The organism is Kitasatospora sp. NPDC089913, assembly GCF_044748625.1.
In the GTDB taxonomy this organism is placed as follows: domain Bacteria; phylum Actinomycetota; class Actinomycetes; order Streptomycetales; family Streptomycetaceae; genus Kitasatospora.
On sequence record NZ_JBIVGI010000009.1, the window covers coordinates 114,208 to 164,263 of the forward strand.

The 50,056-nt window shown below is 75.8% G+C and carries 41 protein-coding genes (1 of these 41 cut by a window edge); 19 read left to right on the top strand and 22 right to left on the bottom strand.

Going from position 1 to position 50,056, the window contains the following annotated elements; translation table 11 throughout:
• The 7 genes from ACIPYS_RS16595 to ACIPYS_RS16625 form a co-directional block, all read left to right on the top strand.
• Positions 1-896, top strand: the 3' portion of a protein-coding gene (locus ACIPYS_RS16595; RefSeq protein WP_400746804.1) for a SchA/CurD-like domain-containing protein. Its footprint begins 271 nt before the window's first position; only the last 896 of its 1,167 coding nucleotides appear in the window; its start codon lies off the left edge, out of view; it ends in the stop codon at positions 894-896.
• Between the two features lie 99 nt (positions 897-995).
• On the top strand, positions 996-1,430 hold the full coding sequence (locus tag ACIPYS_RS16600; protein ID WP_093859254.1) for a cupin domain-containing protein: 435 nt from the start codon (positions 996-998) through the stop codon (positions 1,428-1,430).
• The gene (locus tag ACIPYS_RS16605; protein ID WP_400746806.1) at positions 1,427-2,686 is read left to right on the top strand and encodes a beta-ketoacyl-[acyl-carrier-protein] synthase family protein; all 1,260 of its coding nucleotides are present in this window, start codon (positions 1,427-1,429) and stop codon (positions 2,684-2,686) included. Before ACIPYS_RS16600 ends, ACIPYS_RS16605 begins: the two co-directional genes overlap by 4 nt.
• A 5-nt stretch (positions 2,687-2,691) precedes the next feature.
• Positions 2,692-3,933, top strand: coding sequence for a beta-ketoacyl synthase N-terminal-like domain-containing protein (locus ACIPYS_RS16610; RefSeq protein ID WP_093859256.1), 1,242 nt, complete (start codon positions 2,692-2,694; stop codon positions 3,931-3,933).
• Between the two features lie 76 nt (positions 3,934-4,009).
• Positions 4,010-4,270: an acyl carrier protein gene (locus tag ACIPYS_RS16615; RefSeq protein ID WP_093859257.1), complete on the top strand. Its 261-nt coding sequence runs from the start codon at positions 4,010-4,012 to the stop codon at positions 4,268-4,270.
• Position 4,271: 1 nt separating this feature from the next.
• Positions 4,272-4,727, top strand: coding sequence for an SRPBCC family protein (locus ACIPYS_RS16620; protein ID WP_093859258.1), 456 nt, complete (start codon positions 4,272-4,274; stop codon positions 4,725-4,727).
• Positions 4,728-4,766: 39 nt separating this feature from the next.
• Positions 4,767-5,096 carry a TcmI family type II polyketide cyclase gene (locus ACIPYS_RS16625; RefSeq protein WP_093864696.1) on the top strand — a complete coding sequence of 110 codons (330 nt, stop codon included), beginning with the start codon at positions 4,767-4,769 and terminating at the stop codon, positions 5,094-5,096.
• A gap of 94 nt (positions 5,097-5,190) precedes the next feature.
• On the opposite strand, the gene ACIPYS_RS16630 is transcribed toward ACIPYS_RS16625, so the two are convergent.
• From ACIPYS_RS16630 to ACIPYS_RS16670, 9 genes are all read right to left on the bottom strand, one after another.
• Positions 5,191-8,136, bottom strand: coding sequence for a condensation domain-containing protein (locus ACIPYS_RS16630; protein ID WP_400746809.1), 2,946 nt, complete (start codon positions 8,134-8,136; stop codon positions 5,191-5,193).
• Positions 8,133-10,028, bottom strand: coding sequence for an amino acid adenylation domain-containing protein (locus ACIPYS_RS16635; RefSeq protein WP_400746811.1), 1,896 nt, complete (start codon positions 10,026-10,028; stop codon positions 8,133-8,135). The genes ACIPYS_RS16630 and ACIPYS_RS16635 overlap by 4 nt, the downstream gene beginning before the upstream one ends.
• Before the next feature lie 78 nt (positions 10,029-10,106).
• Entirely contained in the window at positions 10,107-11,978 is a 1,872-nt protein-coding gene (locus ACIPYS_RS16640) for a non-ribosomal peptide synthetase (protein WP_400746813.1), read from the bottom strand.
• 39 nt (positions 11,979-12,017) lie between these two features.
• Entirely contained in the window at positions 12,018-13,259 is a 1,242-nt protein-coding gene (locus tag ACIPYS_RS16645; protein ID WP_400746815.1) for an acyl-CoA dehydrogenase family protein, read from the bottom strand.
• Entirely contained in the window at positions 13,256-16,462 is a 3,207-nt protein-coding gene (locus ACIPYS_RS16650; RefSeq protein ID WP_400746817.1) for a condensation domain-containing protein, read from the bottom strand. The genes ACIPYS_RS16645 and ACIPYS_RS16650 overlap by 4 nt, the downstream gene beginning before the upstream one ends.
• Before the next feature lie 342 nt (positions 16,463-16,804).
• Positions 16,805-18,202: a non-ribosomal peptide synthetase gene (locus ACIPYS_RS16655; protein WP_400746819.1), complete on the bottom strand. Its 1,398-nt coding sequence runs from the start codon at positions 18,200-18,202 to the stop codon at positions 16,805-16,807.
• Between the two features lie 67 nt (positions 18,203-18,269).
• Complete coding sequence (locus tag ACIPYS_RS16660; RefSeq protein WP_093859263.1) at positions 18,270-19,754, bottom strand: MFS transporter; 1,485 nt, start codon at positions 19,752-19,754, stop codon at positions 18,270-18,272.
• A 383-nt stretch (positions 19,755-20,137) separates the two neighbouring features.
• On the bottom strand, positions 20,138-21,085 hold the full coding sequence (locus tag ACIPYS_RS16665; RefSeq protein ID WP_400746821.1) for a hypothetical protein: 948 nt from the start codon (positions 21,083-21,085) through the stop codon (positions 20,138-20,140).
• A 164-nt stretch (positions 21,086-21,249) separates the two neighbouring features.
• Positions 21,250-21,702 (bottom strand): PPOX class F420-dependent oxidoreductase, encoded by a 453-nt coding sequence (locus ACIPYS_RS16670; RefSeq protein ID WP_093859265.1) that lies wholly within the window; start codon positions 21,700-21,702, stop codon positions 21,250-21,252.
• A gap of 252 nt (positions 21,703-21,954) precedes the next feature.
• Between ACIPYS_RS16670 and ACIPYS_RS16675 the strand changes: the two genes are divergently transcribed.
• Both ACIPYS_RS16675 and ACIPYS_RS16680 read left to right on the top strand, forming a co-directional pair.
• Complete coding sequence (locus ACIPYS_RS16675) at positions 21,955-22,380, top strand: hypothetical protein (protein WP_093859266.1); 426 nt, start codon at positions 21,955-21,957, stop codon at positions 22,378-22,380.
• A gap of 139 nt (positions 22,381-22,519) precedes the next feature.
• A complete protein-coding gene (locus tag ACIPYS_RS16680) occupies positions 22,520-23,260 on the top strand; it encodes a class F sortase (protein WP_093859267.1) in 741 nt (246 codons plus the stop codon).
• A gap of 96 nt (positions 23,261-23,356) precedes the next feature.
• Here the strand turns inward: ACIPYS_RS16680 and ACIPYS_RS16685 are convergent, their stop codons facing one another.
• Positions 23,357-24,391: a methyltransferase gene (locus tag ACIPYS_RS16685; protein WP_400746824.1), complete on the bottom strand. Its 1,035-nt coding sequence runs from the start codon at positions 24,389-24,391 to the stop codon at positions 23,357-23,359.
• Positions 24,392-24,489: 98 nt separating this feature from the next.
• On the bottom strand, positions 24,490-25,578 hold the full coding sequence (locus tag ACIPYS_RS16690; protein WP_093859269.1) for a nitrous oxide reductase family maturation protein NosD: 1,089 nt from the start codon (positions 25,576-25,578) through the stop codon (positions 24,490-24,492).
• Between the two features lie 234 nt (positions 25,579-25,812).
• Here ACIPYS_RS16690 and ACIPYS_RS16695 point away from each other — a divergent pair, with 234 nt between their 5' ends.
• Positions 25,813-26,853, top strand: a complete 1,041-nt coding sequence (locus tag ACIPYS_RS16695; protein ID WP_093859270.1) for a deoxyribonuclease IV — start codon at positions 25,813-25,815, stop codon at positions 26,851-26,853.
• A gap of 103 nt (positions 26,854-26,956) precedes the next feature.
• Here ACIPYS_RS16695 and ACIPYS_RS16700 read toward each other — a convergent pair whose 3' ends face one another.
• Positions 26,957-28,375 (bottom strand): lamin tail domain-containing protein, encoded by a 1,419-nt coding sequence (locus ACIPYS_RS16700; protein WP_400746827.1) that lies wholly within the window; start codon positions 28,373-28,375, stop codon positions 26,957-26,959.
• A gap of 326 nt (positions 28,376-28,701) precedes the next feature.
• Here ACIPYS_RS16700 and ACIPYS_RS16705 point away from each other — a divergent pair, with 326 nt between their 5' ends.
• Both ACIPYS_RS16705 and sph read left to right on the top strand, forming a co-directional pair.
• Positions 28,702-30,798 carry an MMPL family transporter gene (locus tag ACIPYS_RS16705; protein WP_400746829.1) on the top strand — a complete coding sequence of 699 codons (2,097 nt, stop codon included), beginning with the start codon at positions 28,702-28,704 and terminating at the stop codon, positions 30,796-30,798.
• Between the two features lie 72 nt (positions 30,799-30,870).
• The gene (sph, locus tag ACIPYS_RS16710) at positions 30,871-31,887 is read left to right on the top strand and encodes a sphingomyelin phosphodiesterase (protein WP_093859273.1); all 1,017 of its coding nucleotides are present in this window, start codon (positions 30,871-30,873) and stop codon (positions 31,885-31,887) included.
• A 30-nt stretch (positions 31,888-31,917) separates the two neighbouring features.
• On the opposite strand, the gene ACIPYS_RS16715 is transcribed toward sph, so the two are convergent.
• The 3 genes from ACIPYS_RS16715 to ACIPYS_RS16725 are packed head-to-tail and all read right to left on the bottom strand — an operon-like array spanning position 31,918 to position 37,218.
• Positions 31,918-32,223, bottom strand: coding sequence for a hypothetical protein (locus ACIPYS_RS16715; protein ID WP_400746832.1), 306 nt, complete (start codon positions 32,221-32,223; stop codon positions 31,918-31,920).
• 4 nt (positions 32,224-32,227) lie between these two features.
• Positions 32,228-35,443, bottom strand: coding sequence for an SNF2-related protein (locus tag ACIPYS_RS16720; RefSeq protein ID WP_400746834.1), 3,216 nt, complete (start codon positions 35,441-35,443; stop codon positions 32,228-32,230).
• A gap of 38 nt (positions 35,444-35,481) precedes the next feature.
• A complete protein-coding gene (locus tag ACIPYS_RS16725) occupies positions 35,482-37,218 on the bottom strand; it encodes an FAD-dependent monooxygenase (RefSeq protein ID WP_400746836.1) in 1,737 nt (578 codons plus the stop codon).
• A gap of 265 nt (positions 37,219-37,483) precedes the next feature.
• Between ACIPYS_RS16725 and ACIPYS_RS16730 the strand changes: the two genes are divergently transcribed.
• The 6 genes from ACIPYS_RS16730 to ACIPYS_RS16755 all read left to right on the top strand — a co-directional run bounded on the left by ACIPYS_RS16730 (position 37,484) and on the right by ACIPYS_RS16755 (position 43,355).
• Positions 37,484-37,672, top strand: a complete 189-nt coding sequence (locus ACIPYS_RS16730) for a hypothetical protein (RefSeq protein ID WP_093859277.1) — start codon at positions 37,484-37,486, stop codon at positions 37,670-37,672.
• Positions 37,673-37,810: 138 nt separating this feature from the next.
• Positions 37,811-38,002: a DUF1508 domain-containing protein gene (locus tag ACIPYS_RS16735; protein ID WP_093859278.1), complete on the top strand. Its 192-nt coding sequence runs from the start codon at positions 37,811-37,813 to the stop codon at positions 38,000-38,002.
• A gap of 145 nt (positions 38,003-38,147) precedes the next feature.
• Entirely contained in the window at positions 38,148-39,482 is a 1,335-nt protein-coding gene (locus tag ACIPYS_RS16740; protein ID WP_400746839.1) for a glycosyltransferase family 4 protein, read from the top strand.
• Positions 39,479-40,633: a glycosyltransferase gene (locus ACIPYS_RS16745; RefSeq protein WP_400746841.1), complete on the top strand. Its 1,155-nt coding sequence runs from the start codon at positions 39,479-39,481 to the stop codon at positions 40,631-40,633. Before ACIPYS_RS16740 ends, ACIPYS_RS16745 begins: the two co-directional genes overlap by 4 nt.
• 158 nt (positions 40,634-40,791) lie before the next feature.
• Positions 40,792-41,739 carry an SGNH/GDSL hydrolase family protein gene (locus ACIPYS_RS16750; RefSeq protein ID WP_400746843.1) on the top strand — a complete coding sequence of 316 codons (948 nt, stop codon included), beginning with the start codon at positions 40,792-40,794 and terminating at the stop codon, positions 41,737-41,739.
• Positions 41,740-42,236: 497 nt separating this feature from the next.
• Positions 42,237-43,355 (top strand): NUDIX hydrolase, encoded by a 1,119-nt coding sequence (locus ACIPYS_RS16755; protein ID WP_400746845.1) that lies wholly within the window; start codon positions 42,237-42,239, stop codon positions 43,353-43,355.
• Between the two features lie 205 nt (positions 43,356-43,560).
• On the opposite strand, the gene ACIPYS_RS16760 is transcribed toward ACIPYS_RS16755, so the two are convergent.
• From ACIPYS_RS16760 to ACIPYS_RS16775, 4 genes are all read right to left on the bottom strand, one after another.
• Positions 43,561-43,935: a hypothetical protein gene (locus ACIPYS_RS16760; RefSeq protein WP_093859283.1), complete on the bottom strand. Its 375-nt coding sequence runs from the start codon at positions 43,933-43,935 to the stop codon at positions 43,561-43,563.
• Positions 43,936-44,125: 190 nt separating this feature from the next.
• On the bottom strand, positions 44,126-44,518 hold the full coding sequence (locus ACIPYS_RS16765; RefSeq protein WP_369826319.1) for a roadblock/LC7 domain-containing protein: 393 nt from the start codon (positions 44,516-44,518) through the stop codon (positions 44,126-44,128).
• Between the two features lie 82 nt (positions 44,519-44,600).
• Complete coding sequence (locus tag ACIPYS_RS16770) at positions 44,601-45,818, bottom strand: hypothetical protein (RefSeq protein ID WP_400746848.1); 1,218 nt, start codon at positions 45,816-45,818, stop codon at positions 44,601-44,603.
• Positions 45,815-46,198 (bottom strand): hypothetical protein, encoded by a 384-nt coding sequence (locus ACIPYS_RS16775; protein WP_093859285.1) that lies wholly within the window; start codon positions 46,196-46,198, stop codon positions 45,815-45,817. The genes ACIPYS_RS16770 and ACIPYS_RS16775 overlap by 4 nt, the downstream gene beginning before the upstream one ends.
• Positions 46,199-46,926: 728 nt before the next feature.
• Between ACIPYS_RS16775 and ACIPYS_RS16780 the strand changes: the two genes are divergently transcribed.
• Positions 46,927-47,574 (top strand): alpha-ketoglutarate-dependent dioxygenase AlkB, encoded by a 648-nt coding sequence (locus ACIPYS_RS16780; RefSeq protein ID WP_093859286.1) that lies wholly within the window; start codon positions 46,927-46,929, stop codon positions 47,572-47,574.
• Positions 47,575-47,637: 63 nt separating this feature from the next.
• Here the strand turns inward: ACIPYS_RS16780 and ACIPYS_RS16785 are convergent, their stop codons facing one another.
• From ACIPYS_RS16785 to ACIPYS_RS16795, 3 genes are all read right to left on the bottom strand, one after another.
• On the bottom strand, positions 47,638-48,165 hold the full coding sequence (locus ACIPYS_RS16785; RefSeq protein ID WP_093859287.1) for a nucleotidyltransferase domain-containing protein: 528 nt from the start codon (positions 48,163-48,165) through the stop codon (positions 47,638-47,640).
• Between the two features lie 88 nt (positions 48,166-48,253).
• Positions 48,254-49,102: a carbohydrate ABC transporter permease gene (locus ACIPYS_RS16790; RefSeq protein ID WP_030396330.1), complete on the bottom strand. Its 849-nt coding sequence runs from the start codon at positions 49,100-49,102 to the stop codon at positions 48,254-48,256.
• Positions 49,099-50,056, bottom strand: a 958-nt coding sequence (locus tag ACIPYS_RS16795; protein ID WP_400746852.1) for a carbohydrate ABC transporter permease, incomplete at its 5' end; no start/stop codon positions are given. The genes ACIPYS_RS16790 and ACIPYS_RS16795, both read right to left, overlap by 4 nt.

The window sequence follows — 50,056 nt, forward strand, 5'->3', positions numbered from 1 at the left end:
TGGTCAAGCCGATGCACGGCTGCGTCAGCGACACCTTCCGCTCGATGCGCTACACGATCCTGCGCGAGACCTCCGCCGCCGGTGTCACCGGCACCCGCGCCCCGGCCGAGGTGCCGGCCGGCCTGCCGCGGACCGCCCCGGCCGGGCAGGTCGGCCCGCCCAAGGCCGACCCCGGCCCGGACGGCGTGGTCCGGCACGCGCTCACCTTCACCGTGAAGCCCGGCACCGAGCCCGAGGTGGCCCGGATCCTGTCCGGCTACGCCTCCCCCCGGGCCGAGGTCGACGGGACCACCCGGCTGCGCCGCACCTCCCTGTTCATGCACGGCAACCGTGTCGTCCGCGCGGTCGAGGTGACCGGCAGCCTCGGCGACGCGCTGCGGCACGTCGCCATGCAGCCCGAGGTGCGGGCCGTCGAGGAGGCGATCAACCCGCACCTGGAGGAGGCCCGCCAGCTGGGCGACCCGCAGGCGGCGCGCGCCTTCTTCGCCCGGGCCGCGCTGCCCGCCGAGAACCAGGCCGTGGCCGGCACCCCGGCCGCCGGACGGCCACACCGGCACGCCGTGCTCTACCCGGTGAAGCCCGGGAACGGCCAGGCGGTCACCGACCTCCTCGCCGAGTACGACGAGCTCGCCACCGTCGACCCGACCGGCCCGGTCGCGACCAGCACCGTGTTCCACCGGGACGACGTGGTGGTCCGGCTGGTGGACCTGCGGGTCCCGCCGGAGGCGGACCCGGCGGCGGCGCTCGGCATCGCCGGCGAGCGCGAGGCCGCCGTCCTGGGCCGACTGCTCGACCTCGGCCCCGAGGTCGACCTGCGGACCGACGCCGGACTGCGCGCCTTCCTCGCCGCGCGGGCGATGAACCCGGTCACCGACCGCACCTCGCAGGACTCCTGACCCTCCGCCGTCCCGGCGCAGTCCCCGCAGGCGCCGCACCGCGGAACACGGCCGCACATCCGGCACCACCCGGCACCACCCGGCAAGAAGGAAGAAACCATGTCCACGCAGTACCCACCGATCGTGAACGTCTCCGACGCCCCGGAGAACCGCCGGCGCGGCGGCGACCTGCGCGCCATGCTCACCCCGACCACCTGCGGCGCCACCAGCGGGTTCATGGGGCTGGCCATCGTGCAGCCGGGCGAGCGGATCGGCGAGCACTACCACCCGTACTCCGAGGAGTTCGTCTTCGTCGTCGCCGGCGACCTGGAGGTGGACCTGGACGACGAGACCCGGATCCTCAAGCCCGAACAGGGGCTGATGATCCCGATCAACATGCGCCACCGGTTCCGCAACGTCGGCGACACCGTGGCCAAGATGGTCTTCCACCTCGGCCCGCTGGCACCGCGCCCCGAACTCGGCCACGTGGACACCGAGGAGACCGGGGCGGCGGTCAACGCCGGGCCGCCGGAACACGCCAAGGTGGCTTCGTGAGCCGCCGACGGGTCGCCGTCACCGGAATCGGCGTGGTCGCGCCCGGTGGGGTCGGGGTCCCGGCGTTCTGGGACCTCCTCACCGCCGGGCGGACGGCGACCCGCGGCATCACGCTCTTCGACCCCGCCGGGTTCCGCTCCCGGATCGCCGCCGAGTGCGACTTCGACCCGGCGGCCCACGGGCTCGGCCCGGAGGAGGTCCAACGGGCCGACCGTTACGTCCAGTTCGCGATGGTGGCGGCGGACGAGGCGATCAGCGACGCCGGACTCGACCTGGCCGCCGAGGACCCGTGGCGGATCGGCGTCTCGCTCGGCACCGCCGTCGGCGGAACCACCCGGCTGGAGCACGACTACGCCCTGGTCAGCGCCGGCGGCGCCCGCTGGGACGTCGACCACCGGCTGGCCGAACCGCAGCTGCACCGGGCCTTCGCCCCCAGCACGCTCGCTTCGGCGGTCGCCGAGCGGACCGGCGCCCACGGACCGGTGCAGACCGTCTCCACCGGGTGCACCTCCGGCCTGGACGCGATCGGCTACGCCTTCCAGACGGTCGAGGACGGCCGGGCCGACATCTGCATCACCGGGGCCTCGGACTCGCCGATCTCGCCGATCACCGTCGCCTGCTTCGACGCCATCAAGGCCACCAGCGAACGCAACGACGACCCGGCACACGCCTCCCGGCCGTTCGACGCCCACCGGGACGGCTTCGTGCTCGGCGAGGGCGGCGCCGTCCTGGTGCTGGAGGAACTGGAGCACGCCCGGCGGCGCGGCGCCCGGATCTACGGCGAGATCGGGGGCTTCGCGACCTTCGGCAACGCCTACCACATGACCGGCCTGACCCAGGAGGGGCTGGAGATGTCCCGGGCGATCGACCACGCGCTCGCCCACGCCCGGGTCGACCGCACCGAGGTCGACTACGTCAACGCGCACGGCTCGGGCACCAAGCAGAACGACCGGCACGAGACGGCGGCGGTGAAGCGCTCGCTCGGCGAGCACGCCTACCGGACGCCGATGAGCTCGATCAAGTCGATGGTCGGGCACTCGCTCGGCGCGATCGGCGCGATCGAGGTGGTCGCCTGCACCCTCGCACTGGACCGCGGCGTCGTGCCGCCGACCGCCAACTACGAGACACCCGACCCGGAGTGCGACCTGGACTACGTGCCGCGCACCGCCCGGGAGATCCCGCTGCGCCACATCCTCTCGGTCGGCAGCGGCTTCGGCGGATTCCAGTCCGCCGTCGTGCTCACGAGAACGGGGTGAGATCCATGACGTCACGTCAACAGGAACGCCGGGCGGTGATCACCGGCCTGGGTGTGGTGGCACCGAACGGCGTCGGGGCCGATGCCTTCTGGAAGGCCACCAGGCAGGGCGTGAGCGTCCTCGACCGGATATCGCGCGAGGGCTGTGCGGACCTCCCGCTGCGCGTCGCGGGCCAGGTGCGGGACTTCGACCCGCAGGCCGTCATCGACAGCCGCTACCTGGTGCAGACCGACCGGTTCACGCACTACGCGATGGCCGCCGCCGACCAGGCGGTGGCGGACGCCGGCTTCGTCGCCGATCCGGAACACCCCTACGCGGTGGGCGTGGTGACCGCGGCCGGCTCCGGCGGCGGCGAGTTCGGCCAGGGCGAGCTCCAGCAACTGTGGGGCAAGGGACCGCAGTTCGTCGGCCCCTACCAGTCCATCGCCTGGTTCTACGCGGCCAGCACCGGCCAGGTGTCGATCCGCGGCGGCTACAAGGGCCCGTGCGGGGTGGTGGCCAGCGACGAGGCCGGCGGACTGGACGCGATCGCGCACGCCGCCCGCTCCGTCGTGCACGGCACCGACGCGGTGGTGGTCGGCGCCGCCGAGGCCCCGCTCGCGCCGTACTCGATGGTCTGCCAGCTCGGCTACCCCGAACTGAGCCTGGCCGACCGGCCCGACCGGGCCTACCTGCCGTTCTCCCCCGACGCGGCCGGCTTCGCCCCCGCCGAGGGCGGCGCGATGCTGCTGCTGGAGGACGAGGCCACCGCCCGCCGGCGCGGGGCCGCCGTCCGGGCGTACGTCGCCGGGCACGGCGCCACCTTCACCGGTGCCTCCCGCTGGGCGGAGTCCCGCGAGGGCCTGGCGGCGGCGATCCGGATCGCCCTCGACCGGGCCAGGATCTCGCCGGAGGAGGTGGACGTGGTCTTCGCCGACGCCCTCGGCATCCCGGCCGCGGACCGCGCCGAGGCGCTCGCGCTGGCGGACGCGCTCGGCCCGTACGCCGAGCGGGTCCCGGTCACCGCCCCCAAGTCCGGTACCGGGCGGGCCTACTGCGGCGCACCGCCGCTGGACACGGTGGCCGCCGTGCTCGCCATGGAGGACGGCGTGCTGCCGCCCACCCCGAACGTCACCGAGGTCGCCCACGACCTGGCCCTGGTGACCGGCCGCGCCCGCCCGGCCGAACTGCGTACCGCCCTGGTGCTCAGCCGCGGGCTGATGGGCTCCAACGCGGCCCTGGTGCTGCGGCGCGGCGAACCGGACTGACCCCGCCGGTCCGCCCGCCCGCGGCCCGCCCCACGCTCCACCGCTCAACCACTGGCTCGCTACGAAGGGACACCTCGTGAGCAACACCCTCAACTATCCAGAACTCGCGGAACTCATCCGGGCCCGGGCCGGCGTCGAGATCGACCCGGTCGAACTGGAGCGGCCCGGAGCCGACTTCGACGAGTTCGGCGTGGACTCCCTCGGCCTGCTCGGCGTCGTCGGCGAGCTGGAGAACCGGCACGGAGTCAAGGTCACCAACGGCGCCGAGTCGGCCAGGACCCCGGCCGAGTTCCTGGCCCTGGTGAACTCCGCCGTGACCGCGAAGGCGGGTGCCTGAGATGCCCGGACACACGGACAACGAGATCGTCATCGAGGCCCCGCTCGACCTGGTCTGGGAGATCACCAACGATCTGGAGAACTGGCCGCAGCTGTTCAGCGAGTACGCCTCGGTGGAGGTGCTGGAGCGCGACGGCGAGCGGGTCACCTTCCGGCTGACCATGCACCCGGACGACGACGGCAAGGTCTGGAGCTGGGTCTCCGAGCGCACCACCGACCGCCCCTCGCTCGAGGTGCGGGCCCGGCGGGTCGAACCCGGCCCGTTCGAGTACATGGACATCCACTGGGAGTACTCCGAGGTGCCGTCCGGCACCCGGATGCGGTGGGTGCAGGACTTCGCGATGAAGCCCACCGCGCCCGTCGACGACGACGGCATGGTCAATCACATCAACCGCAACTCCCGGATCCAGCTGCAGCTGATCCGCGAGAAGGTCGAGAAGAAGGCCGCGGAGCTCTGAGCCATGACCTCCCCCACGACCGAGAACCGGGCCACCGGGATCCACCGCGCCCTGATCGTCGCCCGGATGAAGCCCGACGCGGCCACCGGCATCGCCGAGGTCTTCGCCGACTCCGACAACCGGGGTGAACTCCCCCATCTGATCGGCGTCACCGGGCGCAGCCTGTTCCAGTTCGGCGACGTGTACCTGCACCTGATCGAGGCGGACCGGCCGCCCGGGCCTGCCGTCGCCCAGGTGGTCGGCCACCCCGAGTTCCGGGCCGTCAGCGACGCGCTGACCAGCTATGTCCAGGCGTACGACCCGGCCACCTGGCGGGGGCCGAAGGACGCGATGGCGCGCGAGTTCTACCGCTGGGAGCGCCGCGGCTGAGCGCGCACCGGTGACACGACGAGCGGACACCCCGCGGGCCTCGGGCCCCGGGGTGTCCGCTCGTGCGGGCGGGTCGTACGCCGGCGCCGGGGCGTCAGTGCGCCCCGGCGGGCTGCGCTGTCATCGCGGCGAGCACGGCGCGCCAGTCCTCGCCGGGCTCCGGGGTCAGCGGCCCGGCGAGTGCGTCGGCCCGGTAGGACCAGGGGCGCAGCAGCTCCGCCTCGGCGGCCGGGCCGTGCGCGACGGTGCTCGACGAGCCGAGCAGCCGCACCAGTTCGGCGGCGAAGTCGGCCCAGGAGACGTGGCCGGTGACGGCGTTGACGATCCGGCCGGGGGCGAGGCCGAGGCCGGCCGTCACCGCCCGGGCCAGCGCGGCGGAGTGCACCCAGCTCGCCCCGGCCCACCCGGCCGAGGGCTCCGGCAGCAGGATCGGGCGGCCGGCCAGCGCGGCCTGGTAGAGCGCGCCGGTGGCGCCCCAGCGGAGCTGGTCGCGCAGCCGCCGGTGCGGGCCCCAGACGATCGGCGAGCGGACCACCGCGACCGGGCCGGAGGCCGACGGGGCGGCGTCCAGCAGGATCCGCTCGCAGTCGAGCTTGGCCTGCCCGTACGCGGTGAGCGGTCCGGCCGAGGGGCCGCCCTCGGCGACCTCCCCGGGTGCCGGGCGGCCGTAGGCGTCGATGCTGCTGACGAAGACGAATCCACCGGTGCCGCGCCAGCCCTCGACCAGGGTCCGCATCGCGGCGAGGTCGACGGCGTGCTCGGTGAAGGTGCAGGCGGCGTGGATCACGGTCTCCGCACCCTCCGCGGCCCGGCGCAGGCTGTCCAGGTCGGCGAGGTCCCCCTCGGCGACCTCCACCCCGGCGCCGGCCACCAGATGGGCCGACTCGGGGCGGACCAGGGCGCGCACGGGGCGGCCCTGGGCGACAAGTTCCTGGAGCAGGGCGGCGCCGACACCGCCGCTGGCGCCGGTCAGCAGCACCGTCCCGGCCCGGGCGGCCGGGACGGCGGCGGTGCCGGCGGCGGTGCGGCGGGCGCCACCGCGTTCGGCCGCGCGTTCTGCGGCGCGTTCGGCCAGCAGGGCGGCCAGGGCCCGGGGGGTCCGCCGCTCCAGCACGTCCAGGCCGGTCAGCGGCAGGCCGAGGCGCGCGCGGAGCCGCTCCGCCAGTTGCACGGCGACCAGGGAATGGCCGCCCAGGCCGAAGAAGTCGCCCTCGGCGGGCGGCCGGGCGCCGAGCAGTTCGGCGAAGACGTCGCGCACGGTGTCCAGGTGGGCGGCGGGCGCGCCGGGGAGCCGGGCCGGGTCGAGGGCGCCGTCGGAGCGGCGCGGGATGCGGTCCAGCAGGGTGACGGCGTGCGGGAGCGCGTCGGGGTCCGCGAGCCGGCGGCGGAGGGCGGCGCGCAGTTCGGCGCCGCTGGGGGCGACCGGGCCGCGGACGGTCGCGTAGGCGAGGGCGGGACCGTGCTCGGCGAGGTGCAGGGCGGCGTCGGCGACCCGGGGGTCCGCGAGCAGGGCGGCGACGGCGGGATGCCGGTCGGGGTGGTCCACCGGCCCGGTCGCACCGGGGAGTTCGCCCGCGAGCCGCTCGTCCGGATGCCGCTCGTCCACGAGCCGCTCGACCGGACGCCGCTCGTCCACGAGCCGCTCGCCGGGGAGGCGGGACAGCGGGCGGTCGGCGTCGGTGGCGACGGCTGCCAGCAGTTCGGCGAAAGCGGTGTGCAGCCGACCGGCGGTGGCCCCGTCCAGGGCGGCCGGGTCGTGCTGGAGCAGGCAGCGCGGCTCCGGACCGTCCTCGACCAGCAGGGTCAGGCCGAACTTGGCGAGCCCGAGGTCGACCTCCACCGCCTCGGCGGTGAGGCCCGGCAGCGCCAGCGGCTCGGCCGGGTGGACCAGGTCGCAGCTCACGGCGAGCAGCGGGGTGCCGTCGGCGCCGCGGGCGGCGGCACCGAGGCGTTCGACGACCAGGTCGAAGGGCACCTCGTGGTGCTCCTGGGCGTCCAGCAGGGCGGTGCGGACGACGGCCAGCAGTTCGGTGAAGGCCGGGTCGCCGTCCGGCTCGGGCAGCCGGGCGCGGACCGGCAGGGTGTTGACCTGGAGGCCGATCAGCCGCCGCAGTTCGGGCCGGGCTCGGTGGCCGCCGGCGCAGCCGAGCACCAGGTCGGAGCCACCGGTGGCGGCGCGCAGGGCCGCGAAGGCGGCGGCCAGGACGACGGTGAACACGGTCGCGCCGTGCCGGGCGCCGAGCCGGCGCAGTCCGTCCACGGTGTCGGCGGTGAGCGGTGCGCTGTGCAGGACGGCGCGGCGCTCGGGGGTGCCGGGCGGGACGGGGCGCAGCAGCGGGAGCGGCCCGGCACCGGCGAGCCCGGCGGCCCGGGCGGCGGCCGCGGCGGCGAGCCGGTCGTCGCGCTCGCGCTCCCAGCGGGCGTAGTCGGCGTACTGGATCCCGGGTTCGGGCAGGTCGACGGGGCCGCCCCCGGCCGCGGCCGCGTACAGCGCGCCGAGTTCCTCGGCGAGGACGGGCAGCGATCCCCCGTCGACGGCGATGTGATGGATCGTCAAGAGCAGGGTGTGGTCGTCCGGGGCGTGCCGCAGGAGCAGCGCGCGCAGGACGGGGCCGGTGGCGAGGTCGAACGGGCGGGCCGCCTCGTCGCGCAGCAGGGCGGCGGCGTCCTCGGGGGCCGCGTCCCGGACCGGGAGCGGGACCGCGGCGGGCGGCGCGGGCTCCTGGTGCGGCCGGTCGTCCTGGTGGCCGTAGCGGGTGCGCAGGACGTGGTGGCGGGCGGTGAGGCCGGTCAGGGCGGCGGCGAGGGCGTCCCGGTCCAGCGGGCCGCGCAGCCGGGTGGCGAGCGGGACGTGGTAGCGGGGGCCGCCCTGGCCGAGGCGGTCCATCAGCCACATCCGCTGCTGGGCGTGGGAGAGCGGGGCCGGGCCGGGGGCGGTGGCGCGCCGGACCGGGCCGGCGGCCGGGGTGCCTGGCGCGGGCTTCCCGGCGCGGCTCCGGGCGCGGCGGAGCAGTTCGGCCTGGTCGATCGGGGCGGTCATCGGGCGGACTCCTGGGGGCGGGCGCCGGCGGTCACGAGGTCGGACCCGGCGGACCCCGCCGAATCGGCCGCGAGCAGGGCGCGTTCGATCAGGGCGGCCTGACCGGCCACGGTGGGCCGGCCCAGGAAGTCGCCGAGCGGCAGCTCGACACCCAGGTCCTCGCGGAGGTCGTCGACCACCCACATGGCGAGCAGCGAGTGGCCGCCCAGGGCGAAGAACTCGGCTTCTGGGGTCGTCACTTCGGTCTCCAGGGCGCGCGACCAGGCGGCCGCGACGACCTGCTCGATCGGGCCGAGAGCCGCGGGGCCGGTGACGGGGCCAGCGGTCCCGGCGCTGGTGGCAGTCCCGGCCGGCTCCTCCTCGGCGGCCAGCGCGCGGCGGTCGACCTTGCCGCTGCCGGTGAGCGGGAGGGTGTCCAGCACCGTCCAGGCGGTCGGCACCAGATGGGCCGGAAGGCGCTCGGCGAGCTGTCGGCGCAGCGACTCCGGCGTCGGGCGGGCGCCCTCGGCGGCGACCAGGAAGGCGGTCAGCGCGGCGTCCTCGCGCCCCGCGCGGCGGACCACCACGGCGGCCTCGGCGACCTCGGGCAGGCGGCGCAGCGCGTGCTCGACCTCGCCGGGCTCGATCCGGTAGCCGCGCACCTTCACCTGGTCGTCCAGCCGGCCGTGGAAGTCGAGGGTGCCGTCCGGGCGCCGGGACACCAGGTCGCCGGTGCCGTACGCCCGGCCCAGGCCGGGGAGTTCGACGAAGCGCTCGGCCGTCAGATCGGGCCGGCCGAGGTAGCCGAGCGCCAGCCGTCCGGTCAGCCAGAGTTCGCCGCGGGTGCCGTCCGGGACGGGTCGGCGGTCCCGGTCGAGGACGGCGGCGCCGGTGCCGCCGAACGGACGGCCGATCGGCACCGGGCCCGCGCAGTCGGCGGGCCGGACCCGGTGCAGGGTGGCGAAGGTGGTGGCCTCGGTCGGGCCGTAGCCGTTGACCAGTTCGAGCCACGGGTAGGCCCGCAGCACGGCGCCGGCGTGCTCGGCCGCGAGCGCCTCGCCGCCGACGACGACGTGCCGCAGCACGCCGAAGATCCGTGAGCCGCGCGCGGCGAGCTGGTGGAACAGGGCGGTCGCGAGCACGGCGTGGGTGACGCCGAACCGCTCGACGTCACGGGCGAGTTCCTCCGCGCTCGGGCGGTCGGCGGTCGGCACGGCGAGCGCGGCACCGTTGGCCAGCGGGCCCCAGAGTTCCAGGGTGGAGAGGTCGAAACCGGCGGAGGTCCGGACCAGCATCCGGTCGCCGGGACGCAGCACGACCCCGTCGGCGGCGGTGACCAGCTCGGTGACGGCGTGGTGCGGCACCAGCACGCCCTTGGGCCGCCCGGTGGAGCCGGAGGTGAAGTACACGATCGCGGCGGCGTCCGGGTCGGGGTCGACCGGAGCGGGCCCGTGCTCGTCGTCGCCGGTCCCGGCGGGGCCGGTCTCGGTGAGCGCCAGCGAGCGGTCCTCGGTCAGATCGAGTTCGGCCAGCAGCGCCTTGTCGCCGAGGGTGAGCCGGACGGCCGCGTCGTCGAGCATCGCGGTGAGGCGCGCGGCCGGGTACGCCGGGTCGAGCGGCAGCACATGGCCGCCGGCCCACCAGACGGCGAGGTGGGCCACGGCGATCCGGCTGCCGCGGGCGCAGAGCACGCCGACGGCGCTGCCGGGGGCGACTCCGCGGGCGGTCAGCTCGGCGGCCAACCGCCTTGCGTTCTCGACGAGTTCGCGGTAGGTCAGGGTGGTGGTGCCGTCGGTGACGGCGAGCGCCTCGGGGTGCTCGGCGGCCTGCCGGGCGACCAGCGCCGGGACGGTGGCGGCGGCAGTGGTCGGAGCGACGGCGGCCGGAGCAGTGGTGGAGCGGGAGGGAGTCATCGGAGGTCAGCCTTCCGGGCGCCCCGGCGGTGGGCCGGGGCGCCGTGCGACGGTGGGCGGGCGGGAGGGGGCGGCCGGTCAGTCCGTGACGGCGCCCGGACGGCGCTCGTCGACCAGCCGGGCCACCGCGCGCAGATCGGGCTGGCGCAGCAGCGACGGGGCCCGCAGCCGGACCTCGAACTCCTCCTCCAGCGCGGCGAGCAGTCGCGCGGCGGTGACCGAAGTCCCTCCCGCGTCCAGGAAGTTGTCCGAGGGGCCGAGGTCGGTCCGGCCGAGCAGCCCGGCGCAGATCCGGAGCAGCGTCCGCTCGGTCGGCGTGGCGGCGGCGTCGGCCCCGGCCCCGGCGGGGCGCGCGGCACCCTGCTGGGCCTCGGCCTCCTCGGCCTTGAGCAGCGCGGCCCGGTCGATCTTGCCGTTGGCGTCCAGCGGGAAGCCGTCGACCAGCCGCAGGGCGCTCGGCACCGCCTGCTCGGGCAGCCAGGGCCGCACCGCCGCCAGCAGTTCGGCGCCGTCCACCGGGGTGCCCCCGGTCACGGGCTGGGCGAAGGCGATCAGCTGTGCGCCGCCCACCTGGGCCGGGCGGGCGACCACGGCGGCGCGCCGCACCCGGGGGTCGCGCTCCAGGGCGGCCTCGACCTCGGCCGGTTCGATCCGCACTCCGCTGACCTTGACCTGGTCGTCCAGCCGGCCGAGGAACTCCAGCACGCCGTCGGCGCGCATCAGCACCCGGTCGCCGGTGCGGTAGACCCGGTCGGTGCCCTCGAGGTCGTCGGGCGCGGAGACGAAGCGCTCGGCGGTCAGTCCCTCGTCGAGGTAGCCGATGGCCAGGCCCTGGCCGCCGATCCGCAGTTCACCGGCCTCGCCGCGCGGCAGCGCGCGGCCGTTCTCGTCGGTGACCAGGACGATCGCGCCGGGGACGGGCCGGCCGATCGGCGGCGCGCCGGTGCCGTGCCCGGCGCCCGGCACCATGCTGTGCACGGTGGTGGTGACGGTCGCCTCGGCCGGTCCGTAGGCGTTGTGGACGGTCGCGGTGACGTCCGGACCGGGGGTGCGGCGCAGCCGGTCGCCGCCGACGGTGAGGTGGCGCAGCGGCAGGTCGGCGGGCCAGGGCCGGTCGAGCACCGGCTCGGCGAGCGGGGTGGGCAGCACACCGACGGTGATGCCGGCGGTGCGCCACCAGTCGGTGAGCGCGACCGGGTCCCAGCGGACGGCCTCGGGGGCGACGCAGAGCGCCGCGCCGGAGGTGAGGCCGGCCCACAGCTCCATCAGGTGCGGGTCGAAGGCGACGCCGATGAGCAGGCTGTGCCGGTCGCCCGGGCCGAGGCCGGTCAGTTCGCGGTACCAGGTGAGCAGCGCACCGAGCGCGGTCTGCCCGACCGCGACGGCCTTCGGCAGGCCGGTGGAGCCGGAGGTGAGCACGGTGTACTGGGTGCCCCTGGGAGCGCGGACGGCCTCCGCGCCGTCGCTCTCCCCGGCGAAGGCGGCCACGATCCCGGTCGCGCCCGGAGCGGTGACCGGGTGGTGCCGGCCGTCCCGGTGGGCGGGCGGGAGCAGCGCCGGGTCCCCGATGAGGCAGGCGGGGCGCAGCTGTTCGGCGACGGCGCGGAGCCGGCGCTCGCCGGGACGCGGGCCGAGCGGCAGGTGGACGGCGCCGAGCCGGGCGACGGCCAGGGTGGCGGCGACCAGGGCGGCGGAGTGGTCGAGGCAGAGGCCGACCAGGTCGCCGGGGCGGACCCTTCCGGCCAGCTGCCCGGCGATCCCGTCGGCGAGACGGTCGAGTTCGGCGTAGCTCAGGGTGAGTCCGCCGTCGATCAGCGCGGGCGCGTTCGGGGTGCGGCGGGCCCAGCTGGTGAAGAGGTCGAGCACGGCGCCGTCGCGGTGCGGGCGGCCGTAGGCGACGGAGAGGCCGGGCAGAAGGCCGGGCAGGGGCCGGTCCTGGATGGTGGTCATGACGGGGTCCTCCGGACGTCGGTGGATGGTCGGTACGGGTCAGCCCAGGCCCATGGCCCGGGCCACGATCACCTTCTGGACCTCGGAGGTCCCTTCGATGATGGTGGTCATCCGGACGTAGCGGTAGAGGTACTCCAGCGGATGGCCGCGCACCCAGCCCGTGGCACCGTGCACCTGGAGGGCGCGGTCGACGGCCCGGACGGCGGTCTCGGAGGAGGTCAGCTTGGCGAGCGCGGCGTTCTCGGGCGCCTCGGTGCCCTCGTCGACGAGCCGGGCGCAGGCGAGGGTCAGCAGCTTGGCGGCCTCGACCTCGGCGCGGGTACGCACCAGGTGGTCCTGGATGTGCTGGTAGTCGCCGATCGGCTGTCCGAAGGCCTGCCGCTCGCGGGCGTACTCGACACCGAGCCGCAGCGCGTACTCGGCGATGCCGTCGCACATCGCGGCGACCACCAGCCGGCCCCGGGAGAGGCTGTCCATGGCGAGGCCGGTGGCGGCGCCGATGCCGTCCTCGCCGCCGATCACCGCGGCGGCCGGGGCGTGCAGCCGGTCGAGCACCAGCTCGAACAGCGGCTCCCCGGACATGCCTTCGTAGCGCTGGCCGATGCGCAGCCCGGGGTGGTCCATCGGCAGGACGAAGGCGGTGGCGCCGGCGGTCGGCCCGGCGCCGTCGCCGAGATCGGTGGCGGCGACCACGAGCGCGAGGTCGGCGCGGTCGGCGTTGCTGACGAAGGTCTTGCGACCGTTCAGCAGCCAGCCGTCGCCGTCGCGGACGGCGGTGGTGGTGAGCCGGAACGCGTCGGACCCGGCCTGGGGTTCGGTGAGTGCCAGGCAGCGGGTGCGCTCGCCGCGGACCAGCGGGACGAGGTGGCGCTCGATCTGCTCGGGCGTGCCGTGCCGCAGCAGCGGGCTGGGCCCGTCGGAGCCGGCCAGCGCGTAGGGGGCGAGCGGGCAGCCGCTGCGCCCGGCGGCGTGGTGGAGCAGCACGACGGCGGTGAACGGCATGCCGGAGCCGCCGAGTTCCTCCGGGTAGTCGCCGGCGTAGAAGCCGAGGGCGGCGGAGCGCTTGCGGACGTAGGCCCGCAGGTCGGCCGGCGGCTGTTCGGCGGACTCCGCCAACTCAGCGGCGAGCGGCTCGAGTTCGCGGCGCACGAAGCTCTCGAAGGCGGCCACGAGTTCGCGGTGCTCGCCCTCCAGCACGGCGGAGGGCGCGGACAGGCCGGTGCTGTTGGCCGGTCGTACAGCGGGGCGGGCGGCGGCGGGCCCGGGGGCGGTGAGGGTCACTGCTGGGCTCCGGTGAGGGCGCGGGCCTGGTCGGCCAGGACGGGGTGCTGGAAGAGGGTGCGCAGCGGGGGCCGGTTGCCGAGGTGCGGCTCCAGCCAGGCGGCGAGCCGGGCGGCGAGCAGCGAGTGGCCGCCGACCTCGAAGAAGTGCGAGTCCGGGGCGAACCGGTCGTGGCCGAGCACCTCCCGCCAGGCCTCGGCGATCAGCAGCTGGGCGGGGTCGGTGAAGGCCGACGGGGCGGTCTCCGACGGGGCGGCGGCGGGTGCCTCGGCGGCCAGCCGGGCGAGGGCCGCCCGGTCGGGCTTGCCACCGGGCAGCAGCGGCATGGCGTCCAGCGCGGTCCAGCTCGCCGGGACGAGACCGGCGGGCAGCCGGCGGGCCAGGGCCGCGTGCAGGGCGGCCTGGTCGGGCTGCGGGCCGCCGTCGAGGAAGCCGAGCAGGCGCGGTCCGGCGCTGTCGTCCCGGTGCAGCAGGACGGCGCAGGAGCGGCCGCCGAGTTCGGCGGAGGCGGCGGCCTCGATCTCCTCCAGCTCGATCCGGAAGCCGCGCAGCTTGACCTGGTTGTCCTGGCGGCCGAGGAAGCGCAGCCGTCCGTCGAGGTCGCGGTAGCCGCGGTCACCGGTGCGGTAGACGCGCTCGCCGCCGAGGGCCGGGACGACCGGGAAGCGGGCCCCGGTCACCTCCGGCAGGCCGAGGTAGCCGTCGGCCAGGGCCGCTCCCCCGACGGCGAGTTCGCCGACCGCTCCGGCCGGCAGCGGCTGGCCGCCGGTGTCCAGGACGTGCATCCGGACGCCGGGGAGTTCGGTGCCGAGCGGGATCTCGGCGGTGTCGTCGAAGCCCTCGGCGGCGGTACCGCCGACGGACGCGCCGTCGGCATCGGTACGGTCGGCGACGGCAGCCGGGGCCAGGTCGGCCGCGGTCAGCTCGTGCACGGTGGAGGTGACGGTGGCCTCGGTGACGCCGTAGGCGTTGAGGACGGTGACGGCGGTGCCGTCGGTCAGCCCGCGCAGCGCCCGGGCCGGCAGCCGCTCGCCGCCGAGGACGAGCAGGCGCGGCGCCCAGCGGCCGTCCGCCAGCGCGTCGCGCAGGTCCTCGCGGACGGCGAGCGCGTAGCTGGTCGGCAGATTGGCGACGGTGACGCCGCGGGCAGCCAGCACGGCGACCAGTTCGGGCCCGGTCGGGACCTCGCGCTGCGGCAGCACCAGGGCGGCGCCGGCCACCAGCGAGGGCAGCACCTCCTCGAGCGCCACGTCGAAGGACGGCCGGGCGAACAGCAGCACCCGGTCGGCCGGGCCCAGGCCGTAACGGGCGGTCACCGCGGTCAGGTACCGGGCCAGCGCGGTGCGGCCGACCAGGACCGGCTTGGGCACACCGGTCGAGCCGGAGGTGTGGATCACGTAGGCGGCGCCGTCGAGCACGGCGGCCGGGCGGGCCGCGGGGAAGGCCGGGCCGTCCAGCAGGGCCGGGACGGTGTCGGCGGGCAGCGCGAGGGCGCTCTGCCGGGTGGCCAGCACCAGGGCCGGGGCGAGCCGCTCCAGCAGCAGGGCCAGCCTGGCCTGCGGGTCCTCGGCGGAGAGCGGGGCGTGCACCGCGCCGAGGCGCAGGCAGGCGAGCAGGGCGACGACGCTGTCGACGCCGCGCGGCAGCACGGTGGCGACCGGCTGCCCGGGGGTCACCCCCGCGGCGCGCAGGCGCTCGACCAGCTCGCCGACCCGGCGGTCGAGGTCGCCGTAGCTCAGCCGCTCGGAACCGGCGAGCAGGGCGAGCGCGCTCGGGTCGTGGACGGCGACCGGGTCGAGACCGGCCGGCTCGGGCAGCGCGGCGGGGGTGGTGTCCCCGTCCGTCGCGGTGCCGGTCGTGGCGGGCGCCACCGCGAGGTCGGCGAGCAGGGCGTCCGGGCCGTCGAGGTAGCCGCGCAGCAGGTCGAGCAACCGCTCGGAGAGCAGGGTGGCGATCCTCTCGCCGAACAGGTCGGCGTCGTAGTCCCAGACCAGGGTCATCCCGGCCGCGCCGTGCTTCTCGCCGACCACCCGGCGGTCGTCGGGCAGCAGGACGAGGTCGAGGTCGAAGCGGGTGGTACCGGTGTTGAAGCCCTCGTAGAGCGAGACCTCGAGGCCGGGCGCCTGCACATCGGGCAGCGGCGCGTCGTGCGCGCTGAACATCACGCTGAACAGCGGGTTGTCCGCACCGGTGGTGTGCCGGCCGAGCGCGCGGGTCAGCTCCTGGACCGGCACGTCCTGGTGGGGCAGCGCACGGAACAGCACATCGGTCACCTCGTCCACCGCGTCGGTGCCGGGCGCGGCAGGGTCCAGTCGCAGGCGCAGCGGCACGGTGTTGACGAACATCCCGACGGTGCCCTCGAAGCCGGGCGGCCGGTTGCCGACGGCGGTGCCGACCATCAGTTCCCGGTGGCCGCTGTGCCGGCGCAGCAGTTCGGCGAAGAGGGTGAGCAGGGTGGAGAACGGGGTGTGGCCGTCGGCCTTGGCCCGCTCGCGCAGCCGCTCGGCGAGATCGGCGCCGATCGACTGGCGCAGCTGGCCGCCGCGGTGGCGGCGGCGGGCGCCGGGACGGGCCAGGCCCGGCAGCGCGAGGTCGAGCGGGGCGTCCGCCAACTCCTGCTTCCAGAAGGCGAGTCCACGTTCGCGGCCGGCCTCCCGGACGGCCTCGGCGGCGTGCACGTGCTCCTCGTAGGAGGGCGCGGCGGGAAGCGTGACCGTGTCGGCCTCGCCGAGGACGTGGGCGCGGTACACGGTGAAGAGGTCGCGCAGCAGGATCGCGAACGAGTGGCCGTCGTGGACGAGGTGGTGCTCGACGTGGATCAGTCGGTGGTGGTCGTCGCCGATCCGGACCAGGTGCCAGCGCAGCAGCGGGGCGTCGGTGGTGTCCAGCGGCTCCTCGGCCTCCGCCGCCAGCAGGGTACGGAACGCGGCCTCGGGGTCGGCCTCGGCGCTCAGGTCGCTGGTGCGCAGCCGCGGCTCGGTCCGGGCGCCGACCCGCTGGAGCGGCAACCCCTCGGCGCGGGGGACCAGTTCGAGCCGCAGGCCGGGGTGGTGGGCGAGCACGGCGGTGAGGCCGGCCCGGAGCGCGTCGGTGTCGAGCGGCCCCCAGAGATCGAGGGCGGCGGTGAAGTTGTAGGCACGACTGCCGGGCTGCATCTGCTCGTGCAGCCAGACGATCTCCTGCGAGGAGGAGAGTACGAACATGGGCAACTCCCTGGTTGTGTCGGGTTGTTGATTCGGTTCGACAGCTCGGGGCGGGCACTGTGGGGCCTGCCCCGGGCCGGGACCCGCCGGGGGTGGTGGCGGGCCCGGCGGAACGGGTCGGGGTCGGTCGACGCGGGTCGACGCGGGTCGGGGTGGGTCGGGGTGGGTCGGGGTGGTCGTGGCGGACCGGCCGGCCGGCGGGTGCGGCGGTCGGCGAGCGGAGCGGTCCGGGGGATCGGGACGGTGGTGGATCGGGACCGCGGCGACTCGGGGCGGCGGCGGCTCGGGACCGTGGCGGCTCGGGACCGCGGCGGGGCCGGGACGGCGGAACGGCCCGGCGGGTCAGGCCCCGGTGCCGAGGTGGTGGCGCAGGGTCGCGAGCAGCACCGCGAAGGCGGCCTCCGCCGCGGCGTCCGGGTAACGCTCGCGGTCCCAGGCCAGCCGGACCAGGAGGTCCTCGCCGTGCGAGGCGGACACCGCGATCGGTGCGGCGAGCGGACGGCCCGCGAGGTGCACCTCGCGCCCGGCGACCCCGCCGAGCAGCAGGGGCGGTCGGCGGTGCAGGTCCTCGAAGGTGAGCAGCCCGTCGAGCGCGCCGGACCAGCTCGCCCCGGCGGACCGGGCGGCGCGCACCACCTCGTCGTACGGGGTGTCCGCGTGGTCGAGGTCGTCCCACCAGTCGGCGCCGAGCGCGTCGAGCGGACGGGGCGGGCCGGGCGGCGCGGGGTGGACCAGGGTGTTCAGGAAGCAGCCGAGCACCGGTGCGGTGTCGGCCGGGCGGCCGCCCCACGGGTAACCCAGCGCGAGCACCCGGTCGCCGCCGTCGAGCCGGTGCGCCGCGGCGGCGACGGCGTCCAGCAGTGCCGGGAAGACACCGCTCCGGGCGGCGCCGGTCACGGCGGGCAGCCGGTCCACGGCCATGCCGGTCGACCGGGCCGGACCGGCCGGTCCGGCGGCATCCGGGGCGTCGGCGAGAGCGCCGAGCCGGGCTGCCCAGTGCCGCTGGGCAGCCTCGCCGGCCGCCCGCGCCTCGGCGTCCAACTGCCCCTCCACCGCCGCCCGGTAGGCCTCGACGGCCTCGGCCTGCGCGGCGTCCGGGGCAGTCTCGCCCTCGTCCGGTTCGGCGTAGGCGGCGCCGAGCCCCTCGGTGACCAGGCCGAGCGACTGCTCGTCGCAGGCGGCGTGGTCCAGGGCGACGGCGAGCAGTTCCTCCTCGTCCTGCGGTCCGGCCGCCAGCAGCAGCCGCAGCGCCGGTCCGTCGGTCGGCCAGTCCAGCAGCGCCCGCAGCAGCGCCGCCCGGGCGGGCCCGTCCGGCAGCCCGGCACCGGCGGCCCCGTCGACGGCGGTTGCGCCGATCCCGGCTCCGGGGGCGGCGACGGCTCCGGGGGCGGCCGGACCGGACGGGTCCACCGGCACCCGGGCCACCTCGACCGAGGGCTCGCCGAGCCGCAGCACCGGCGTACCGCGCAGCACCGTGAACCCGCCGCACAGCGCCGGGTGCCGGCGGGCCAGCCGAAGCGCGGCGCGGCGCAACCGGGGCAGGTCGACGGTCCCCCGGGGGAAGGCGAAGAACAGCGGGACGATGTCCGTCCGGGCCAGCCGGTCGCGGTGGCGGGTGATCAGGAAGCGGCGCTGGGCGCCGGTGAGCGGGAGCAGCGGTACCGGGTCGGGGCCGGTCCCGGCGGCGGAGGCGAGGGACCGGTAGCGGGTCAGGTAGGCGGCCGTGATGCTGGAGTGCACGGGAGGGTCTCCGCTTTCGGTTCGGGACATCGGTGGGTCGGCGTGGTTCCGGGCCCGGGCGGCGCGTTCAGCGGGCCCTTCCGGCGTCGGCGGCTTCGGCCGGGTCGCGCCCGGCGGCGCCACCGGCGGCCGGGTCCGCGTCCACGGCGGACCGCACGCCCGCGGTGGGCCGCACGCCCACCGTCGGACCGGTGACCGCGATCGGGGCCGTGGCCGCCGACGGAGCCGTGGCTCCGGCCGGGCCGGAACCCTCGGTCGGGGCGTCGTCCGCCGACGGCCCGGCGTCGGCTTTCCCTTCCTCCGCGGGCGCGGACGGCAGGTCCCGCATCCCCCGCAGCGACGAGAACAGCAGCGGCACCGGCACCACCAGGAAGCCCGCCGCGCAGAGCCAGAGCGCGGCGCGCGGACCGGCCTGCTCGGCGACGGCGCCGCCGAGCAGGGCACCGAGCGGCAGGGTGCCCCAGACCAGGAACCGCATGGTGGCGTTCATCCGGCCGAGCAGCCGGGGCGGGCACAGGCTCTGCCGGAAGCTCACCTGGGCGACGTTGTAGACCACCGCGCCGAACAGCACGGCCACCCCGCCGATCGCGAACAGCACCGCCCCCACGCCCCCGTCCGCGAGCGGCCAGAGCAGCGCGAACGGACCGGTGACCAGCGGGGCGAGCCAGATCAGCCGGGCCTGCCCGATCCGCGCGGCGAGCCGGCCCGCGCACAGCGCACCGGCGAGCCCGCCGACCGCCGAGGCCGACAGCAGCACCCCGATCGCGGCCGGGGAGAGGTCCAGCACCCGCACCCAGAAGACGGTCTGCACGGCCATCAGCACCGCGCTGAACAGGTTGGACGCCGCGGTGGTGGCGGCGATCACCCGCAGCAGCGGGTGGCCGAGCACGAACCGCAGGCCCTCGGCGACCTCGGCCCGCAGCGACCGCCCGGGCTCGGGCGCGGGCAGTCGCTCCTCGGCCCCGATCCGGGAGAGCAGGACCGCCGAGGCGAGGAAGCCGAACGCGTCGGCGACGATCGCCAGCGGGGCGCCGAGCAGCTGGACCAGTCCGCCGCCCAGACCGGGTCCGGCGATCTGCGCCGAGGACCGGACCGTCTCGATCGCCCCGTTCCCCGCCACCAGTCGGTCGCGCGGCAGCAGGACGGGGAGGAAGGACTGGTGGGCGACGTCGAAGAAGACCGTCGCCACCCCGGTGACCAGGGCCACCAGGTAGAGCTGGAGCAGGCTGAGCACGTCCAGCGCGGCGGCCAGCGGGATCGAGCCGACGGCGAGGCATCGCAGCACGTCGGCGCGGACCAGGACGGGCAGCTTGCGCATCCGGTCCAGCCAGGCGCCGGCGGGGAGGCCGACCAGGAGGAAGGCGGCGGTCTCGGCGGCGGTCAGCAGGCCGACCTGGAAGGGCGTGGCATCGAGTTCCACCACTGCCACCAGGGGCAGTGCGACCAGGGTGACCTGACTGCCCGCCTGCGCCGTGACGGCCCCCGAGAGCAGGAGGCGGAAGTCGCGGCGGGCCGACGGACCGGTACTGGGCAGGTGAGGCGTTTCGTTCATCAGTACGACCCTCGGTTACCGATTCGCTACAGGGCAACCGGCTGGCCGGATTCCGGCCCCCGCCCGAATCGGCCGGATACCGCCGCTCGCTCAGTCTTCCCTCACCTGCTCCTTATCCGACCGCGAGGGCCCGGAACGGGCGCCCGGGGGCGGGACCAGCGACGTCGCGCCGACCGGTCTTCCCGTTCGGGATGTCCAACCGAGTGTCCGCTATCCGGACCATGGATTTCAGCCAGCGGACAGCCGGCCTCAACTTGGCCGGAACCCGGGGAGTGCTGACTTTCCGTCACCTGGCGGTGGTGCGGCCGTGATATCGGCGCACGGAAGCGGCCCCCGGACCGGGGTCGGTCCGGGGGCCGCGGGGCCCGCTGAAGGGGGACGGGCTAGCCGAGGGCCGCGTCCGGGGTGCGGCCCGCCTGGGCCTGCTCGATCCGGGCGACCAGCATCGCGGCCAGCCTCCGGGTGCCCGCCGGGTCCACCGGACCGCCCTCGGTGGTGACGGTGGCGACCACCGTGCCGGCGCGCAGCACGATCGCCACACCGTCCCGGCCCGCGAGGTCGCCCTTGAACGCGCGACTCTCCGTCCCCAGCAGGCCGACGTCGGCCGGGCCGTACTTGCTCGCGTCGGCGTACGCGCCGTACGCCTCCTTGTACCGGTCCTGGGCCTGCGCCCGGCCGGGCAGGGTGTCGACGCCGAAGCGCACCACCACCTCGCCGGCGGCGAACCTGGCGCTGCCGCTCAGCGGCTTGCCCTTGCAGGGCGCGGCGGCCGTGCAGGTGGTGGCGTGGTCGGCGGTGTCGACCCGCCGCTTCTCCTCCTCCCAGCCGGTCATCGCCTTCTGGTCGGGCAGCAGCAGGGCGACCAGCGCGGAGTCGAGCAGGGCGGTGTCCGAGTCCGGACCGGTCGCCGGCTGCCCGGCCCCGCCGGTCCCACCCGCTCCAGCCGCTCCACCGCTCGAAGCGCCCCCGGTGGTCGTTCCGGCGGCCCCGGCCCCGGCACCGGCCGTACCGGCGGTCGAGCCGCCCGCCGCCGTCGCCCCGGGCGTGGCCGCGCCCGGACCGCTCGCCCCGGCCGCCGGGGTACCGCCGGCGGCGGCGCCACCGGCCGGGTCGCCCGACGGCGCGGCGGTCCCGGACCCGGCCGCCGCCGAGGGCGCACCGGTACCCCCGGTGGCCGCGTCGGCCGTCGCCCCGGGGGTCGCCGACGCGCCCGCCGTGCCCTTCGCCGCGTTCTCGGAGCTCGTCGAGCTCCCGGAACCGCAGGCGGCCAACGCCGCCAGCAGCGCACCCGTCGCCGCCGCGGCGGCCACCTTCCGACCGGCCGTGCCCATGTGCGCCCCTCTCGTGTCCGTGGCCCCTCAAGATAGACGCGGCCCCGCCCGACCGGTTCCCCGGGGCCCGCTGCCTCGGGGAACGGCCGCCACGCGCGGGGCAGGGCGGGGCGGACAGGGCACGGACTGTCTGGTCGGGCCAGGTCGGGTCGGGCCAGGTCAGGTCAGCCGAGACCGGCCGGGTCGCTCCCGGGGGCGCCCGGCGGCAGCGGCTCGATGCCCACCACCCGGCTGATCCTGGTCGGCTCGACCAGCACCACCACCCGCCGCTCCCCCGGGATGCCCCAGCCGTACCGCTCCACCCCGAGGTACGTCCGCGCCAGCCGGTCCATGTTCCGGACCGCCTCCTCGCCCTCCACGAACCGCACCGCCCGCCCCCGGATCTGCACCCGGTCGTACGGGTTCCCGGGGTCGGCGAGCGACAGACAGACCCGCGGGTCCCGCCGCAGATTGCGCTCCTTGACCCGCCCCACGGAGGTGTTGAACAGCACCAGGTCCCCCTCCGTCCCCACCCACATCGGGCTCACGTGCGGCGAGCCGTCGGCATTGACCGTGCCGACGTACCAGATGTGCCCCGCCTCGATCCGCTCACGGACGTCCTTCGAGATCTCGACCATGCGCCGAGTCTGCCCGTACGCCCCGGGCGCCACTCCCGCCCCTCGTACACGCACCTCACCCGGATCGCCCAGGGCACTCGGGTGAACACGCCCGGGACTCCACTCGAAGGGGTCACCCGCCGGGCCGGGGCTGCCGCCCTCCGGTGGCAGCGGGCGTCAGGGTGGTTGACGGTGAATCAGGCGCCCACTCCGCGAGTCCCCCGCCCGATGATGTGTCGGCGATCGCGGTACCGCGCCGGAAGGATCATCATCATGCGTTCCGCACGTACCCTGCTCGCCGGAGCAGCCGTCGCCGCCGCCCTCACCGTCGGTGCCCCGCTCGCCTACGCCGACGGCGCCGCCGACCAGGGCAAGAACCTCACCTGGCAGGAGAAGCAGGACAAGGCCGCCACCTCCGACGGCCAGAAGACCTGGGACGAGAAGCAGAACGGTTCCTCCGGCACCGACGCGAGCAAGGGCTCCGAGGGCAAGGCCCCGGAAGGCAAGGGTTCCGAGGGCAAGAGCTACGAGAGCAAGGGCGAGGAGAAGACCCCGCACGGCGGCGTGCACACCGGCGGCGGCGGCCTGGCGCTCTCCGGCGGCGGCCTCGCCTCCGGCGCGGTGCTGCTGCTCGGCGGCCTCGGGGCGGGCGCGATCGCCCTGCGCCGCGGCCGCCGCACCGCGGACGCCGCGATCTGACCGCGCGCCGTTCCCGCCGCCTCCCCGTCGTGGCCCGCGCCCGGTGCGCCGGCCACGGCGGGGGCGTGCGGGGCGGCGCTCCGCCGTGTCCGGCCCGCGGCGCCCCGAACGCGGGCCACTGAGAGGAGTACGAGCGACGATGGCCGGTCTGATCCCCGGTACGTCCCGGCTGCTGCGCGCGGGCATGGGCGCGGCCGCGGTCGGTCTGCTGCTGATCTACAACTCGGTGGACAGCGTCCCGGCCGACGACGCGGCCGCCGCCGGGGCCGCGCCGCCGGCCGCCGCCGCGTCCGCCGCACCGGGACCGGCGCCGGGGTCCCCGGCGGCCACCGGCCCCGGCGCCCCGGCCCCCACCGCACCCGCGGGGGCCGCCGCGACCGCCCCCGCCGCGCCGGTCAAGGCGGCGGCGCCGCTGAAGCGCTCCAAGCCGACCAGGCTCCGGATCCCGCAGCTCAACGTGGACGCTCCCTTCACCGAGCTCACCCTGAGCCCCGCCGGCCAGCTCAACGCCCCGCCCGCGGACGACAAGAACCTGGTCGGCTGGTACCGCGACGGCGTCACCCCCGGGGAGCGCGGCGCCGCCGTGGTCGCCGGACACGTCGACACCACCAAGGGCCCGGCGGTGTTCCTGCTGCTCAGCCTGATGCTGCCGGGCAACAAGGTGGAGGTCCGGCGGGCCGACGGCACGGTCGCGGTGTTCTCGGTGGACGCCGTCGAGACCTTCGCCAAGGACGCCTTCCCCGACCAGAAGGTCTACGGGAAGACGCCCGACGCCCAGCTCCGGCTGATCACCTGCGGCGGCACCTACGACAAGAAGCGCCGTGACTACCTGGACAACGTGGTGGTCTTCGCGCACCTGGAGTCCAGCCGCAAGGCCTGAGTCCCGCTCCACGACGCGAAGCGGAGCGACGCACGACGCGGCCGCCGGTCCCCCCTCGGAAGGGGACCGGCGGCCTCGTCGTTCCGGCAGGCCGGGTCAGCCGCGCACCACGGCCTCGAAGGCGTGCAGGTACGGGTTGACCGGGCACACCTCCCGGACCTCCAGCCCGGCCTCGGTCATCAGCCGGACCATGCTCGCCTCGGAGTGCTTGGCGCCGCCGACGTTGAGCATCAGCAGGAGGTCCATCGCGGTGGTGAAGCGCATCGAGGGGCTGTCGTCGACGAGGTTCTCGACCACCACGACCCGGGCGCCCGGGCGGGCCGCGGCGACCACGTTCGCCAGCGTGCGGCGGGTGCTCGCGTCGTCCCACTCCAGGATGTTCTTGATGATGTAGAGGTCCGCGACGACCGGGATCGCCTCCCGGCAGTCACCGGGGACCAGCCGGGCCCGGTCGGCGAACGCGCCGCCCTCGCGCAGCCGGGCGTCGGCGCCCGCGACCACCTTGGGCAGGTCCAGCAGGGTGCCGTGCAGCGACGGGTGCTTCTCCAGCAGGCTGGCGAGGACGTGGCCCTGGCCGCCGCCGATGTCGACCACCGCGTCGATCCCGGTGAGGTCGAGGTAGGCCGCGAAGTCGGCGGCGGACTGCCGGCTGGAGGTGGTCATCGCCTTGTCGAAGACCTTGGCGGACTCGCCCGCGTCGCTGTGCAGGTAGTCGAAGAACTCCTTGCCGAACAGCTCGGGGAAGACGTTGCGGCCGGAGCGCACCGCCTCGTCCAGCTTCGGCCAGGCCTCCCACGTCCACGGCTCGGTGCACCACAGGGAGATGTAGCGGAGGCTGTTCGGCGCGTCCTCTCGCAGCAGCCGGGACATGTCGGTGTGGGTGAAGCGGTCGCCGTCGAGCTCCTCGAAGATGCCGTAGCAGGTGAGGGCGCGCAGCAGGCGGCGCAGCTGGCGGGGCTCGGTGCCGAGCTCGGCGGCGAGGTCGGTGACGGGGGTGGGGGTGTCGCCGAGCTTGTCGGCGACACCGAGCCGGGCGGCCGCGCGGACGGCGGCGGCGCAGGCGGCGCCGAAGACGAGCTCCCGCAGGCGCATGGCTGCCTGCGGGGTGGTGGCGGCGGGTGCGGTGGTCATGGGGCCGGGTCTCTGCTTTCTGCGGGGGGACTTGGACTGGGCTCAGGAGGGCGGGGCGAGGGCGGGACGGGGCGAGGGCGGGGCGGGCTCGGGTCCGGTCAGCAGTGGCCGGCCGGCTCGGAGACCGCGCACTGGTTGCGGGCGAAGGAGTTGTCGGTGCCGGTGTCGCGGTCGGCGAGGTCGGCCGGCCCGTTACCGAGCACGAGGTTGTCGGCGACGGTGTTGCGGGCGTTGGCCACCCCGACCACGCTGTGGACGAGCACGATGCCGCCGGAGAACGGCGAGGCGCCGACGTTGTCGCGGACCTCGTTCTCCGTCACGGCGGTCTCCTCGGCCCCGGTGAGCACGATCCCGGCGCCCTGGATGTGGTCGAGCCGGGGGTTCGGCGGGCAGTAGCGGTTGTTGGCGACGACCTGGTTGCGGGTCACGGTGAGGGCGCCGGCCCGGGGCACGCCCTCGTCGCCGACGACGAACACCCCGCCGCAGTTGCCGTGGATCCGGTTCCGCTCGACGCTCAGGTCGCGCAGCCGCCGGACGGTGACGCCGACCCGGTTGTCGGTCAGCAGGTTGGCGCTGACCAGGGTGCCGTCCGCGGAGAGGGCGCCGCCCTCGCTGTCCACCGAGTTGGCGAGGAAGACGCCGGACTGGCCGTTCCGGGTGGACTCGTTGGCGGTGATCACGCCCCGGGTCGACTTCTCCTGGCTGATGCCCTGCTGGCCGTTGTCGTGCACGAAGGTGGCGCGCACGGTCAGCCCGGTGGTGCCGGAGGCGCTGATGCCGTTCTTGCGGAAGCCGGTGACGGCGAGCGCCTCGACGGTGACGCCGGCGAGCGGCCGCTCGTCGGTGCCGGCCACGCAGAGGCCGTGGCCGGCGGTCGCGCAGGCGGCGGCGCCGTCGGCGGCGGGCACCTCGGCCGGGAGCAGCACGCTGTCCCGGCCCGCGCCGCGCAGGGTGAGGCCGGGCGTGGTGATCCGGACGCTGCCCCGGTACTCGCCGGGGAGCAGCTGCACGGTGTCGCCCGGCAGAGCCGCGTCGACGGCCTGCTGGATCGATTCGCCGGGCCGGACCAGGTGCAGCTCGCCGGCGGCGCGGGCGGGCGCGGCGCCGACGGCGGTCAGCACGGTGGTCAGGGCGGTCGTGGCGGCGGCGGTGGCCGCGGCGAGGTGGTGGACCCGTCGCGTGGGCATGAGTGGTGACCTGCTTTCTGACGCGCCGACGCGGGGGCGCGCTCGCGGGGACGTCGGCACGATGACGCGGGGTGGTCGGGAGGTGACGGCCGGTGGGTGTCGGCCGAACCGACGCTAGGGGCGGGCGGAAGGCCCCGCCACCAGGGTTGGGCTGCCGGGCTGACGGGGCGTCGGCCGGTCGGGGCACCGGCCCGGCCTGCGGTGGTGCGCCGTGCGCGTGCCATGCTCGGAGCCATGAGCACCAGCACCGCCGCAGCCGCCGCCCCCGCGGCCGACACCGTCCCGGCCGGCACCACCACCGCCGGCCCTGCAGGTCCCCGCGACCCGGCGGTCCGCAACCCGATCGGCGCTCATGTGCCGGTGGCCGGCCGCGGACTGGCCGGCACCGGCCTCGCGTACGCCGGGCGGGTGGGCGCCGAGACGGTGCAGGTGTTCGTCGCGAACCCGCGCGGCTGGGCGACGCCGACCGGCAACCCGGCGCAGGACGCGGAGTTCCGCGCGGCCTGCGCGGAACGGGCGGTCCCCGCGTACGTGCACGCGCCGTACCTCATCAACTTCGGCTCGGACAACCCGCTGACCAGGGAGCGCTCGGCCGACTCGCTGCGCCACTCGCTGCGGCGCGGACACGCGATCGGCGCGCTCGGCGTGGTGCTGCACACCGGGTCGGCGGTCGGCTCCGCCCCGGGCGGCGGCTCCCGGCGGGCCGAGGCGATGGCCCAGGTCCGCGAGGACGTGCGGCGGCTGCTGGACGAACTCGACGCGCTCGGCGAGGACGCGCCGTGGCTGCTGCTGGAGCCCACGGCCGGCCAGGGCAGCTCGCTCTGCGCGCGGATGGAGGACCTTGCCGGGTACCTGGAGGCCCTGGACGGCCACCCGAAGGTCGGGGTCTGCCTGGACACCTGCCACGCCTTCGCGGCCGGTCACGACCTGGCGGCGCCGGGCGGCGTCCGGGCGACCCTGGACGCGCTGGTCGAGGCCGCCGGACCGGGCCGGCTGCGGCTGATCCACGCCAACGACTCCGAGGACGCGGTCGGCGCCCGCAAGGACCGGCACGCCAACATCGGCGCCGGCCTGATCGGCGCCGAACCGTTCCGCGAGCTCTTCGAGCACCCGGCCACGGCCGGCGTCCCCCTGATCGTGGAGACCCCGGACCGCAAGCACGGCGGCGAGGGCGCCGGCCACACCCTCGACATCACCGCCCTGAAGCGGCTCCGCTCCCGCGCCGCGGCACCGGCCCCCGCACCCGGTGCGGCCGCGGGCCCACTGCCGGTGTGAGGGCCGGGGCCCGCCACGACGGCCGCGGCCCCGAGCCGGGTGGCTCGGGGCCGCGGGACGTGCGGAATCAGCGGGATCAGCGGGATCAGCGGGATCAGCGGGATCAGCAGGTGATGGTGCCCCTGCGGAGGGCGTGGCCCCCGGTGTTGCTGTCGTCGGACCAGTAGACGGGCTTGCTGCCGCCGACGCACTCGGCGGCGCCGGCGATCGCGAAGCCCTCGTTGTTGAGGTTGGACATGCCGGTCGGGCGGTTGAAGACGGCGGTGGTGGCGAAGGCGCCGGAGGCGTTGACCTTCAGGGTGCGGTGCTGACCGTTGCAGGTGTCGTCGCAGACCACCCACAGGCGCGAGGTCTGCGGCTCCCACTGGACCTCCATCACCCCGGCCAGGCCGGTGCTGATCGAGGCGACCTTGGTGAAGCTGCCGCTGTCCTGGAGCACGAAGCCGTGCACGGCGCCGGTGCCCTCGACCCCGACGAAGAACACTCCGCCGGTGTGGGCGGCGTACCCGGCCGGGTTGTAGGCCGCGCCGGTGGACTCGTCCTTGAAGCCGGCGGCGGTCAGCGCGCTGTCCGGCACCCAGGCGATGCCCTCCAGCCCGAGGTTGGAGCCGACCGCGGGCAGGCTCGCGGTGAGGTTCCACTCCTTGCCGGCGGTCAGCGTGCTGCCGGTGCCGCTCACGTCGTAGCGCAGGACGGACAGCCGGCTGGTGCCGGACGCGTCGCCGTTGCGCTCGCTGGAGACGAAGACGCCGCCCGCCGCCCCGGCGGAGGTGACGGTCACGCCCTCGCTGTCGGGGCTGCCGGTGCCGCCGGGGAAGCGCAGCGTCTTGCCGGAGCCCCAGCCGTTGGCCGTGTCCGGGGTCCAGCCGCCGGAGCCGTTGGGCAGCAGGCGCCAGAGCTTGCCGGAGTTCTGCGCGCCCCACAGCACGCCGCCGTCCTGGTAGAGACCGCTGAGGTCGCTCCCGAAGACGTTCGAGGCGTCGGCGGTGGCGACGGTGCTGCCGCCGGGCCAGGCCACCGGGGTGCCGCCGCCGGAGCCGCAGCTGTTGGCCGCGCCCAGGGTGAGCTGGGCCTGGGCGAAGGCACCGGTGCCGTCGGGGCAGCGGGACCAGGACGGCGCGGAGTGGGTGCTCCAGGTGAAGCTGTCGACCAGGGTGCTGCCGCCCGGCAGGTAGAGCCGGGCCTTGTCGGCGGAGCCGAGGCCGAAGGCGTTGTGGACGTCGAAGGCCTTGAACGCGCCGGCGGCGAGGGTGGTGCCGGAGGCGATCTTGTAGCTGGAGCTGTTGTCGTCGTCCTTGAGGACCCAGCCCGAGATGTCGACGGCGGAGGTGCCCTTGTTGACGAGCTCGATCGAGTCGTTGACGGATCCGGTGGTCACCACCTCGTTGATCCGGATGTCGTCGGCCGGCGCGGCGGCGGCCGGGGACGCCCCGAGCACGCCGGTGGCCAGCACGGGGCCGAGGGCGGTGGCGAGGAGGAGGGCGAGGCTGCGGCGCCGGCGCGGTGCACGCGATGCGGTCACGATGTCCGTCCTGGGGGGAAGGGCTGACAGGGCGCCACCACCGTCCCGGTAACCCGCCAACACCGCAACGCCTGCAGGCGAGCGCGGTGTGAACGACGGAAGAACCACAGCACGCCGGGACCACCCGGGCACCGTCCGCGCGCACCCGTCCCACCCGACCCACCGGACGCTCGGAGCGCGCGGCACGCCCGGGGTGACACACGGTCGGCGGCCCGCCGGTGCCGCCCGGGCTGCCGGGTCCGGGGGCCGGTGCCAGGCTGGAGCGGACGATGCCGACGCGTGGTGGCGACCCGCGCCGCCGCAGCCCCGAGAACGGTGGTCCCCCGATGAGCCCGACCCGGAGACTGGCCGAGCTGCCGTGCGGACGCCGCGGCAAGTGGGTGGTACTCGCCCTGTGGCTGGTCCTGCTGGTGGTGGCCGGCCCGCTGGCGGGCAAGCTCACCGACGTCGAGGACAACCAGGCGTCCAGTTGGCTGCCCGGCAACGCCGAGTCCACCCGGGTGCTCGACGAGCAGCGCGCCTTCCAGCCGGTGGACACCGCCCAGGCGGTGGTGGTCTACGTCCGGGACGGCGGCATCACGGCCGCCGACAAGGCCGAGGCGGCCGCGGACGCCCGCGCCTTCGCCTCCGCCCCGCACGTGGTCGGCCCGGTGACCGGGCCCGTGGAGTCCGCGGACGGCGAGGCGCTGCAGACCGTCGTGTCGGTGGACATCGGCACCGGCGGCTGGAAGGACCTCCGCCCGGCGGTGGACAGCCTGCGCGCCACCGCCGCCGAGCACAGCCTCGGCATGACCACCCATGTCACCGGTCCGGCCGGGGTCGGCGCCGACCAGGCCGAGGCCTTCGCCGGGATCGACTCCACCCTGCTCGCCGCCACCGTCGCCGTGGTGATCGTCCTGCTGCTGCTCACCTACCGCAGCCCGGTGCTGTGGATGCTGCCGCTGTTCTCCGCGGCCGGGGCGCTGGTGGTCTCCCAGGCGGTGATCTACCTGCTGGCCGACCACGCCGGACTGACCGTCAACGCGCAGAGCGCCGGCATCCTCATCGTGCTGGTGCTCGGCGCGGGGACGGACTACGCCCTGCTGCTGACCGCCCGCTACCGGGAGGAGCTGCGCCGGCACGAGGACCGGCACGAGGCGATGGCCTTCGCCCTGCACCGGGCCGGTCCGGCGATCCTCGCCTCCTCCGCGACCGTGGTCGCCTCGATGCTCTGCCTGCTGGTCGCGGAGATGAACTCGACCAGCGGCCTCGGCCCGGTCTGCGCGATCGGCGTGCTGGTGGCGCTGGCCGCGATGCTGACACTGCTGCCGGCGCTGCTGGTGATCCTCGGACGCTGGGTGTTCTGGCCGGTGAAGCCCGCCTACGGCACGCCGGAGCCGACGCGCTCCGGACGCTGGGCGCACGTCGGCGAGTGGATCGCGCGGCGGCCGCGCAGGGTGTGGATCGGCACCGGGCTGGCGCTCGCGGCCTGCTGCGTCGGGCTGGTCTCGCTGAACGCCACCGGGCTCAGCACGGCCGGCAGCTTCACCGGGACACCGGACTCGGTGGTCGGCCAGCAGGCCCTGGAGGCGCACTTCCCGGCCGGCACCGGTGCGCCGCTGAGCGTCGTCTCGGCGGCCGCCGAGAGCGGCGCGGTCCGTGAGGTGACCAGGGCGACGCCCGGGATCGCGAGCACCACGGAGCCGATGTTCCACGAGGGGCGGGCGCTGTTCCGCGCGACACTCACCGACCCGCCGGACAGCCAGGCCGCCAAGGACACCGTGGACCGGCTGCGGAGCGCCGTCCACGCCGTGCCGGACGCCGACGCCCAGGTGGGCGGTTCGACGGCGGTGATCCTGGACGCCGGCCGGGCCGCGACCTCCGACAACCGGACCGTCATCCCGCTGGTACTGGGCGTGGTGCTGGTGATCCTCGCCCTGCTGCTGCGCGCGGTCACCGCGCCGCTGGTGCTGATCGCCACCGTCGTCCTCTCCTACGCGGCGGCGCTGGGCATCAGCGCGTTCTTCTTCGAGCACGTCTTCGACTTCGAGGGGCAGGACAACGCCTTCCCGCTGTTCGTCTTCGTGTTCCTGGTGGCACTGGGGATCGACTACAACATCTTCCTGATGACCCGGGTGCGCGAGGAGGCGGCGCAGCAGGGCACCCGGCGGGGGGCGGTGGCCGGACTGGCCGCGACCGGCGGGGTGATCACCTCGGCCGGTCTGATCCTGGCCAGTACCTTCGCCGTGCTGGGCACCCTGCCGGTGGTGGGCTTCGCCGAGATCGGCTTCGCGGTGGCCCTCGGCGTGCTGCTGGACACCCTGGTGGTGCGCTCCGTCCTGGTGACCGCGCTGACCGTCGACCTGGACCGGCACATGTGGTGGCCGAGCGCGTTGTCCGGACAAGTTCCTCCGTCCGAGGACGAGTTGGCCAGACAGCTTTAAGTTACCAATGAGTTCATATGGTTATCGTTCACTGTCTGGACGAGCGTGGCCCGATCTCGCTTCACTGCGCACATGCCAACTCCCTCCACGCGCCGCCCCGGCGCGCGCCTCGCCGCGGTGTGCACCGCGGCCGCCGCCCTGCTCGCCCCGCTCGCCGCCGCGCCGAGCGCCCTCGCCGCCCCCGCGGAGGGCACCGCCGCCACCGCGCTGCCGACGGTCGCGCCGCTCAAGGTGCTGACGTACAACATCTTCCTGATGAGCAAGAGCCTCTACCCCAACTGGGGCCAGGACTACCGCGCCAAGGCCATCCCGGCCACCGGCTTCTTCCAGGGCCAGGACGTCGTGGTGCTCCAGGAGGCCTTCGACAACGCCGCCTCCGACGCCCTGGTCGCCCAGGCCTCGGCGCAGTACCCGTACCACACCCCCGTGGTCGGCCGCTCGACCAGCGGCTGGGACGCCACCTCCGGCAGCTACAGCTCCACCACGCCCGAGGACGGCGGGGTCACCCTGCTCAGCAAGTGGCCGATCCTGCGCAAGGAGCAGTACATCTTCAAGGACGCCTGCGGGGCGGACTGGTGGTCCAACAAGGGCTTCGTCTACGCCGTGCTGAACGTCAACGGCGTACGCACCCACGTGATCGGCACCCACCTCCAGTCCACCGACTCCGGCTGCTCGAACGGCCAGCCGGCCACCGTCCGGGCCGCCCAGCTCAAGGCGATGAAGGCCTTCGTCGACGCCAAGAACATCCCGGCCGCCGAGCCGATCGTGCTCGCCGGCGACCTCAACATCGACTCGCACGGCAGCGAGTACCCGTCGCTGCTGGCCAACGCGGGCGTGGCACCGGCCACCACCCGCGACGGCTGGGTCAACTCCTTCGACACCGCGGACAACTCGATCGCGGCCTACCGCTACCCCGGCGAGCCGAAGGAGGACCTCGACTACGTCCTCTACCGCGCCGACCACGCGCGCCCGGCCGCCTACACCAACTCGGTGGTCCGCTTCCACAGCGCGCCGTGGACCGTGAGCAGCTGGGGCACCAGCTACACCTACAACGACCTGTCCGACCACTACCCGGTCACGGCGGGCTGAGCCCCGGCTCCGCACGGCGGTCCACCGGGGTCAGCCGGCCCCGGTGAACCGCCGGTAGGCGGCGGCCAGCCCGGCCTCCAGCGGGCGGCCGCGCGCCGTGAGGCCGGACGGGCCCAACTCGTCCAGGGCGGTGGGTGTTCCGCCCTGCCCGGGGTCGACCGGCGGCGGCACCCGGCCGTGCCAGTAGACGTCCAGCAGCTCGGCGAGCGGCCGGTCGGCACCGCGGTCGGCGCGGATCACCGGGTCGCGCTCCGGTCCGGTCGCCGGGTGACGCTCCGGTCCGGTCAAGGGGTCGCGCTGCGGCCCGGTCACCGGGTGACGCTCCGATCCCGTCATGGGGTCATGCTCCGATCGAGTCCGCGGACAGGGTGAGCAGCTCCCGCAGCCGCTCGGCCGGGAGTTCGGCCAGCCACTGCTCGTCGGCGCCGAGCGCCGCCTCGGCCAGGGTCCGCTTGGCGGTGAGGAGTTCGTCGATCCGCTCCTCCACCGTGCCCGCGCAGACCAGCCGCCGCACCTGCACGTCGCGGCGCTGCCCGATCCGGTGCGCGCGGTCGGTGGCCTGGTCCTCGACCGCCGGATTCCACCAACGGTCCAGGTGCACCACCTGGTTGGCGGCGGTCAGATTCAGCCCGGTGCCGCCCGCCCGGAGCGACAGCAGGAACACCCGCGGCCCGTCCGGCGACTGGAAGCGCTCGACCATGGTGTCCCGGCGGGCGCGCGGCACCCCGCCGTGCAGATAGAGCACCTCCTCGCCCAGCTTCCGCCGCAGGTACGGCCGGAGCATCGCACCGAACTCGGCGTACTGGGTGAACACCAGCGCCCGGTCCCCCTCGGCCAGCGCCTCCGTCAGCAGCTCGACCAGCCGCTCCACCTTGCCCGAACGGCCCGCCACCGCCGTGCCGTCGTGCAGCAGCTGGGCCGGGTGGTTGCACACCTGCTTGAGCCGGCCGATCGCCGCCAGCACCGCGCCCTTGCGCTCGACCCCGCGCAGTCCGCCCAGCCGCTCCAGCAGATCGGTCACCACCGCCCGGTAGAGCCCGGCCTGCTCCGCGGTCAGCGAGCAGCTGACGGTGAACTCCTGCTTGGCGGGCAGGTCCCGGACGATCTGCGGATCGCTCTTGCGGCGGCGCAGCAGGAACGGACCGGTGACCCGCCGCAGCCGGGCCGCCGCGTCCACGCTGCCGGTCTGCTCGACCGGGTTGGCGAACCGCTCCCGGAACGACTCCGGACTGCCGAACAGCCCCGGGTTGGCGAAGTCGAGCACGGCGTGCAGATCGGCCAGGCGGTTCTCCACCGGGGTACCGGTGAGCGCGATCCGGGGGCCGGAGCGCAGCGAGCGCAGTGCCCTGGACTGCCGGGCCGAACGGTTCTTGATGTGCTGCGCCTCGTCGGCGACGATCCGCCGCCAGTGGATCCGGCGCAGTTCGGCGGCGTCCCGCTGGACCACGCCGTACGTGGTGATGACCAGGTCCGGGAGGCCGGCGGGGTCGGCGGGGTCGGCGGCCGGGTCGAGACCGGTGCCGGTGCCGGGCGCGGCCGGGGCGAACGCGACCGGGGCGGGCGCGGTGCGGTCGGGACCGTGGTGGACGTGCACCCGCAGACCGGGTGCGAAGGCCGCTGCCTCCCGGCGCCAGTTGCCGACCAGCGACATCGGACAGACCAGCAGCACCGGCCCGACGGCCCCGCGTTCCCGTTCCAGGGCGAGCAGCGCCAGCGTCTGCACCGTCTTGCCGAGGCCCATGTCGTCGGCCAGCACGGCTCCCAGGCCGAGCCGGCCGAGCGCGTCCAGCCAGGCCAACCCGCGCCGCTGGTACGGTCGGAGGGTGCCGGTGAAGCCCTCGGGCAGCTCCGGCACCCGGTCCGCCGGGCCCGGCCGGCCGGCCAGCAGGTCGCCGAGCGGCCCGGCCGCCCGCACCTCGGTGACCGGCAGCCCGTCCACCACCGCCCCGTCGTCCAGGGCCAGCCGCAACAGTTCGACCGGGGCCATGGTGCCGGTGCCGTGCTCGGCCAGGAACCGCACGGCGACGGCGAGCTGGTCCGGGTCGACCTCGACCCAGCGGCCGCGCAGCCGGACCAGTCCCTGCTGGGCGGCGGCGAGATCGGCCAGCTCCCGCTCGGTCAGGGTGAGGTCGCCCAGCGCGAGCCGCCACTCGAAGGCCAGCACGGCGTCCCGGTCGACCTGCGCGGTGCGCCGCACGGCCGCCGGACCGTCGGCGGGCGCGGCCGCCGTCAGGACCAGGCCGAGCCGGGGGCGGCGCTGCCACCACGCCGGCAGCAGTACGGCGAAACCGGCGGCGGTGAGCGCGGGCGCGTCCTCGCGCAGGAAGCGCAGGGCCCCGGCCCGGCCGAGCCGGGCCTCGGTGGGGAAGCTGCCGGTGAACAGGGCGCGCAGCTCCGGGGCGACCCGGACGGCGCGGGCCAGCTCCTCGTGGAACGCCTCGCCCGGATCGCCGGCCCCGGCGGGGACGGCGTCCACCAGGGCCTCCCGGGCCGGGTCGCGGGCGCCGGGGCGCAGCGAGGCGGCCGGGACCACCAGGGAGGGGCGGTCGACGGCGCGGACCAGCAGGTCCAGCCGCCAGGAGTCGGCGTCGTCCCCGGTCGTACCGGTGTCCGGGCCGACGACGGCCGGGTCGGCGTCGTGGCCGAGCGGCTCGGTGAGGCGGAAGTCGAGCCGCAGCGGCCCGTCCGCCGGGCGGGCCGCCTGCCAGACCGCCAGCCGTTCGGGCAGTCCGGCGGGCGGCGCCTGGCCGAGCCGGGCGTCGGGCGAGTACAGGGCGGCGAGGAACGGCTCGGCAGGCGGGTCGAGGTCGGCCAGGGCGACCCGGGCCTCCTGGTCGGCCAGGGCGTCCAGCACCCCGGTGAACAACGCGGCGGCGGTCGGCGGCGCGGGCGTGCCGGCCGGGTCGGCGGAGGCCGCCGCCGGGTGCTCGGCCCGGCACACCGGCGGACAGCCCGCGACCAGTGCCGCCGACTCCCGGCGGGCCGGTGCGTCCGGCGCGGGCCGCCAGCGGGCGTACCACTCCCCCGCCTCCTCGACCGGCACCGGCAGCAGCCGCCCCCGCCCGACCAGCCGCCAGGCCAGGTCGTGCACGGCGGCCAGCCAGCGCACCGAGGCCCCGTACGCCAGCTCGGCCGGTGTGCCGTCCGGCAGCTGCACGGTGGCGCCCGGCCAGTGCGGATCGTGCAGCGCGCCGAGCAGCTGGGCGGCCTGGGACCGGTCGAAGAGCAGCGCGGGCACCCGCCACGGGCTCAGCCCCACCCCGCGCGGGCCGGCCCCGACCGGCAGGTCCGGTGACGGCACCGGCCGCCCGCCGAGGCTGGGCAGCAGCAACCCCGTCCACCGCTCGCCGGCCTGTTCGGCCAGCCACCCCAGCCCCGGCCCGACCGTCCCCAGCAGCCGCGCCACCTCCCCGGCCGGGCAGGCGAACGGGTGGGCCGTACCGCCCCGGCCGGCCCGGTCGCCGGGCCGGTACGCGTCACCCCGGTAGACCGCCGCGTCCTCCGCCCAGACGGCCAGCCGGCCGTCGGCTCGCCAGAGCGCGTGCAGGGCGTACATCGGCGGGCGGCACCTCTCGACGGGACGGGTCTCCCAGCCTAGGCGCTGCCTCCGACAACGCCCGGCGGGGTCGGCGGCCGCCCGGGGGCTCGGCGGAAGGTGCGGCGCAGGTGGGCGCTCAGCGCGGCGGCGGTCGGCGCGGGGAGCCTGGCCGCCAGGTAGCCGTCCGGGCGGACGACGAACGCCTCGCCGTCGGCCGGCGCCCAGGCGGTGCGGAAGGAGCCGGCGGCGTCGCGCGCGTACGGCAGCAGCAGTCCGTCCGGCACCTCCGGGGTGTCCCCGGCCAGCACCACGTGGACGTCCAGCAGGCCGTGCGCCGCCGTGCGGGCCGCGTCGGCGAGCGCGTGCAGGTGTCCCGCCCGCGCCGCGCCGTCGGGCCCGGCGGCCGCGTACAGCAGCAGCGTGTGGTGCGGACGGGCCCGCAGCAGGTCGAACAGCCGCTGGGGGAAGGCGGTGAGCGGCCGTTCCAGTCCGGTGCAGTCGGGCGCGCGGTCGCCCGCTCGCGGTCCGGCGCCGGTGGCACCGTCCCCGCCGTCCCCACCGTCCCCGCCGTCCTCGCCGTCCGAGCCGCTGAGCGGTCCGCCCCGGTAGTTCACCAGCAGCTGGGCCTGGCGCAGCAGCACCGTGGTGGGGTCGTCGGCGTCCGCCTCGCCCCGGGCGTGCCGCACGGTCCGGCCGACCACCTCCGCCCCGACCGGGTGGCGCTCGGCGTGGTAGCTGTCGAGCAGCCCCTCGGCGGCGACGCCGCGCAGCGCGAGCGCGAGCTTCCAGGCCAGGTTCCAGGCGTCCTGCACGCCGGTGTTCATGCCCTGGGCCCCGGTGGGCGGGTGGATGTGCGCGGCGTCGCCGGCCAGGAACACCCGGCCGACCCGGTACCGGTCGGCCAGCCGGTGGCTGATCCGGAAGACCGAGGACCAGCGCAGCGCCCCCGCGGTGGCGGGACGGGGCGAGAGGCGGTCCAGCACCGCCTGGATGTCCGCCAGCCCGGGCCCCCGTCCGCCCGCCAGCCCGTGGGTGACCTCCTCGGCGGCCGAGCCGTCCGCCGCCTCCTCCGGCCCGGCCGGGACCAGCATCGACATCCGGTAGCGGCGGTGCCCCGGCAGCGGGATGCAGACGAGGACGTCGTCGGGCGTGCCGTCGCCGGTGCGGCGCAGACACCGCACGCCGTAGCCCCGGGGCAGGTCCCAGTCGACCTCGACGTCCCCGAGCATGTACCGCTCCGGGAAGGCGTCGCCCGCGAAGCCGACGCCGATCGCGCGGCGCACCCGGCTGTGCGCGCCGTCGCAGCCCAGTACGTACCGCGCGCGCAGCACGGCCGGGCCGTCCGGGGTCGCCAGTTCGGCCCGGACGTGGTCGTCGTCCCGGTCGAGGCCCTGGTCGAGTCCGAGCAGCTCGGTGCCGCGCTCGACCCGCGTCCCGAAGCCGGCCAGGTGCTCGGTGAGCAGCCGCTCGGTGGTGTCCTGCGGCAGCGCGGCGAACCGGTAGGGCACCTCGGCGGGCAGCTCCAGCTCCAGCCGCGGGCCGGGCTCGCCGTCGACGAAGGTGAGCTGGCCGAGCAGCGGCACCGCCTCGTCGAGCACCGGGCCGACCAGGCCCATCGCCTCCCACACCTCCAGGGTGCGGGGCTGGATGCCGACGGCCTTGGCGTACGGCTGGGGCTGCTCCAGCCGGTCGACGATCCGGCACCCGACGCCGCGGCGGCGCAGTTCGGCGGCGGCCGTCAGCCCGACCGGTCCGGCGCCGACGACCAGGACCTCCGTCTCGGTGTCGTCCATGAACCGTGCTCCTCGGTCCCCGAGCCGTCCCCCTCCCAGACTGCGCCGAGCGTTCGGGGCACCGCCAGTCGTGCGCCGGCGCGACGGCACGGCCACCGCCCGGCGACGGCCCCACGACGGCCCCACGGCGGGACGCCGCGAACGGTCGTGACCGGAGTTGCCGCTTTCCCTCAGCTGACCGAGTCCCGCGCCCGGTGGGGTGATTCGCTCGACACCGACGGCGCGGGGAACCGACCGCGTCGGAGGACCGATCGAGGGAGCGGTCATGGGCAAGGAGTTGTCGAAGAACGACATCGTCCGCAAGGCGCAGAGCGACTCGCGGATCCGGGCGAAGCTGGAGGTGGGGGTGGACATGTCCCTGGACGACGTGGTGCGACTGCTGCGCCAGTTCTTCCTGGGGGACGCGACCGCCGACACGATCGAGGCCGCGGCCCACGCCCTCTACCACGACTGACCGGCCCCGGGACGGCCCGCCAGTGCCCCCCGGACCCGTTCGGCGTAGCCCCCCTGATGCCTCATCTGACATGCGCGGCAAGGGATTTGCCCCTACGTTGCGTTGCGAGGGGGTCACCGAAGGAAAGGCGAACACTCCATGGCCGGCAAGTTCGAGCTGTACACCGACGACAGTGGCATGCACCGGTTCCGGCTCAAGGCGAGCAACGGGACGATCGTGGTGACCGGCGACCCGCAGGAGAACCGGGACGACTGCCTCAAGAGCATCGAGTCGATCCGCAAGCTCGCGCCCTACGCGGAGCTGAAGGAAGCGGCCGCCGGCGCGGCCTGAGCGGCTCGGTGACGTCCCGGTGACGTCTCGCTGATGCCCCAGGGAGGGCTGGACGCGGGTCGGTGGCACAATTCGCCGACCCGCGTTCGTTTGTACGACAGATCCCTTTGGCCGCCTGCACGCCGGACCCGGACAGAACACTGGCATGCGTGTCGTCATCGTCACCGAGTCCTTTCCCCCCGAGGTCAACGGCGTCGCCCACAGCGTGCTGCGGACCGCCGAGCACCTGCTCCGCCGGGGGCACCAGCCGCTCGTCGTCACCCCGGCGCCCGCGCGCGGCGCGCAGAGCCCCTCGCACACCTTCGGCGCCGGCGGCGTGCCGGACGCGCTGCCGGTGGTACGGGTGCCCTCCGTCCCGCTGCCCGGCTACCCGCAGGTCAGGATCGCGCTGCCGAGCCGCCGGCTGGCCGCCGCGATCCAGGGCCACCGGCCCGACCTGGTCCACCTGGCCAGCCCGTTCGTGCTCGGCGCGCGCGGCGCCCAGGTCGCCGCCCGGCTCGGCCTGCCGGTCGTCGCCGTCTACCAGACCGACCTGGCCGGGTACGCGCACGCCTACCGGGCCGGGCGCGGGCTCGGCGAGGCCGCCGCCTGGCACCGGATCCGCACCGTGCACGGCCTCGCCGCCCGGACCCTCGCGCCGTCCACCCCCGCCGCCCAGGACCTCACCGCGCACGGGGTCTCCCGGGTCCAGCTGTGGCCGCGCGGCGTGGACTCGGCCCGCTTCCACCCGCGCCACCGCGACGAGGCGCTGCACCGGGCGCTCGCCCCCGGCGGCGAGGTGCTGGTCGGGTACGTCGGACGGCTCGCGCCGGAGAAGCGGGTGGACCTGCTGGCCGAGACCGCGACCCTGCCCGGCGTCCGGGTGGTGATCATCGGCGACGGGCCCTCCGCGCCGGGGCTGAAGGCCGCGATGCCGGGCGCGGTCTTCCTCGGCCGGCGGACCGGCGAGGAACTGGCCCGATGTTTCGCGACCCTGGACGTGTTCGTGCACACCGGGCCGCTGGAGACCTTCTGCCAGACCATCCAGGAGGCGATGGCCAGCGGCGTCCCGGTGATCGGCCCGGCCGCCGGCGGACCGCTCGACCTGGTGGCGCACCACCGCACCGGCCTGCTCGTCCCGCCGCGCGACGGCGCGGCGGTGGCACGGGCGGTGACCGCCCTGGCCGGCGACGCGGAGCTGCGGGCAGCGTACGGGCGGGCCGGGCGGGCGGAGGTGACGGCGCGCACCTGGGAGGCGGTCGGGGACCTGCTGCTGCGGCACTACGCCGAGGTGCTGGCGGAGCACCGCGGGTCGACGGACACGGCCGGCACGGGGGTGGAGGTCGCAGGGGCTGTCCCGGCGGACGCGGCGGGGGCCGCCCCCGCCGCGAGGGCCGTCCCGCCGCCGGTCGCCGTCCCGACCACGCCTCCCGCCTCGGCGTCGACCTCACCGCCGGTCGCCCCGGCGACCGCCCCGCTGACGGAGGAACTGCCCGCATGACCACCGGCCCGCTCCGGATCGTCCGGGTGGCCAACTTCGTCACCCCCGTCTCCGGCGGACTCCGTACCGCGCTGCGCCACCTCGGCGCGGGCTACCGGGCCGCCGGGCACACCCCCGTGCTCGTGGTGCCCGGAGCGCGCCGCGCCGTGGAGGAGGACGAGCAGGGACTGGTCGTCACCCTGCCCGGCCCGGTGCTCCCCGGCAGCGGCGGCTACCGGTTGCTCACCGACCGCCGGGCGGTGGCCGCCGAACTCGAACGGCTCGCCCCCGACCGGCTCGAGGTGTCCGACCGCACCACCCTGCGCTGGACGGGCGCCTGGGCCCGGCGGCACGGTGTGCGCGCCGCGATGGTCTCGCACGAGAGCGCCGTCGGACTGCTGCGTACCTGGGGCCTGCCGGGCCCGGTCGCCGGGGCCGCCGCGAACCGGCTCAACGGCCGGACCGCCCGGTCCTACGACACGGTGATCTGCACGACGGACTGGGCCGCCGCCGAGTTCCGCCGCCTGGGCGTGCGCAACCTCGCCCGCGCCCCGCTCGGAGTGGACCTCGCCACCCTGCGCCCGCCGGACGACGACACCCGGGCCGCCGAACGTGCCCGGTACGCGGAACCGGACCAGGTGCTGCTGGTGCTCTGCTCCCGGCTCTCCACCGAGAAGCGCCCCGAGCTCGCGCTCGACGCCCTGGAGGTGCTCCGGTCCACCGGGCCGGGCCCCGGGGCGGTGCTGGCGGTGGCCGGCACCGGGCCGCTGCGCGCCCGGCTCGCGGCCTCGGCCGCGCGGCGCCGGCTGCCCGTGCACTTCCTCGGCCACCTGGCCGGGCGGGCGGCCGTCGCCCGACTGCTCGGCTGCGCGGACGTGGTGCTCGCACCGGGACCGGTGGAGACCTTCGGCCTGGCCGCGCTGGAGGCGCTCGCCTGCGGCACGCCGGTCGCGGTCAACCGGGGCTCTGCCCTGCCCGAACTGGTCGGCACCGCCGGCGTGGCCGCCGAGCCGACCGGCGCGGGGTTCGCGGCGGCGGTGCGCGAGATCCTCGCCCGCCCCGAACCGGCCCGCCGCGCCGCCGCCCGCGACCAGGCCGAACGCTACGGCTGGCCGACGGCGGTCGCGGCCTTCCTCAGCGCCCACGGCGCGGCCCCGGTCACGGCCGGCTGAGGCCGTCGGCCGCGTTCCGGACAGCAGGGCAGCCCGACAGCACGGCACCGGGACACCGGGACACCGGGACACCGGGACACCGGGACACCGGACAGCGGATCCGCACGACAGCGACAGGAACGGCCGGACCGGAGGGTCCGGGAACGGTGGGAGGTGCGATGACCACGATCGCGGCGGTGGACGGAGACGGCGGAGGCGACACCGGACCCGGTGCCGCACGGGGAGAGGCCCGCCCGGGCGGGCGGACGACCGGCGGAACGGTGCGGTTCGTCGCCCTGGGCGACTCCCTCACCGAGGGCATCGGGGACCCGATCGCCGACGGATGGCGCGGCTGGGCGGCGCTGCTCGCCCGGTCGCTGGCCCCGCCGCAGACCGGGGTCGAGTTCACCAACCTCGCGCGCAGCGGCGCGCTCACCACCGACCTCGCCGCGGAGCAACTGCCCGCGGCCCTCGCGCTGCGCCCGCGGTTCGCCGCCGTGGTGGCGGGCGGCAACGACACCCTGCGGTCCGGCTTCGACGTGGAACGCACCGCGCTGGCCCTGGACACCGTCCTCGGGCGGCTCACCGACAGCGGCGCCGTGGTGCTGACGGCCTGCCTGCCCGACCCGGGTGCCCTGCTGCGGCTGCCCCGACCGCTCGCCCGACCGCTCGCCCGGCGGATGCGCGCGGTGAACACCGTGGTGCACGCGCTCGCCGTCCGCCACCGGGCCGTCCACCTGCACCTCGCCGAGCTGCCGTGGACGGCGGAACGGCAACTGCTCAGCGTCGACCGCCTGCACCCGAGCGCCGAGGGCCACCACCTGATCGCCCGCGGCTTCCACGACCTGCTGGCCGCCACCGACCACCCGCTCGGCCCGGCCCCCGCCCCGGAACCGGCCGAACCCCCGCCCGGCACCCTGGCCGACCTCTGGTGGATGGCCACCCGCGGCACCCGCTGGGTCCTCGACCGCAGCACCGACCTCCTCCCCGGCCTGGTCGCCCTCGCCGCCGTCGAGGGCTGCGCCCGCCTGCGCGGCTCCACCGACCGCCAGGACCGCAGGATGACCGAGGCCACCACCACCGCCCTCACCGCCCTCCCCCACCCGCCCCCGCACCACCCTGCCTGACCACGGCAACGACGGGGATCGTCGGAACGGGCTCCGCCCACGCATCCTGGCGCTGTACGACCTGCGCTTCACGAACGCCGAACCGGCCCGAGCTGCCCGGGACGGCCGTCGCCCCGCCCCGTCGAAGTCGCTGCACCGGGTCACCTCCCGGCAGTGGACGGCGCTCCGGTGCAGGACGGGCTCGTTCTCCGACGGGATCGCCACGGCCGAGGGCCGCGCCCGGCTCCGCGGTCGACTCGAGGCCCAGCGGATCCGCGGGCTGCACCGTGCCGGCCACGAGATCGACGATGCGGACATTCCGCCGGTCCGCCACTGTCACGGGGTGCTGTGGCCGGCCTGACAAGAGCGCGGCGACCGACACCCGTCGACACTCACGAACACCCCGGCCGCAGCCCTCCCACCGCCACGACGCACCGGTCCCACCGGGGCGGCGGGGAACCGGGGCAGCCGGGCGCGGTGTCGTGACACGTGACCGAGTGGACACGGAGGGGGCACGGATGGCGGCGGAGGGCTGGGGTCAGGAGCTGCTGGCGGCGGCGGGGGTGCTGTTCCCGGACGGGCGGGGGCGGGTGCTGGTGGTGCGGCTGCCCTACGACCGGAAGCACCCGGTGGCGGTGCCGGGCGGGGGTTGGGACCCGGAGGACCGGTCGCCGCGGCGGACGGCGGTGCGCGAGATCGAGGAGGAGCTGGGTTTCACGCCCCGGCTGGGGCCGCTGGCCTGCCTGGACTGGACACTGGACGACGACCGGCCGCCGATCGCCGCCCACCTGTACTGGGCCGAGCCGCTGACACCCGAGCAGGCGGCGGCGTTCACGCCGGACCGGGCCGAGGTGGGCGGGTGGGCCTGGCTGACGCCGGAGCAGGCGGGCCGCGCGCTGCCGCCGCGGCTCTCCCGGCGGGTGACGGCCTGTCTGCGGGCGCCCCGCGCGGCCGGACCGCTGGAGCTGGAGGACGGTCACCCGGTCGGGCACGCCGTCGACGCACCGTCACCCGGCCCGGTGCCGGAGTACACCGGCGAGGCGGGACTGTCCGGGCTGTCCGCGCGGTGGCCGGCGTCGGCGGGCGGCCCGACGGCCGGCGACGCACCGCCACCGCTGGACCGGGCCGCCTACATCGCCGGCCGCCCGCGGATCCGGGCCAAGGCGCGGACGGTGTTCACCGACCGGCAGGGCCGGGTCCTGCTGGTACGGCTGCGGCCGTGGGAGCTCCCCGGCGGCGACGTACCGCACTGGACGCTGCCGGGCGGCGGTGTCGAGGCCGACCGGGAGCTGCCCCGGGCGGCGGCCCGGCGGGAGGTCCGGGAGGAACTGGGCTGGTCCTGCGAGCCGGGTCGGTTGCTGGCCCTGGACTGGATGCCGGGGCGGGCGGCCGATCCGGCCGCGGACAGCGACACCGCCCGCCTGGTGTTCCTGTTCGACGGGGGCACGGTGGGTGAGGAGTTGCTCTCCTCGATCGTGCTGGCCCCGGAGGAACTGGTCGAGTGGCGGCTCTGCGCGCCGGCGGAGGCGCGGGCGCTGCTGACGCCCGCGTCCTGGGCCCGGACGGCGGCCGCGCTGGCGGCGCGGAACCGGCCGGGCGGCCCGGCCGAACTGGTCGGCGGGTACCCGGCCGGTTGAGCCGTCCGGGTCGGGCCCCGGGGACGGGCGGCGTCCCGCCGGTCCCCGGGGGCCGCTCGCGGACGGCGGCGCCCCGCGGCCGACCGGACCACTGCTCGGCCCGGTCGGCCCGCTCGACACACTCGGCCCGCTCGACCAGCTCGACCGCCGGAGAGCCCGACGGCGGGTCCGGCGGCCGGGAGCCCGACGGCCGGACCGGCGCCGGTCAGACCTCCAGATCGGCCTCGATCTTGATGAGCTGGTGACGGGCCATCGCCAGGTTCGCCCGGCCCTTGTCCAGCGCCAGGTAGAGGAAGAGGCCCTTGCCGCTGCGGCCGGTGAGCGGGCGGATCAGGTGGTACTGGCTGCTGAGGGTGATGAGGATGTCCTCGATCCCGTCACCCAGGCCGAGCATGTCCATGGTGCGCATCTTGGCCCGGACCACGTCGGTGTTGCCGGCGGCGGCGACGTTGAGGTCGAAACCGCCGGGGCCGTCGAGGGTCGCCAGCGCCATGCCGCTGTTGTAGTCGACCAGGGCCGCGCCGATGGCGCCCTCGATCACGGTCATGGCCTGCTTGAGCGCGCCTGCGGCGTCGGTCATGTCACTGTCTCCAGTTCGTCGGTGGTCGGTACGCCGAAAAGTCGGTACGTCGATGGGTCGAGGTCGGTGGATCAGTAGGTCTTCAGGTCGGTAGGTCGATGAATCGGCCCGCCGGAGGCCCGGGGCGGGTGCCGGCACTCCCGGACGTCAGCACTCCCAGGTGTCAGCACTTCCGGTCAGCACTCCCGGGTCAGTACTCCCGGGCGTCCTTGGGCAGGAGCGTGTCGTTCAGGAGCGCGGTGATGCGCTGGGCGGAACGGCGGGCCTCCAGGTGCAGGCGGCCGACGTTCGCGTCCGGGTGGGCGAGGAGGGTGAGCACGCAGCTTCCTCCCGCCGCGTAGGTGGCGACGTAGCCGTGCTCACCGCGGACCAGCGACTCCCGGAACTCGCCCTGTCCGGTGCTGTCGGCGAGCCGTTGGGCCAGGCTGAGCGAGGCCGCGGTCATCGCCGCCAGGCCCGAGGGCTCGGTCCCGTGGGTGTCGTGGGCGACCAGCAGGCCGTCCACGCTGGCCACCAGACCTCCGGCGAGGTGCGGTACCCGGTGCTTGATGGCGCGGAGTTCGGCCAGCAGCTCGGTCTCCAAGGCGATCAGTTGTCTCCTTCCGACACGCTGCTTGAGCGCCCGCCTCATGGCCGTGCGGGGGGCGTCGCGGGCGGAGAGTGGTTCAAAGTCTGGCCTCCAGAAGGGTTCGGACCCGGATCAGCAGCGCTGTGTCCGGGTCGGCGGCGGTGAGCGGGAGGGCGGTGGTCCGCGGCCCGGACGCGGCCTGCGCCGGAACTGACGGAGCCGCCGGAACTGACGGAGCCGCCGGAGCGGGCGGGGCGGGCGGAGCCGACGCGTGACCGGTGAGCGCGGCGAGCGCAGCGCCGGGAACGCGCCGGTGCAGACCGCCGGGCCCCCTCGGCCCCGGTACCGCGCCGACCGTCCCGACGCCCGGCCCCGGCCCGGCCCCCGCCGCACACCCGGCTCCGGTTCCGGCCCCGGTCCCCGGCCCGACTCCGGCTCCGGCTCTGGCTCTGGCTCCGGCGAGCGGGCCGGCTCCGGTCCCGGCGAGCAGTCCGGCGGCGGCGAGGCGGCGGACGTCCGCCGTGGTGGCGAACGCGGACCGGCCCAACAGCCGGGCCAGCTCCACCGCGGTTCTCCGCCCGTCCGCGCGGTCGAGCAGCTCGTACTGGCGCCGGGTCGGCGGGCGCACCCGGCGGGCGTGGCGCCCGAGGGCCGGGGCCTGGGCGGCGGTCCGGCGCAGCGGCACGGTGTCGAGCTGGGCCGAGGGCCAGATCCGGTCGAGCAGGTGCCGCCGACGTTCGGCCTCCCGGCGGAGCCGGTGGGCGCCGACCGCGGCCACCGGGCCGAGCCAGTGCCGCATGCCCGGGGCGAAGGTCCAGGAGGCGAGGGTGGCGGGGGTGTCGAGCAGGAAGCAGGCGGCGTCGTAGAGGGTGCCGAGATGGCAGAGTTCGAGTTCGCCGCGGGTCAGTCGGCCCTGTTCGACCAGCGCCTCGCCGACCCGGGCGTACGGGCCGAAGCGGTGGACGGCCTCCTGCCAGGTGCCCGGGTCGAGCCGGCCGCTGGTGGTGAGCAGGGTGGCGAGGTCGGGGGCCCGGTCGGATTCGGCGTGGGTGACCAGGCCGTCGACGAGGTAGACGGTTCCGGCGGGGCCGCGCAGGGCGCCGGTGGCCCGTTCGGTGGCGAGCCGTTCGACGGCCGCGCCCGGGGTCCAGCCGGGGTCGACGGCGACCGGGAGCACCGGCGCCACCGGGCCGGCCGGTGGCCGGAATCCGGCCTGGGTGCCGGTGTTACGGACGGTCGCGGCGGTGCCGGTGGTGGCGGCGGTGCCGACGGTGACAGCGGTGACGGCGTGGTCGCTGGTGACGGGGTTCGTCATCCGAGCACCAGTTCCTCGGCGAGCGACTGGAGCCGGTAGCGGGCGCCGGCGAGGTTGCCCTCGGCCCGGTCCAGCCAGAGGTGCAGGACGAGCCGGCTGTCGAAGACGGTATCGATGAAGCAAAGCAGGTGGTAACTCCGGCCCGCGGTCACGATGATGTCCTGCAACGGTGCCTTGCCGTCCTCCGCCGCGGTGAAGGTGGCTCCCTCGACGGCTGCCCGGACCAGGTCGGTCGCCTCCGCCGCCGTGGTGTCGTGGTCGCCGGTCGGACTGACTCCGACGCTGCCAAGGGCGAGCCCGCTGCTCCAGTCGATCAGACCGGCGGCGCGGGCCCCGGCGATCGCCATCGCCTGGGACAGGCACTCGTCGATACCCGGCACTCGGGCTCCTTCGGAGGGGTTCGGGGAGGAAGCGGCGCAGGCCACGGCGCAGGGCGTGGCCGTCGGACGCCGACCGGACCGCCACGACGAGTGGCGGGTTCGACACGGAAGGCTACTGCCGGAACTCGTACGACGAACATTCCAATGGCATATTCACACCACAACCCGGTATTTTCAGCCATCCTTTGACGCATCGTCAGCTCGGAAGGCCCACCATCACCGCTGCCCGGACGCCCGTACGTCGTACGAACGGACGATCCACCTGGCACGGGACCTTGGCCGATTCCCGGCCACGCCGATGGGTTTCGGGCCACGGGTGCGATAGGACCGAAGACACCCCGGACCGCCGGGCCCATCGAAGACACCCCGGACCGCCGAAGACACCCCGGACCGCCGGAACCGCCCGGACCGCCGGGTCCACTCCGGCGCAGCACGAAGAAGCGGCCGCCCCCCGAGGGGGACGACCGCTTCCGTTGGAGCGCCAGGCCCGGGTTGCACGGACTCTCCCTACTGAAAGTAGGACGTGCTCTGGTAGCACCGCTGACGCCTGCTCGATCGGACCCGGTCCCCGCTTCGCGAAGATCGTTTCCTTTCGACGGGATGAACAGTAGCAGGCGATCGCACCCGGTCGGAAATCGCTTCACCGACCCCCGACGCCGGACCCCGCCCGCATTTCCGTTCACCTCTTCATTCGCATGCATGTTCGATTTCAGGCGTAGGCTGGAGCCATGAGCAGCACCGCCGCCGTCCACCGCCAGCCGTCCCTGTTCGACGACACCGGCCCGGCCGGCCCGGTCCTCGGGCCGCTGACCGGGGTGCGCCGCGAGGTCCTGGGAGCGGGCGCCTGGGTGGACGTGCTGCCCGGCTGGCTGCACGGCGCCGACCGGCTGTTCGAACAGCTGGCCGCCGAGGTGCCCTGGCGGGCCGAACGGCGTGAGATGTACGAGCGGACCGTGGACGTCCCCCGGCTGCTCGCCTCCTACCGGGAGGACGACCCGCCGCCGCACCCGGTACTGGACGCGGCCCGGGCGGCGCTGAGCGGGTACTACCGGCCCGAGCTGGGCGAGCCGTTCCGCACCCTGGGGCTCTGCTACTACCGGGACGGCCGGGACAGCGTGGCCTGGCACGGCGACCGGATCGGCCGCGGGGAGCGCGAGGACACCATGGTGGCGATCCTCTCCGTCGGCGAGCCGCGGGCCCTGCTGCTGCGCCCCCGGGGCGGCGGCGGGCCGGTGGTCCGGCACCGGCTGGGCCACGGCGACCTGCTGGTGATGGGCGGCTCCTGCCAGCGGACCTGGGAGCACGCGGTGCCCAAGACTGCCAGGCCGGCGGGGCCCCGGATCAGCGTCCAGTTCCGGCCGCGCGGCGTCTCCTGACCACGGCGTCTGGCCCGCCGGGGGCGCGTCGGGCTCGCGCGGCCGCGTCGGCCCGCCGGGGCGTCACGCCCCGGCGAGGGCCGCCCGCAGCCGGGCGATGTCCTCGGCGTCCTTGGCCCGCCGGGGCCGACGCGGGTCCCAGACCGGCATCATCCGCTTGATCTCGATCTGCGCCCCGGCGGCGACGACCGGACAGACCAGCCCGCCGAGCCGCCCCGGCGGCCCGTCCAGCATCCCGGCCGGCCAGGCCGTCCCGGCCCAGGGCCCGCCCGCCACCAGCACCCGGCCGTCCGGCGCGAGGTCCACCAGGGCGAAGCTCGACTCCAGGCCGTCCTTGACGAAGTCCAGCTGCTGCTCGGGCGGAACGCCCTCCAGCCGCGCGTACCCGAGGGCGCCGAGGCCGGCGGCGAGCGCGGCGGCGTCGGCGGCCGGGGCGAACCAGTCGATGTCCTCGTGGTCGCGGGTCGGCGCGCCGAGGAAGAAGTCCATCGCCCACCCGCCCCGCAGCCAGACACGGGTGCCGAGACGGCGGGCGAGGCCCACCGTCTCGGCGATCTGCGCGAGTTGCCCGTCGGCACGTTCCCGGTCCATGGACCCCACCTCCACGGGCCCGGACGCTACACCCGGCGCAGCCCCTCCGTCGCGGCGTTCTCCGCCGGTGGACCGACCCCGGGAGTCCTCAGTCCTTGACGGCGCCCGCCAGTCCGGAGACCAGCTTGCGCTGCACCGCGATGAAGAAGATCAGCACCGGCACGGTCATCAGCGTCGAGGCCGCCATGATGCCGCCCCAGTCGTTCTCGTCCGGCTTGAAGAACACCAGCAGCGCGGAGGGCAGGGTCTGGTTCTCGGTCGCGCTGATGATGAAGGTCTTGGCGAAGACGAAGTCGTTCCACGCCGCGATGAAGGAGAACACGCTGGTCGCGGCCAGCCCGGGGGCGACCAGCGGCAGCAGCACCGTCCAGAGGATCCTGGTCCGGCTCGCGCCGTCGATCTGCGCGGCCTCCTCGATCGACACCGGCACCGCGGCGACGAAGCCCCGCATCATCCAGATCCCGAACGGCAGCGAGAACGCCAGCTGCACCAGGATCAGCGAGGCCAGGGTGTTGAGGCCGATGCCCGGGGCGAACCGGCCCGCGTCGCGGAACATGAAGAACAGCGGGATGGTGAGCGCCTCGACCGGGATCATCTGGGCGATCAGGAACATCACCATGATGGTGGTGCGGAAGCGGAAGCGGAACCTGGTCACCGCGACCGCCGCGAGGAAGACCACCAGCGCGGAGAGCACCACCACGGACAGCGCGATCACCAGGCTGTTGACGAAGTACCGCCCGAAGCCGTCCACGCTCAGCACCTGGCGGAAGCTCTCCAGGGTGGGGTGGGCCGTCCACGGCCGGGGGTCGAGCGACTGCACTTCGCCCTTCGGCTTGAAGGCCGAGAGCACCATCCAGAAGATCGGGAAGGCGGTGACGACGGCCACCAGGAGGGCGGTGGTGTTGGCGCCGAGGCGCCAGCGGCTACGGGCGTTCACAGTTCGTTCCCCGTCCTGCGCAGCGAGCGGATGTAGAGGACGGTCGGGACGACCAGGACCAGCAGCATGATCACGCCGATGGCCGCGCCCAGCCCGTACTGGGAGGAGGCGAAGGCCTTCTGGTAGGCGTAGACGTTGAGCACGAGGTTCTGGCCGGCGATGCCGCCGCCCTCGGTCATCACGTAGATCTGGGTGAAGACCTTGAAGTCCCAGATGACCGACTGGATCACCACGATGGTCAGGATCGGCCGGAGCATCGGCGCGGTGATCCGGCGGAAGGTGGTCCAGGTGTTGGCCCCGTCCAGCGCCGCCGCCTCCAGCACCTCCGCCGGGATCGCCCTGATGCCCGCGTAGAGCGTCACCATGACGAACGGGAAGGAGTGCCAGACGACGACGGCGCCGACGATCAGGAAGGCCGTCCACTTGTCGTAGAACCAGTTGAACTCGTGGAAGCCGTCCAGACCGATGCTCACCAGGGTCTTGTTGACCAGACCGAGGTTGGTGTCGAACAGGAAGCTCCACACCGTCGATCCGGTCATCGCCGGCGCCGCCCAGGCCGCCATCGCGGCGGTGGTCAGCACCAGCCGGGGCACCCGGCCCACCCTGGTCAGCAGCACCGCGAGGGTGGCGCCGACGGCCAGGGTGGCGACCACGCAGAACGCGGCGAAACCGAGCGTCTGCGACAGCACCGACCAGAACTGCCCGTCGCTCAGGATCTTCCGGTAGTTGCCGAGGCCGACGAAGCTCGTCGGCACGCCGCCGGAGGCCTGCGCCTGCCCGAAGTCCAGGACGGACAGCAGACCGAGCTGGTAGATCGGGTAGGCGACCAGCGGGATCATGACGACCGCTGCCGGCAGCAGGAGCAGCAGTGGGGTACGGCGGCGGGGGCGGGGGGGGGGGGCCCCCCCCGCCCCCCCCCCCCCCCCCCCCCCCGGGGGGGGGGGGCCCCCCCCG

What these genes read in the sequence shown, in the direction of transcription:
- ACIPYS_RS16600 (WP_093859254.1), top strand. Translation starts at nt 996, where the DNA reads ATGTCCACGCAGTACCCACCGATCGTGAACGTCTCCGACGCCCCGGAG.
- ACIPYS_RS16610 (WP_093859256.1), top strand. Translation starts at nt 2,692, where the DNA reads ATGACGTCACGTCAACAGGAACGCCGGGCGGTGATCACCGGCCTGGGT.
- ACIPYS_RS16620 (WP_093859258.1), top strand. Translation starts at nt 4,272, where the DNA reads ATGCCCGGACACACGGACAACGAGATCGTCATCGAGGCCCCGCTCGAC.
- ACIPYS_RS16630 (WP_400746809.1), bottom strand. Translation starts at nt 8,136, where the DNA reads ATGACCGCCCCGATCGACCAGGCCGAACTGCTCCGCCGCGCCCGGAGC.
- ACIPYS_RS16635 (WP_400746811.1), bottom strand. Translation starts at nt 10,028, where the DNA reads ATGACTCCCTCCCGCTCCACCACTGCTCCGGCCGCCGTCGCTCCGACC.
- ACIPYS_RS16640 (WP_400746813.1), bottom strand. Translation starts at nt 11,978, where the DNA reads ATGACCACCATCCAGGACCGGCCCCTGCCCGGCCTTCTGCCCGGCCTC.
- ACIPYS_RS16650 (WP_400746817.1), bottom strand. Translation starts at nt 16,462, where the DNA reads ATGTTCGTACTCTCCTCCTCGCAGGAGATCGTCTGGCTGCACGAGCAG.
- ACIPYS_RS16660 (WP_093859263.1), bottom strand. Translation starts at nt 19,754, where the DNA reads ATGAACGAAACGCCTCACCTGCCCAGTACCGGTCCGTCGGCCCGCCGC.
- ACIPYS_RS16665 (WP_400746821.1), bottom strand. Translation starts at nt 21,085, where the DNA reads ATGGGCACGGCCGGTCGGAAGGTGGCCGCCGCGGCGGCGACGGGTGCG.
- ACIPYS_RS16670 (WP_093859265.1), bottom strand. Translation starts at nt 21,702, where the DNA reads ATGGTCGAGATCTCGAAGGACGTCCGTGAGCGGATCGAGGCGGGGCAC.
- ACIPYS_RS16675 (WP_093859266.1), top strand. Translation starts at nt 21,955, where the DNA reads ATGCGTTCCGCACGTACCCTGCTCGCCGGAGCAGCCGTCGCCGCCGCC.
- ACIPYS_RS16680 (WP_093859267.1), top strand. Translation starts at nt 22,520, where the DNA reads ATGGCCGGTCTGATCCCCGGTACGTCCCGGCTGCTGCGCGCGGGCATG.
- ACIPYS_RS16685 (WP_400746824.1), bottom strand. Translation starts at nt 24,391, where the DNA reads ATGACCACCGCACCCGCCGCCACCACCCCGCAGGCAGCCATGCGCCTG.
- ACIPYS_RS16690 (WP_093859269.1), bottom strand. Translation starts at nt 25,578, where the DNA reads ATGCCCACGCGACGGGTCCACCACCTCGCCGCGGCCACCGCCGCCGCC.
- ACIPYS_RS16695 (WP_093859270.1), top strand. Translation starts at nt 25,813, where the DNA reads ATGAGCACCAGCACCGCCGCAGCCGCCGCCCCCGCGGCCGACACCGTC.
- ACIPYS_RS16705 (WP_400746829.1), top strand. Translation starts at nt 28,702, where the DNA reads ATGAGCCCGACCCGGAGACTGGCCGAGCTGCCGTGCGGACGCCGCGGC.
- sph (WP_093859273.1), top strand. Translation starts at nt 30,871, where the DNA reads ATGCCAACTCCCTCCACGCGCCGCCCCGGCGCGCGCCTCGCCGCGGTG.
- ACIPYS_RS16715 (WP_400746832.1), bottom strand. Translation starts at nt 32,223, where the DNA reads ATGACGGGATCGGAGCGTCACCCGGTGACCGGGCCGCAGCGCGACCCC.
- ACIPYS_RS16720 (WP_400746834.1), bottom strand. Translation starts at nt 35,443, where the DNA reads ATGTACGCCCTGCACGCGCTCTGGCGAGCCGACGGCCGGCTGGCCGTC.
- ACIPYS_RS16725 (WP_400746836.1), bottom strand. Translation starts at nt 37,218, where the DNA reads ATGGACGACACCGAGACGGAGGTCCTGGTCGTCGGCGCCGGACCGGTC.
- ACIPYS_RS16730 (WP_093859277.1), top strand. Translation starts at nt 37,484, where the DNA reads ATGGGCAAGGAGTTGTCGAAGAACGACATCGTCCGCAAGGCGCAGAGC.
- ACIPYS_RS16735 (WP_093859278.1), top strand. Translation starts at nt 37,811, where the DNA reads ATGGCCGGCAAGTTCGAGCTGTACACCGACGACAGTGGCATGCACCGG.
- ACIPYS_RS16740 (WP_400746839.1), top strand. Translation starts at nt 38,148, where the DNA reads ATGCGTGTCGTCATCGTCACCGAGTCCTTTCCCCCCGAGGTCAACGGC.
- ACIPYS_RS16745 (WP_400746841.1), top strand. Translation starts at nt 39,479, where the DNA reads ATGACCACCGGCCCGCTCCGGATCGTCCGGGTGGCCAACTTCGTCACC.
- ACIPYS_RS16750 (WP_400746843.1), top strand. Translation starts at nt 40,792, where the DNA reads ATGACCACGATCGCGGCGGTGGACGGAGACGGCGGAGGCGACACCGGA.
- ACIPYS_RS16755 (WP_400746845.1), top strand. Translation starts at nt 42,237, where the DNA reads ATGGCGGCGGAGGGCTGGGGTCAGGAGCTGCTGGCGGCGGCGGGGGTG.
- ACIPYS_RS16760 (WP_093859283.1), bottom strand. Translation starts at nt 43,935, where the DNA reads ATGACCGACGCCGCAGGCGCGCTCAAGCAGGCCATGACCGTGATCGAG.
- ACIPYS_RS16770 (WP_400746848.1), bottom strand. Translation starts at nt 45,818, where the DNA reads ATGACGAACCCCGTCACCAGCGACCACGCCGTCACCGCTGTCACCGTC.
- ACIPYS_RS16780 (WP_093859286.1), top strand. Translation starts at nt 46,927, where the DNA reads ATGAGCAGCACCGCCGCCGTCCACCGCCAGCCGTCCCTGTTCGACGAC.
- ACIPYS_RS16785 (WP_093859287.1), bottom strand. Translation starts at nt 48,165, where the DNA reads ATGGACCGGGAACGTGCCGACGGGCAACTCGCGCAGATCGCCGAGACG.